Below are 54,530 nucleotides of genomic sequence, written 5' to 3' on the forward strand. Positions count from 1 at the left end.
GTCGGGCTCGTCGAGCAGCAGCACCTGGTCCGGCCCGCGCAGGAGGTACTCGAGCACCAGCCGCTTCTGCTCGCCGCCGGACAGGGTGGTCAGCAGCCGGTGCTTCGCGCGGTCGAACGGCATCGCCATCGCGGCGGTGGTGCAGACGTCCCAGGTGACCTCGACGTCGTAACCACCGGCGTCGGCATAGTCGGAGAGCGCGACGGCATAGGCCATCTGCGCCTTCTCGTCGTCAGTCTCCATCAGGACCAGCTCGCAGGCGTCGACCCTGGCGGCCGCCGCGCGCACCGCCTCCGGCGCCACGCTGAGCAGCAGGTCGGCGACGGTCTCGTCACCGCCGCCGTGCCCGACGAACTGGCGCATCACGCCCAGCCCGCCGCTGCGCGTCACCGCGCCGGCGTGCGGGGCGAGGTCGCCGGTGATGATCCGCAGCAGCGTCGTCTTGCCCGCCCCGTTGGCGCCGACGAGCGCGACCTTGGCGCCGTCGCCGACCCGGAAGCTGACGTCGTCGAGCAGCACCCGACCGTCTGGCAGTTCATAGCGCACTCCGGCGACATCCACGTGACCCACAACGAGTCATCATCCCCGCTGAGACCGATCGAGGCGAATGCCTTTCCGCGCCTGCAACGATGGGCACCGCCACGCTCGAGCACGACCCCTCCACCACCGAACGGAGTTCACCATGCCCCTGATCTACCCCGTCGCGGAAGACACCCCGGACGACGCAGACACCACCTTCGAGGACTTCGCCGACGACTGGTCGCAGACCTGGGTGATCGAGATCGACACCGACCACGAGCACGAGGACGAGGGCGACTACGTCCGGCTCGGCCCGGTCGGCGCGCAGCAGGCCTGGGACCTCGCGCACGAGATCGAGGACAAGCGCCCGAGCTGGGTCGTCAGCATCCTGCCGATCTTCGCGGTCGACGCGGGGGCCGACGACCTCATCGAGCAGATCGAGAGCGACGAGGACTGAGGCGGGGCTCTAGCCCCGGCGCGTCTCCAGCACCCGGAATCCCTTGACGCTGGCAAGGCGCGCCGTGGGCCAGCCCTGCTCGCCCAACCACCGCTGGAGCGAGTCGGCACCGAGGTTCTTGCCCACGACCATGACCGCGCGTCCGTCGGGTCGCAACCGAGGCAGCCAGGTGAGCAGCAGCTCGTGCAGCGCCGGCTTGCCGATCCGGATCGGCGGGTTGGACCAGATCTCGTCGAAGGTCATGTCGCTGGGGATCTGCTCCGGCGTCGCCGCGACGAAGCGCGAGCCGAGGCCCAGCGCGCGGGCGTTCTCGTTGGCGAGCAGCAGCGCCCGTTCGTTGACGTCGACACCGGTGACGGTCGCGAGGGGTACGGCGCGGGCGATCGCGAGCCCGATCGGGCCGTAGCCACAGCCCAGGTCGAGGAACTGCCCCTGCACCGGAGGCTCGAGCTCCCGGAAGAGCACCGCGGTCGCGTGGTCCAGATGGCCGCGGCTGAACACCCCCGCACCGCTGTCCAGCTCGAAGGCGTTGCCCCAGGCCTCCACCGTGAACGACTCGCGCTCGAACGGCGCGGCGGGGTCGGCGGAGAAGTAGTGGTCCTCGGTCACGGGGCCATCCTCTCGTGCGACGAAATGCAGCGAGGCCGCACCCTGCAGAACGGGTGCGGCCTCGCCGTGCTGATGGATCAGCGCTGGTCCCAGCGCGTGAAGCCGGCCGCGCGGGCCCGGTCCTCGGAGTCGAACCAGACCTCGGCCCTGGTGCGACCGTAGTAGGGCGACTCAGCGGTGTGGAAGAGCATCGAGTCGGCGTTGCCCTTGATCGTGAACGACTCGTGCGGCGACGCACCGTCCGCGAGCGGGTCGGCGGAGCCCTCACCGAAGGCGCCCGCGGCAGGCAGCGACGCGAACCCGGCGACCTTGGACGTGTTGTCCTTCTCGTCCCACCGCGTGAACCCGGCCGACCGCGCACGGTCCTCCGAGTCGAACCACACCTCGGCCCGGGTGCGGCCGTAGTAGGGCGAGGCCGGCGGGTGGAAGAGCATCGAGTCCTCGTTGCCCTTGATCGTGTACGCCGGGTCGGGCGACGAGCCGTCCGCGGCCGGCACGAGCGAACCCGCACCGAAGCTGCTCGTCGTGCCACCGGTCCCGGCGAAGCCGCGTGCCTGGGTGGCACCGTCCTCGTCGGCCAGCGCTGCGGAGCCACCGGTCCCGGCGAAGCCGCGTGCCTGGGTGGCACCGTCCTCGTCGGCCAGCGCTGCGGAGCCGCCGGCGACCGTGCCACCGGCGACGGCGCCACCCGCGACCGTGCCACCGGACAGCGAGTCACTGGAGCGCGAGCCGTTGGAGGACGTGTCCGTCCACGAGGTGTCGCGGGCCTGGGTGGCCTCGACCTCGTCGTAGACCGGCGCCGACTCGACCACCGGGTCGGCCACGTGGGCACCGACCGGCGTGGCGGCCGGCGTCGACGGCTCCTCGACCCGGGACGAGCCGAACGACGTCGACTGGGCCTTCGGGGTCGAGGTGGCCTTCGGGGTCGAGGGGGCCTTCGTCTTCGACCCGGCGAGGGAGGCCGCGCCCACACCGGCAGCCGCGGCGCCCGTTCCCGCCGCGGCGTACGTCGTCTTCGACGACACCGTCGAGACCTCGACCTTGCGCAGGATCAGGAAGAGCGTGATCCCCAGGCCCAGCAGGAAGCTGAGCAACAACCAAAGCCAATTTTCACCGAGCAGCCATCCCATCAGAGGACACCTTTCGTGGAGAGGCCGGACTCGGCCTCGAGCTCATCGACGTGCGGCAGCGCGACCTTGGCGAGAAGCCAGGCGATCAGGGAGCCGAGCACGAAGGCGAGCAGGATCAGGAACCAGAGCTGTGCGAACAACCAAGCCATGTCGTCAGCCTCACTTCACCGTGATGGTGGCGAAGCGATTCTGGTCGCGCCCCGCCTGGGTTTCGTTGTCGCCGAGCTCTCGCGAGAAGTGCCCACCGACCTTGCGGATGTCGGCGGTGACTCCACCGTCGACGAGGATCTGCGACACGTTCAGGGCACGCGCGATCGAGAGTCGCTTGCTCCCGAACTTGTCGGTGTAGCCGGTGACCGTGATCTTCAGGTCGGTGCACGGCGCGATCAGCTCGGCCACGGCCGCCAGCTCGGCCTTGGAGGCCTCGTTGGGGATGCGGTGGAGCTCGTCGAACTGCACGAAGTCCGCGCCGAGCGCCTTGTCGATGCTGGCCTGGAGGCCGTTGCACTTGACGCCACCGGCAGCCGCGCTGGACGACTCCGTCGCGGACGGGCTCGCCTCCTGCGTGTCGGTGGGCTCGGTGGTGGGCTCCGCGGACTCCGAGTCGCCGGCGCCCTGGTCGCCCTCGTCACCGTTGCCGTCGGCGGCACCGGCACCATCACCGGCACCGTCGAGGCCGTCGCCGAGGCTGGCGACGCGGACGCCGTCCACGTCGGCGACGAGGTCGCGGGCCTTGTCGGCGTCGGCGGCGCTCAGCGCGGAGCCGTCGGCGGCGCTGAGCGTCAGGTCACGACCGCTCGCGTCGACGTCGACGCCGTCGAAGCCGGCTCCCTTGAGGGCGGTCAGGGCGCGACCACGGAGGTCGTCGCCGATGTCGCCGCCGCGTACGGCGGTCAGCAGCGCCGCCAGCAGCAGCGGCACCAGCAGCAGGGCGAGCCACCAGGGCCCACCCAGGTTTCTGTGGCCCCACCGGGTATCGGTGCGGCGGTCGTGGGTCGTGCCCGTGGGCACGCGATCCTGTCGTTCGTTCATGGGCAGACTTCCCGAGTAGTCGACGGATGAGACGTTGAATCGCCACACAAACTAGGGCAGCTTCACCCCTTTGGGTACTACCGCCTACTCGGCGGTACGGCGCGCCCTCGTCCGAACGGCCTGTGCAGCCAGCTCCTCGGCGTCGGGATAACCAACCTCTTCGAGGGTCAGGCCGCGCGGGTGCACGACGGTCATGCTGGGGTCGCGGCTGCGCCCGGCGAGCATCTCGGCAGCCCACCCCGGTGGCTGTCGGCCCTCCCCCACGATGAGCAGGCAGCCCACCAGCGACCGCACCATGGTGTGGCAGAAGGCGTCCGCCACGACCCGGCCCTCGATCAGGTCGGCTGGGGTCCGGGTCCACTCGAACTCGAGCAGCGTGCGCACGGTCGTCGCGCCTTCCCGCCGCTTGCAGAAGGTCGCGAAGTCCTGCAACCCGATCAGGTGCTGGGCACCCGCATTCATCAGGTCGACGTCCAACGGCCGCTCCCAGGCGAGCACGTGTCGACGGGTGAGGGGATCGATCAGCTCGGGGCGATCCGCGATGCGATAGGCGTAGCGACGCCAGAGCGCCGAGAAGCGCGCGTCGAACCCCGGTTCGGCCTCGACCGCGCGGCGTACGCGCACGTCGCCGTCCAGGATGCCGTTGAGCCGGCGCACCAACGCGTCCAGGGCAGGCCCCTTCGAGCGCCCGGCAGAGCGTGCGACATCTGCCGGATCCACATCGAAGTGCACCACTTGCCCGCGGGCGTGCACGCCCGTGTCGGTCCGCCCGGCGCACACGACGCGCACCAACGGGATCCGCAGCGCCATGGCGATCGCGTCCTCGAGCGCCCCCTGGACCGTCCGGAAGTCGGGCTGGGTCGCCCATCCCCTGAAATCGGTGCCGTCGTAGGACAGGTCGAGCCGGATGCGCACCCGCAGATCTTAGGCGCTGATCATTCAACCTATCGGTTGACAACGCGCCCTGAACGTCCTACCGTCTATTCAATCAATCAGTTGAGGAAGGTGCCTCGCATGACCGACCAGCTCTCCAAGGTCTTCGCCGCCCTGGCCGACCCGACCCGGCGCGACATGGTCGCGCGACTGACGCGGGCCGACGCGACGGTGAACGACCTGGCGGCGCCGTACGACGTCAGCCTGCAGGCCGTCTCCAAGCACCTCAAGGTGCTCGAGGAAGCAGGGCTGGTCAGCCGGACCCGGGAGGCCCAGCGCCGACCGGTGCACCTGGAAGCAGAGGTGTTCGACCTGATGACGAAGTGGATCGAGCGATACCGCCGGCAGGCCGAGGAGCGGTTCAGCCGCCTCGACTCGGTGCTGGCCGCCATGGACACGGACAACGCAACCCAGCAGCAGGAAGGAACAGCATCATGACCACCACGCAGAACCCCGACACCCGCTACACCGAGGCCGCGATCGAGGCAGACCCCCGCGTCCCCGCGGTGCACATCTGGCGCGACTTCGCCGCCACCCCTGAGCAGCTCATGCGGGCGCACACCGACCCCGAGCTGTTCAAGCAGTGGGTCGGCCCCGACTCGCTCACGACCAGGATCGACCAGTGGGACTGCCGCACCCTCGGCTCCTACCGCTATGTCGCCGAGCGCGACGGCGAGGAGTACGCCTTCCGCGGCACCTTCCCCCACGTCGGCGACGACAAGCTCGTGCAGACCTTCACCTGGGAGGGCATGCCCGACGCGATCGCGCTCGAGACGATGACCTTCGAGGACCTCGGCGACGGGCGCACCCGCCTGCACGGCTTCTCGCTGTGCGACTCCTTCGAGGGCCGCGACGGCATGCTCTCGAGCGGCATGGAGGTCGGAGTCCACGAGGGCTACGCCAAGCTGGACAGGCTCCTGGCCGATGGCGTTGCCTGAGTCGCCGGCCGAGCGCCACCGCGCGGTCGCGGGCGCCTTCGGCGACCGGGTCGCAGCGACCCGGGACTGGGAGGCCCCCGCACCGGTGGCGGGGTGGACGGCCCGCGACGTGGTCGACCACCTCGTCGGCTGGTTCCCGGGCTTCCTGGCCGCGGGTGGCTTCGGCCTGCCGCCCGGACCGGCCGTCGCGGACGACCCGGTCGCCGCGTGGCAGCACCAGGCAGGCGCCGTACAAGAACTGCTCGAGGCTCGCGGCGAGGAGCCCTTCACGCACCCCCGAGCCGGGACCCACCGGCTCGCCGATGCGGTCGACCGGTTCTACACCGCCGACGTCTTCATGCACACCTGGGACCTGGCACGCGCCACCGGCCAGCAGCCCGGGCTGGACGAGGACTTCGCCACCGCCCTGCTCGAGGGCATGCGGCCGATCGAGGAGCTGCTGCGCAGCTCTGGTCAGTACGGCGATGCCGTGCCCGTCGCACCGGACGCGCCCGTGGCCGACCGGCTGATGGGTTTCATCGGTCGCGATCCCGCGTGGGCCCCGCCCGGCTGAGTCACTCCAGCTCGTGGCGCCACGGCGGGTCGCCACCCGGCCGACTGACCGTGATCGCGGCGGCGCGGGCGGCGTGCTCCAGCACTGCGGTCCAGTCGGCTGCACGCAGCACCGACAACCCTTCGCGTGCGGCCGGCCCGACGACACCGAGCTGCCAGAGGGCGTCGACCACCGCCGCGGTCACCGTGTCGCCGGCACCGATGGTGTCGGCCACGGTGGCCGTCGGTGCCGGCACCTCCCCCTCCCCCGCGGGCGCGAACCAGCGCAGTCCCCCCTCGCCCCTGGTGACGACGACGGCGCCGGTGCCACCGGCGAGGAACTCCGCGGCCAGCTCGGCGTGCTCCCGACCGGGCCAGAGCAGCTCGAGGTCCTCGTCGCTGGCCTTGACCACGTCGGCGTTCGCCGCCATCGCCCGGGCCCGGGCGGCGACCCCAGGCCCGCTCCCGGTGATGGCGGGTCGGGCGTTGAGGTCGAACACGGTCAGCGCGGTCGGCCGGTGCTGCTGCGCCAGGACAGCGACGTCCCGTGCTCCCGGGTCGATGGCCGCTCCGATCGAGCCGTAGAGCACGGCGACCGGGTCGACGTCGGCGGGCAGCTGCACGGCCCCGAGACGCCACTCGATGTCGAACTCGTAGGACGCGGCCCCCGACGCGGCCAGCGTCGCCTCGGCCGTCGCCGTCCGGTCGAGCACCAGCGGGTCACTGCCCAGTCGCACCCCGTTGTCGCCCAAGTGGTCGGCCAGGAGCCGGCCGCGGTCGTCGTCGCCGTACGCCGTCACGAAACGCACCGGACGCCCCAGTCGTGCCAGCGCGACGGCCGCGTTGGCGGCACTGCCACCCGGGTGCTCGCGCACGGTGCCGTCGAGACCGTGCACGACATCGACCAGCGCCTCACCCACGACCAGGGCCACCTGTTCCATGACGCTGGTCTACCACTCCGCGGCCGGCGACGGGCCGCCGTACGCTCGAGCCATGCAGCTGGACCCGATCCACCACGACGCCGACGTGCCGCCGTTCGAGCAGGCGCGCAGCCAGATCGCGGGGCAGATCGCCGCCGGGGTGCTACCGAGCGGCACCCGGCTCCCGACGGTGCGCGCCCTCGCCGCCGAGGTGGGCCTGGCGGTGAACACCGTCGCCCGGGTCTACAAGGAGCTCGAGGCCGACGGGCTCGTCGTCACCGAGGGCCGGCGCGGCACGTTCGTCACCTCGACGAACGCCGGCGCTGCCGTCTCCGATGCCGCCGCGTCGTACGCCGCCGCCTGCCGTCGCCAGGGGCTGACCCTGCCGGAGTCGGTGCGCCTGGTCGAGGCGGCGTGGCAGGGCTGACATGCGAGGAAATGACGACGGGCCCGCCATCCCCGGAGGGATGACAGGCCCGGCGTCGCGGCTGGTGCTAGCTCACTCGCCTGCGCGGGTGAAGCCAGCGGCCTCAGCGGACTCGGCGGTGTCGAACCACAGCTCGGCCACGGTCGCGGCGAACCACTGACCGTCCGGCTCGTGGAACTTCATCGAGTCCTTGTTGCCCTTGATCGGGAAGCCCTCGGGCGCCTGGTCGGCGTCCTCGAGCGGGGCGTGCGCACCGGCGGGCAGCTCGTCCGAGCCGTCCACGTCGGCGAAGCCCTTGACCTCGGTGTCGGCGACCTCGGTCTCCTCGGCCACCGGAGCGGCCGTGGCAGCGGTCTTCTTCGACGAGGCAGCCTTCGGGCTGTAGGCCTCGGTCACCAGCTCGATGACCGCCATGGGGGCGTTGTCGCCCTTGCGCGGACCGATCTTGGTGATCCGGGTGTAGCCACCGGGACGCTCGGCGAAGGTCGGCGCGATCTCGGTGAAGAGAACGTGCACGACACCCTTGTCGCGGATGGTCTTGAGGACCTCACGACGGTTGTGCAGGTCGCCACGCTTGGCCTTGGTGATCAGCTTCTCCGCGAACGGGCGCAGCATGCGCGCCTTGGCCTCGGTGGTGGTGATCCGACCGTGCTCGAAGAGCGCGGTCACCAGGTTGGCAAGGATCAAGCGCTGGTGGGCGGGGCTACCGCCGAGGCGCTTGCCCTTCTTGGGCTTGGGCATGATTCTTCTCGATTCTCTCGGGCCGTACTAGGTACTCGAGTAGATGGTGCTGTTTGGGGTAATCGTGCTGATGGCGTGTGCCTCGCAAGGCCGAGGAGGGAAGGCGACCTTGGAGCGGAGCGGGTCGCCGACCGACGAGAACGCCGCGAGGCGCACGCCAGCAGTGCGATTTAGTACTGCTCGTCCTCGACGAAGGCGTCGTCGTCGTCATCGCCGTACGCCGCGAGCGCAGCGTGCGGGTCGAAGCCGGGCGCGCTGTCCTTGAGGGACAGACCCATCTCGACCAGCTTGGCCTTGACCTCGTCGATCGACTTCGCACCGAAGTTGCGGATGTCGAGCAGGTCCTGCTCCGAGCGGCTGATGAGCTCACCCACGGTGTGGATGCCCTCGCGCTTGAGGCAGTTGTAGGAACGGACGGTCAGCTGCAGGTCCTCGACCGGGAGGGCGAGGTCGGCGGCGAGCTGCTCGTCGACGGGCGACGGGCCGATGTCGATGCCCTCGGCCTCGACGTTGAGCTCACGAGCCAGACCGAACAGCTCGACCAGCGTCTTGCCGGCCGAGGCGATGGCGTCACGCGGACGCATCGACTGCTTGGTCTCGACGTCGATGACGAGCTTGTCGAAGTCGGTGCGCTGCTCGACACGGGTGGCCTCGACCTTGTAGGTCACCTTCAGCACGGGGCTGTAGATCGAGTCGACCGGCATGCGGCCGATCTCGTTGTCGGCACCCTTGTTCTGGACGGCCGAGACGTAGCCACGGCCACGCTCGACGACGAGCTCCATCTCCAGCTTGCCCTTGTCGGACAGCGTGGCGATCAGGAGCTCGGGGTTGTGCACCTCGACACCGGCGGGCGGCGCGATGTCGGCGGCGGTGACAGCACCGGCGCCCGACTTGCGGAGGTACATCGTGACGGGCTCGTCGTGCTCGGAGGAGACGACCAGGCCCTTCAGGTTGAGGATGATCTCGGTGACGTCCTCGGTGACACCCTCAATGGTCGAGAACTCGTGGAGGACGGTGTCCACCTTGATGCTCGTGACCGAGGCCCCCGGGATGGAGGACAGGAGGGTACGTCGCAGCGAGTTGCCGAGGGTGTAGCCGAAGCCGGGCTCGAGGGGCTCGATGACGAAGCGCGAGCGGTACTCGTCCACGGTCTCTTCGGACAGGGTCGGGCGCTGAGCGATAAGCACTGATTCTTTCCTTCCCGGATCCAACCACCATTTGATGGACCCGATCTCACGTGAAAAGGAGGCGTCGGGGGCCGCCCGCGGACGAGCGGCCACCGACCAGGGATTACTTCTTGGAGTAGTACTCGACGATCAGCTGTTCGGTGACCTGCGTGTCGATCTGCGCACGGACCGGCACCTGGTGCACGAGGATGCGCATCCGGCCGGGGAGCGCCTGCAGCCACGCCGGGACGTGACGCTCGGCGTGGGTCTCGCGAGCCACGATGAACGGCGTCATCTCCAGCGACTTCTCGCGCACGTCGATGATGTCGTGAGCGGAGACCTGGAAGCTGGGGATGTCGACCTTGTGGCCGTTGACCAGGAAGTGACCGTGCACGACGAGCTGGCGAGCAGCGCGACGGGTGCGGGCGAAGCCGGCACGGTAGACGACGTTGTCGAGACGGCACTCGAGGAGCTGGAGCAGGTTCTCGCCGGTCTTGCCCTGGCGACGGTTCGCTTCCTTGTAGTAGCGAAGGAACTGCTTCTCCATGACGCCGTAGGTGAAACGGGCCTTCTGCTTCTCACGCAGCTGGAGGAGGTACTCGCTCTCCTTGATGCGTCCGCGGCCGTGCTGGCCGGGGGGGTAGGGGCGCTTCTCGAATGCCGAGTCGCCGCCGACGAGGTCGACACCGAGACGGCGCGACTTACGGCTCATGGGTCCGGTGTAACGGGCCATGTCAGTCTCTCTTTCTCAGTCTCGGGTCAGACGCGCCGGCGCTTGGGCGGGCGGCAACCGTTGTGGGGGGTGGGGGTGACGTCCTGGATGGTGCCGACCTCGAGGCCGATGGCACCCAGCGAGCGGATCGCGGTCTCGCGACCCGAACCCGGACCCTTGACGAAGACGTCGATCTTCTTCATCCCGTGGTCCATGGCCCGACGACCAGCGGCCTCAGCAGCCATCTGCGCGGCGAACGGCGTGGACTTGCGCGAGCCCTTGAAGCCGACGGTGCCGGCAGAGGCCCACGAGATCACGGCGCCGGTGGGGTCGGTGATGGTGACGATGGTGTTGTTGAACGTGCTCTTGATGTGGGCTTCGCCCTGAGCAATGTTCTTCTTCTCCTTGCGACGCACCTTGGTGGCGCGGCTCTTGGGAGGCATAGATTTCTCCTATGAGTTTCTGGTCTGGAAGCTTCGTGAATCGGCGGTGATCAACGCGTGAGCGTTGCGATCACTTGGCCTTCTTCTTGCCGGCGACAGTGCGCTTGGGACCCTTGCGGGTGCGCGCGTTGGTCTTGGTGCGCTGGCCGCGGACCGGCAGGCCCATGCGGTGGCGGCGACCCTGGTAGCTGCCGATCTCGATCTTGCGGCGGATGTCCGCCTGGACCTCGCGTCGGAGGTCACCCTCGATCTTGAAGTTGGCTTCGATCTCATCGCGAAGCTTGACCAGCTCCTCGTCACCGAGGGTGTGCACGCGGGCGTTCGGGTCAACCCCGGTCGCGGCGAGCAGCTGCTGGGAGCGGGTACGGCCGATGCCGTAGATGTAGGTGAGTGCGATCTCGATGCGCTTGTCGCGCGGGAGGTCCACACCAACGAGGCGTGCCATGTGGCGTTTCCTTGTCTGTTCTCGCAGTGGTTTCTGGTCGTGTCGCGTCCCATCCCGCCTCGGGTGGGCTCCGGCCAATGCTCCGGAGGTGGTTTCGGCCAAGGAGTCGGAGCTCCCTGACCTAGCGATCACGTTGTGGGTGATTCAGTTGTTGCTACGTCTGTGCTGAGCCTGGGCTCAGCCCTGCCTCTGCTTGTGACGCGGGTTCTCGCAGATGACCATGACGCGGCCGTGGCGACGGATGACCTTGCACTTGTCGCACATCGCCTTGACGCTCGGGTTGACCTTCATGTCAGCCCTTTCTAGCTCGTGAGTGGCTGCTACTTGTATCGGTAGACGATCCGACCTCGGGTCAGGTCGTAGGGAGACAACTCCACCACCACGCGGTCCTCGGGGAGGATCCGGATGTAGTGCTGGCGCATCTTGCCGCTGATGTGGGCGAGGACCTTGTGTCCGTTGGTCAGCTCGACCCGGAACATGGCATTCGGCAGGGCTTCCACGACGGTGCCCTCGATCTCGATCACGCCTTCTTTCTTCGGCATGTCCTCCACAATCTGTTGTTCGGTCTTCTACCGTTTGGTGCTCCGCTCCACGGCGTGGAACGGGTGGCCCGGGAACCTCCGTCGCGTGACGGTGGACCTCGTGCGGTGGTTCCTGGTGACTCTTCCCGGGCACGCAACGACCCGCTCCTGCGAGCGAATGTTCCGTGTTCGGGCAGCCGCGAGGCACCACGAAGCGCAACCCACGTTGGGCCGACACGCCAGTTTAGTCAGTCGCGGGACCAAAAGACCAATCAGGACGAGCGGCGCCGGCCACCGCGCACCCGCCTGGTCGGCCGGGGTGGGGCGGGCAGGCCCTGGGCCTGCTCGTCGGGCGTCGAACGAGGCGACGCGGGGGTCATCTTGCCACGTCGCAGCGATGCGACGTTGATCGCCGCCAACCACCGACGACGCCGACCCACCGAGCGTGACATGGCCCTGCGCTCGGAATCGACCGATTCCCAGTACGTCGTGGCCGCCGCGGCCTCGGGCACGACCGGGCCGAAGACGAAGCTGTCGGCTCGACGGGCGAGGGCAGGCGCGGACTCCGAGCCGATCGCCCCCGACTGCTCACGCCGAGTCACGGTGGGGCCGAGCGGCACCGGCTGGCCCAGGTCGCGAGCATGGTCGACCAGCTCGCGCCAGGCTCCGACGAAGCGGGCGGACACACTGGCAGCGCTGCGGCGCCGGCGGCGCCTGAGGAGCTTGAGCCCGACGATGGCGGCCAGGACAGCGCCCAGGAACAGCAGCGGCCCACCGACGTACTTGCCGGCGAACACCACCCAAGCGGGCAGGCGTGCAACGAGCGAAGCCTCCTCGTCCTGGTCGTCCTTGGTGCCCTTGCGCTCCCTCAGGTCGGCATCGCTCTGCTCGCCGGCGTCGGAGGGCGGCGGGATCGGCGCGGGCGGAGGGACGACCGTGCCGCTCATCGGGGTGTTGTTCTCGGGCAGCTCCTCGGCCGGCGGCTCCTTGGACATGAACTCCTCGGTGGGCAGCGTCCGCCACGAGCCGTCGGCCGCGCGCAGCTCGACCCAGGCCTCCACCTGCTCGCCGGTGACGACGCCGTCCTCGGGAACCAAGGCTCCCAGCACGACCCGCGCCGGCACGCCGACCTCGTTGGCGAGCAGGGCCATCACAGCGGCGTACTGCTCATCGTTGCCGACCATCTGCTCGTCGTTGACGAACTCGTCGGAGAGGCGCTGGACGTGGTGACCGGGGTGGTAGACCTGCTCGGCCTTGCGTACGCCGTCGGAGTACTTCCCCTCGGTCCGCAGGTGCTCGGCGATCGCGAGCACCCGCTCGATCGGCGTCGAGGCCTTCTCCGCCCAGTCGGCGGCCGGCTCCTTGAGGAAGCCGGTGCCGGGAGGCGAGGCTGCGAGTGCGGTGGAGGCGAGCGTCTCCCGGGTGAGGTCGTCGGCCGGCTGCACCGCGGTGAACGAGTAGCTGTCCCCCCGGCGGATGCCGGAGGGCACGACCGCGGTGGACGTGGCCAGGTTGTAGCGGAAGGACTCGGCCTTGGCGTCCGGGTCGCCCTGGCGGAACTCGACGCCCTGCAGCGCACCGACCGTCGGCAGCCACACGCCGTCATAGCCCTCGCCGATGGTCACCGTGGCCTCGACCTCGCGGCCCTCGACCGGGTTGTCGATGGTCGAGGAGACCCGCTGGAAGGAGTCGTCGCCGGCGCCGGGCAGCGCGTCGTTGGAGGCTCCCCAGACCAGGCCGTCGTAGGTGTCCATGGCAGCGATGCGGATGCGCAGGCCGGCTACACCCTCGACGGTGAAGAGGGTCTTGTCGTAGACGTTGGCCGGGTCCTCGTTCTTCCCGAGGTCGATGTACTTGCGGAACCCCGCCAGCGGCGACGGGTAGCGCCCGATGTCGAAGGGCGGCTCGACCCAGGTGCGCACCACGGTGCGACCCTCGTCGTCGCCGCCGGTGACCAGCGCGCTGGCCGGCAGCGCCAGCGCCGAGGCCAGCAGCACGAGGGCGCCCCCGAGCGCGACGCGGCCCCAGCCGGAGGTGCCGCCGTGGACCGTGGCGGAGGCGCGGCGGGCCCGGATCGCCAGCCAGCCGAGCGCTGCGGCGGCGAACACCGAGCCCTGCACCAGCACCGACTGCGGGTGGCGCACGCCGAGCAGGATGACCGCGGCCAGGACCCCCGTCATCGCGAGCACGGGCAGCAGTGCGCTCAGCCAGGCACGAGGCAGCCGCACGCCGCTCAGCACGGTGCCGAGCACGCCCGCCGTCAGGCCCAGCAACCACGGCAGGACGAGCAGCGGGCCGTCGCCGTCGACCGGGGGCAGCGTGGTGAGCATGTCCTTCCAGCCGAAGATCGCCTGGTCGACGAGCGTCCCGAGCGTCGAGCCACCGGGCAGGAAGGCGGTGTCGCCCACCGACCGCAGGCACAACGGGCCGCCCAGCAGGAAGAACAACACCGCCACGATCATGACCGGTGCGATGAGCGGCCAGCCGAGGGTGCGGGTGGTGTGGGTGACCACGATCCCCAGCGCCACGCCGATGAGCCCCACGACCAGGAATCCCCAGCCGGTGAAGGACGTCGCGAAGCCGCTCAGGGCGAGTCCGCCCAGCAGCAGGACGAAGAGCAGGTCCAACGACGTCGCCGGGTCGGGCAGCAGCTGGTTGCGGCGGGAGCGGGTGACGGTGTCGACGCCCGAGTGGGGTGCGCTCACTTGACGCTCCAGAGGAGGAGTCCGCCGAGGTCGTTCGTCTCGGCGAGGTGCAGCACGGGCAGGCCGCCGGTCTCGGTCACCCGGCTGGTGCCCGACGGGTCGATGAGGATCGCGTAGCGGCGTACTTCAGGGGGGAACGCGGCAGCGCCGCGCAGCAGGTCGGTGAACTCCGTGCCGGGGCCGCCGATCAGGAACACCAGGCTGCAGTCGGGCGCGACCTGGGTGGCGCGGCGCGCCGACTTCACGATGCCGGAGCGGCCGTGCTCCGCGCGGCAGACGGCGTCGAGGGCCAGGTGCCCGTCGTTGCCGGTCGAGGCGGTGTCGCCGCAGACGAAGGAGACGTCGAACTCGTCCAGCACGGCGCGTACGGCGATCGAGGCCGCCACCGACATGGCCGACTCGAAGTCGTCGGGATCGGCCCACGAGGACGCGACGTCGTCGACCACGATCGCGGCGTGGCTGCGGCGGGTGTCGAGGTACTGGCGCACGAGCAGGTTGGAGTCGCCCCCGGAGGCCATCACCTTGGCGGACGAGCGCCAGTGGATGTGGCGCAGGTCGTCACCGGGGACGTACTCGCGCAGCGCATGGAAGGCCAGGTCGCTCTGGGACAGGGCGTCGGTCGAGACCCCCTCGAGGTCACGCAGCAGACCGGCGCCCAGCGAGTCGAGCGGCACCATCGGGGGACGCACCAGGACCTCCCGCACCGGGGTCCAGACCATGTCGCGCGAGAAGATGCCGATCGGGTCGCCACGACGGGTCGTGGCCGGTCCCACGGCGATCACGCCGCGGTGCTCGGTGCGGATGGTGAACGACTCCTCGTGCCGACCGCCGGCCGGCAGCGACGCGATGCCGTAGCGGTGCATCGACGACCCGACCGGAACCTCGAGGGTCGTGGGGATGAGGCGGCCGTTGGCGATGTTCGTGACGACCACGCCGGCGGCGACCGACTCCCCCGCCGCCACCCGCTCGGGCTCGAGCCGCAGGTCGACCGCGACGTTGGTGCGACCGATCAGGAACGGCGCGGCGAGGGCGAGCAGCAGCAGGCAGGCTGCCGCGATGACGGCCAGCTCGCGCCAGTTGGCGACGACCGCGACGTACGCCGCGCCCATGCCGAGGCCGAGGATCAGCCACCCCACCGGGCGGACGATCCTCAGCAGCTCCTTGACCCGCTCCATCAACGGCTCAGGCCACCCGGTCGGTCGGCGGCGCGACCGAGTCGAGCAGCCGGCCGATGACCGTCTGCACGCTGACGCCGCTGAACTGAGCCTCGGCGTCGAGGAGGAGGCGGTGCGACAGCACGGGCTCGGCGAGCTCCTTGATGTCGTCGGGGACGACGTGGTCGCGACCGTCGGCGGCCGCCCAGGTCTTGGCGACGCGGATGAAGGCCAGGCAACCGCGCGCCGACAGGCCGAGCTTGACGTGCGGCTGGCGGCGCGACTCCTCCGCGAGCTCGGCGACATAGCCCACCACGGCGGGGTCGACGTAGACCTGGTCGGCCAGACCGCTCATCTGCGAGATCGTGGCCGCCGTGATGACCGGCGTGACGAGCGCTGCCCGGTCGCGCACGGCCGCGTTGACGAGCAGCTCGATCGTGGCAGCGCGGTCGGGATAACCCATCGAGGTCTTCATCAGGAAGCGGTCGAGCTGTGCCTCGGGCAGGCGGTAGGTCCCCGCCTGCTCGATCGGGTTCTGGGTGGCGATCACCAGGAAGGGCCGGCCGACGGAGTGCGCCACGCCGTCGACGGTGACCCGGCTCTCCTCCATCACCTCGAGCAGCGCCGACTGGGTCTTCGGCGAGGCACGGTTGATCTCGTCGGCGAGGACGATCGTGTGGAAGATCGGGCCGGGGTGGAAGTCGAAGGTGCCCTTGTGCTGGTCGTAGACCGTGACGCCGATGACGTCGGAGGGCAGCAGGTCGGGGGTGAACTGGATGCGGGCGTTGGAGCCCTGGACCGTGTTGGCCAGGGCGCGCGCCAGCATGGTCTTGCCGGTCCCGGGGAAGTCCTCGAGGAGGATGTGCCCCTCCGACAACAGGCAGGTCAACGCCAGGCGGACGACGTGCCGCTTGCCCAGCACCGCAATCTCCATGTTGTCGGTCAGCTGGTCGAAGGTCTGCTTGAACCAGTCGGCCTGCTCGTGGCTGATCGTCATGGTGCTCCTGTCGCAGTGTGGGTGTGCATTTACCATTCGATTTCGTTGGACGCGTACTGCCCGCAGTTGACCCGGAGCGCCCGCTTCGTCTCGCCCCACCAGGTGATCGGCGTCGATGAGGTGGTGGTCTTCGCCTCCGCGGTGAAGTTCTTGCGTGTCTGCCAGTAGCCGTTGCCGAGGAGGTTGAAGGACCAGACGTCGACCGAGCAGCTCAGGGCCTTGCCCTGGTTGGTGTAGGCGACGTTCACGAAGGCGCAGCTGGGTTCCTCGCACGAGCCGCCGCTGCTGTCGACGCTGTGGCAGTTCGTCGCGGCGTCCGCGGCCGTGGAGCACTGGGCGCCCTTGCTGATCGTGAAGCTGGGCGGCGGCGGATCACCGGAGTCGACCTGTCCGTAGACCACCGCCTGACCGCGGTTGGCCGGGCTGTCGTCGAAGAGCCGCACCTCGATGCTGGTGCGCTTGTTGTAGTCGTCGACCGTGACGACGTGGGTGAACGAGAACGGCCCGGGACCGCTCTGCGGGCGCACCTGCTCGACACCGCCGTCGACCTTGATCCCGACGGCCGCCGCGTCACCGTTGGAGGTGCCGCTGATCGTCCAGGTGACGGTGAGCCCGTTGACACTGGGGCTGACGTCGTTGAGGTGGGCCCGGGTCAGCGGACCGTAGGTCTGGACCGACTTCGGCTCGGAGGTGCTGCAGCCGACCCTGGCCGCGTGCTCGTTGCACATCCGCATCTGGACGGAGTACGGCGCGTTGTTGCCCGGCGTGGACACGAGCTCGTTGATGATGGCGCCCGGGGTGACCGCTCGCTCCCAGACGACTCCCCCACCGACGATGATGGCGGCCTGGGCGAGGTTGCCCCGCGACTCGGGGGCAGTGCCCGTGACCTGCACCTGGTTGTCCACCCCGGTGGGGGTGGCCGTGAAGGGGCCCCAGTTGGCGGGCTTGCCGATCGCGTCGAAGACGACCGGTGCGCTGGTCGGGGAGCTGTTCTCGATGTTGTGGGCCTGTACGACGTAGTTGTACTTCGTGCCGTCGTACTTCACGCCGCTGTGGGTGCACGTCGTGGCCTGGATGCGCGTGCAGCCGGGCACGGGCGTGAGCGCCCCTCCGTCGGCGGAGTAGGAGAGGGTGTAGAAGGTCGGCGCGGGACCCTCCGGTGCCGTCGGCGTCCACGACGCGCTGATGTCCGTGGCCTGCAGGCCGGACTGGCGGTCGACGACACGCAGGCCCGCCGGGGCGAGCGGCGTCCCGAGGGACTGCATCAAGGCAGACTCCCTCGGCAGCGACCAGCCGGCACCGTTCTGCGACTCGACGGAGAAGGTGTACTTCTTGTTGTTGTCGAGGTCGGTCACGGACAGGGTGTTGCCGGCGACGGGGACCGCATGTCCCTGCCAGCGCACGAGGTACTGCTTGATCGGCGTCGTGCTCTGCGGCTTGGACCACCCCAGCGTGATGGTGTGGTCACCGCGCGAGACCATCTTGATGTTGGCGACACGCCCCGGCTTGGTGTCGGCGTAGGCCGTCTCCGACAGCTCGCTCCACGGCCCCAGGCCCACCTTGTTCACCGCGCGCACGCGGAAGTTGTAGTCCTTCTGCTCCTTGAGTCCCGGGAAGTCGCACTCGTTGGTGCGACAGGTGCGCTGGTCGCCGGACCTCGTCTCGATGATCCGGTAGCCGGTGATCGGGGAGCCACCGTCGTCCTTGGGTGCGAACCAGCCGAGGCGGATGGAGCCCTTCTCCACGTTCTCGTAGGAGTACGGCTTGCTCGGCTGACCTGGCACCCCGGCGACCTCGACCTCGATCCTGCCCTCCGCCCGGCGAGCGGGGCCTGCGGACGAGTCGTCGATGTCGCTCATGACGACGCGGAAGACGACCTTCCCGCGGGCCTCGGCGCCCGCACGCAGGGTGACTCCCGACCGGCCGTCGGGGCTCGCGCTCACGCCCGAGCCGCTGATCAGGTCGACGTCCACGAGCGTGGGTGTCGGGTCCGCGACGCCGGACTCGAGGTAGCGAGCCAGCTCGAGGTCGAGCGAGGTGCCGGCCTCGATCTCCTGGGCACGGACGGGCAACATGCTGGGCGGTGGGGCGCTCGTCAACCGGAAGCGGATCTCCGCCGGCAGGCTCTCCCCGGCGGTGACCGTGAGCGTGGCCTCTCCGCCACGGCCGGCGTTCTCGTCCGCTGAGATCTCCAGCACCGGGCTCCCGTCACCCGACACCGTCAGCCCCTCGAGGCTGTTGCTCCACTCGGCGCGGTAGTCCAGGTCAGGGGCGTCTGCGGGGTCGAGGGTCCACACGTTGCAGAAGGACTCGACGTCCAGGTCGTAGCTCTCCCCCGCCGAGATGGGGATGGTGGCCTGCGGACACTCCAGGACCGGCCTGTCGTCCCCGACCTGGACGGGCACCGACAGCAGGGCGGTGTAGCCGTCGGTGGGGTCCTGGGGATCCTCGTTGCCGGCTGCGTTCGTCGCCGTGGTCACCTCGACGAGCAGCGCACCGGGACCGCGGTAGCCGTCGCGGGCGGTGACCTCGAACGAGTCGTCGTCCACGCGCGTGGACTCGAGCTCACTCGGTGAGGCCGAGACGGAGCCGCGACCGGTCAACCGGAGCTGTCCTCCCGACGGGTTGACGACGTAGTCCTTGAGCCTGCCCTTCGCCGAGCCACCCTCCTTGAGCTCGATCAGCGCATCGGGCTTGACGTAGGGAATCCCGGTCCCGGTCGGCGGGACGTACAACGAGGCGGTCGCTGCCGCTCCATCGGCGTCCTCGACCCGGAAGGGGACGACGATCGGGTTCAGACCGCGGTTGACCTTGATGGTGGTGCCGGCACGGTTGACACTCGGTCGGCCCTCGGTGCCGATCACCTCGGTGACGTGCAGGTCGCCCAGCGTGCCGTCGGGATCGTAGGCGTCCTCGAGGACGTTGACCGAGACGCTTCCGCTGTCGTCGGCGCGGCCGAAGGAGTCATGGACGACCGGCGGGTTCTTGTAGGCGTCCGCGGTGTCGACGCGCAAGGTGGCGATCGAGGAGAAGACGCCGTTGCTGATCTCGTAGAAGACCGTCCGCGCCGCTCCCCGGGCGGTTTTCGACGCCGGGACGGAGACGAGGTCGGTCTCCGGGTCGTGGGTGACACCCTCGGGCGGGTCGATCAGCCGGATCGCGACGTCGTCGCCGGGCGAGATGTAGTCGTTGGCCAACGGGTCGAGGACCGCCGTGCGGCCGGGTTCGACAGTGACCTGGTCGGCCACGGCCAGCGGGGGCTGGGGCTCCCCCTGGGGCACCACGGCCACGCGCACGGTCCCGGTGGCCACGGCACCGCGGCTGTCGACAACGGAGTACTCGAACTCGTCGGTGCCGGCAGTGCGCGGGTAGGCCTGGTAGGTGAGGTAGTTGCCGCCGAACGACGTCACGCGGCCCCGCGTCGGCGCCGAGGTGATGCCCGCGATGGTGACCGGGTCGCCCTCCGGGTCGATCCCGCTGCCGGGCAGCCGCACCTTGATGACGTCACCGGAGACCGCTCGGGCCTCCAGCGTGGGCGGCTCGGGCGGGGTGTTGGGGTCGTCGGCCGGGGTGACGATCACGATCAGGCGACCGAGGGCCTTGTCCCCGGTCGTCGACTGCGCGACGTAGCGCACCTCGAAGGAGTCGCGCTCCTTGAGGTCGGGGGCGATGTAGCGGACGTTGCGACCGGACACGAGCGCGGTTCCGACATCGCCCTTCACGTCGACCGGCACGTCGATCTCGAGCTCGCCCGGCACCTCCTGCGCGGTGTCCGCGACCAGGGAGAGCCGGTCGCCGGAGGGCGAGATGTCGTTGTCCAGCACCGGTGCGGTGACCGACGTGCCGGCCCGCACGTGCACCCGGTCGGTCGTGGTCACCGGGGTGTTGTCGGCCGGCGCCGGTCGCTGGCTCACCGAGACCTCCCCCTCGATGCCCGAGATGGAGCCGTTGCTGATGGTGTAGTTCACCAGCTGCGGGTTGGGCGCGAGGTCACCCTGGCGCGAGGAGATCCGCAGCCAGCGGCCGTCGATGATCGCCACGTCGAGCTGGTTGGGGTTCTCGGCCGTCGCGTTCTGCACGACGAGCAGGCCGCCCGCCGGATCGAGGTCGTTGGCCAGGACATCGACGATGCCGGCGTCCTGGTCGTAGACGGTGACGTTGTCCGGCATCGTGATCGGGGCCCCGGGCGACTTGGGCCGGGGGCGTACGTCGATGCGCACCGTCGCCGCGTCGAGCTGGGCCTTGCCGAACGCGGCGTCGTACTCGATGAAGTAGGTGTCGGGATCGTCGGCGATGAACGTGATGACGCCGTTCTCGACATCGGTCTTGATGGTGGCGCCGGTCTGGTCGGTGATCTTGCCGCCGAGCGCGAGCTCGGCGTTGGGGGTGCCTGGATCCGACCCGGGCAGGTCGTTGAGCAGTGGCCGGATCTTGATCGGCTGGTCCTCCTCACCACGGACGACGTCCGGCTGGGCGACGGCCGGGAACGTCTGGCGGTCGAGGCGTTCTTGGACCTCGAAGGTCAGCAGCTCCTTGACGGGCTCGGAACGTCCGTCACTGACGAGGTACTCGACCCGGTAGGTCTCGCCGCCCTCGCGCGAGCCGGTGAACCTGACCCGGCCGTCGGACGTCGTCCGGGCCACCGCGCCCGAGTCGCCGGCTCCCAGCACCACGGCCGAGTCCAGGACGAGGGAGTCACCGTCGCTGTCGTCTCGCCAGTCGGCGAGCACCGGGATGGTCACCGAGCTGTTCGCGGCGGTGCGCCAGGTGCGGGGCTCGAAGCCCTTGCGCAGGGCGGGCTGCTCGTTGTCTGCGCTCCCTCGCACGTCCACGCTCACGGTCGCGTGGGCGCTGAAGTTGTTGCGCCCGTCGTCGATGAAGTAGTCGAACGAGGTGGCGCGCGCCTTCTGCGGCAGCTGCAACAAGATGGTCTGGCCGTCCGGGCTGATCTCGGCCGTGGCACCTCCGGTCGGCTGCTCGACGTCGATGATGCTCAGCAGCCGGCCCTCGGGGGCGGAGTCGTTGTCGAGGGGGTGCAGCACCGTGGTGCGGCCCGCGCGGGCGCCGTACTGGTCCGGCTTGGCCTCGGGCGGGGTGCGATCGCCCGTGGTCTGCTGCTGGTTCTTCTGGTCCTCGTCCTTCGATTCCTTGCTCGTGGTGAAGGCGGTCCAGTTGTCGATCTCCTTCGGTTCCGGCGAGTCCAGGTCCCAGACGTTGCCGCTCCGGTCGTCGTTGAGGACGATCTGGCCACGGTTGACCCGGAAGGAGAGATGGCTGGACCTGGCGACCAGGGTCGAGGACGTGGCCTCGTCGTCGCCGCACTGGACCGTCACCGCCCCGTTGCCGCCGGACCAGGCGGCGTAGGAGCAGGCACCCAGCCGGACCGGCGCGATGGGGGTGCCGCCCCCCTCGTCCACGACGGTGCTGGTGCCGGACTCGAGGTCGATGCTGAGCAGGGCGTCGGGCGAGGCCACGAGCACCGCGTCCGCGTCCGGACCGGGCTGCTGGAGCACGCTGTCGGCAGGCACCGTGGCCGAGGCGCCGTCGATCACGGCGAGCTCCCCGGACGTCGCATCGAGCGTGACGACGTGCTCGCCGACAGCGGTGAGCGACGTGGGCTCGCCGGCAGGAGCGGGCAGCTCGGTCTCGCGCGGCTTCTCGAAGGTGTCACCCGTGGGCACGACGTAGGTGAGCGTCCCCTCGTCCGCGGAGCTCGCGACGACCGTGCCCGACTGGGTGATCGTCAGGGCAGCCGCGTCACCGACGGACGTCAGGGGCTTGGCCTGGACGTCCAGCGACGTGATCAACGGCTTGCCACGCTGGGGGTCGAGCTGCACCGCCCAGAGGTCACCGTTCTCACCATCGACCGAGGCGAACGTCCCCGCCACCATCCGCTGTTCGCCGACCGGTGGCAGCGAGATCTTCCCGGTCGGGTCCAGCTTGGAGGTCAAGGGGTCGATGACCTGCGCGGTGTTGGCCGTGCGGTCGATCGCTGCGACCGCGGCTCCGTCCTGGACGACGTCGAGGCGGCGGTCGCTGCCGTTCTCACCGAAGACGACCGTGTCGAGCTGGTTGATCGGCTTGTTGATCCGGCCGAAGATGCCGCGGTCGCCGTGGACCACCCAGATGCCACCGTCGTTGAGCTGGGCGACGTGGGCCTGGTATCCGTCGGCGGCCACGGCGTAGCCGATGACCGCGCCGGCCGCGAGCACCAGGGCAGTGTTGGACGCCACGGCCACCTTGTGCCGACGAATGAAACCAGCGCGTGCCACCTGCGTCCCCCTACACGACAAGTGCGACCCACCCGAAAGTCGCACCGTGAGCGTATGTAGGTGTGCGCTCGAGGACAAGTTGAGACAGAGTGGCATCTCATCGGGGACGATGGTGAGGGTCACGCTCCCGGGCATGGGGCAGGGTAGGACAGCAGTGGCCACTCAATGGGGTGAGGAGGCAGTCGTGGTCGTGGAGACCAGGTACGCCGCAGGGGACGGCGTTCTCCTCGGTGCGGGCGATCACTGGGTGCTCATGACCGACCCCGGGGACGACGACGTCCTGGACGAGATCTGGGACGTGGTCTCCGGAGCGCGCGCCAGTGACTCCTCCGTCACCGAGCAGGTGCTGGCGATCGTCGACAAGGCGTTCGCGGGCGAACCTCCGGGTCTGGCCATCGTCGACCTGGCCCAGGGCGGCTCCACCTCCGTCTCGCGCGGACGCGGGCACGTCCGCGTCTCCGGTGCCGACCGCATCCTCTCGCTCGACGGCGGCGCGGATCCGGCGGCCGTCCCGCGACTGCGTCGCCTCGCGGGTGGGGTTGTGGCCGCGTCGCGCGCGACGCTCAGCCCGCTCGCCCACCGTGTCTCGCCGCCCCGGGTGCACGCGTCCCCGGCGCCGATCGCAGGGGGGCCGCTCATCGACGGCATCCCCGACGAGATCCTCGCCGCGACCGGACCCGACGGACCACCCCCTCGCCCGCGCCGCCGGCCCACCGACGAAGCCGGGCACGACACCGGTCCCCTGGGCGACACGACCGAGCCCGGACCCGGGTTCGTGGAGCGCATCTCCGAGGGCGCGCACACCACGATCCAGCCGGCGACCGCCGACGTCGCCTCCGGGCTCCTCGACCCCCACGTCGACGACGCGGACGACGACCACGACGGGTCGACGGTGCACCGGCCCGAGCTCGCATCCCACCTGCGCCACGGCACCAGCGACACGGTGCTCGCGGTGAGCTGCCAGACCGGTCACCTCACACCGGCGGACAGCAAGGTGTGCCGGGTGTGCCGCCAGCCGGTCGCACCGCAGGAGCCACGACGGGTGCCGCGACCGGTCCTGGGCGGGCTGCGCCTCCCCACGGGCGAGGTCGTGCCGCTCGATCGAGGCGTCGTGCTGGGCCGCAAGCCCGCCCCGCTGGAGGGCAGCACCGACTGGCCCCACCTCGTCCACCTGCCCTCGGACCACACGTTCGTGTCGCGCATGCACCTGCACATCGAGCTGGACGGCTGGAACGTGCTGGCGCGCGACCTCGACTCTCGTGGTGGCACGATGCTCACCATGCCCGGACGCGAACCGGAACGAATGCGCGCCCGTGAGGCCTATGTCCTCGAGCCCGGTTGCAGCCTCGACCTCGCCGAGGTCTACGAGGTCCGCTTCGAGGTCGGTCCGGTGGTGCCGCGGTGAGTGCCCGATGAGTGCACCTGTCATCGCTGGCTTCACGTTCGTCGAGCACCTGGGCAGCGGCGGGTTCGCCGACGTCTTCCTCTACGAGCAGCACTGGCCGCGGCAGCGGGTCGCCGTCAAGGTCGTGCGCCCCGACGTACCCCTCAACGACCGTGAGAAGCAGCTCTTCACCGCCGAGGCCAACGCGATGGCCACGCTGGCCGACCACCCCTACATCGTCTCGGTGATCACCGCCGGGGTCACCGTCGAGGGCGGCCGGCCCTACCTCGTGATGCGCTACTGCCCGCCGCCTGACCTCGGCGTGCGGGTGCGCTCCAACCCGATGGCGGTCGTGGACGCCGTCAGCACCGGCATCAAGCTGGCCAGCGCCATCGAGACCGCCCACCGCTCCGGGATCCTGCACCGCGACATCAAGCCCAGCAACGTGCTGGTCACGACCTATCACGAGCCCGCGCTCACCGACTTCGGGATCGCCGGCCACATCGCCGACGTCGAGGGCGAGAGCGACGTCCGCATCTCCTACCCGTGGTCGCCGCCGGAGCTGCTCGACGGCCGGTCCAACGGCTCGGTGGCCTCCGACGTCTACTCCCTCGGCGCGACGATCTGGCACCTGCTGGTGGGCCGGTCGCCGTTCTCCATCCCGTCGGGCGACAACTCGACGCGCGCCCTCAGCGCTCGCATCCTGCACGCCGCCGCGCCCGCCACCCAGCGCTCGGACGTGCCGCCCGCGCTCGACCGGCTGCTGCAGCAGTGCCTGGCCAAGAACCCCGCACACCGCCCGCAGAGCGCGCTCGACCTCGCCCGCAGCCTCCAGCAGATCGAGGCGGCCGCGAACTGGCCCCGCACCGTGGTCGCGGTCGAGGGTGACCGTCCCGACACGTCGGTGCGGACGCCGGATCCGGAGCCCGAGGAGGACCGCACCGTCATGAAGGCGGTCACGGTCATCTCGGCGTCCGGTCCGCGCCGGATCGCGACGGCGCAGACCGAGCCCGACACCGACGAGCGTCCTGTCTCCGGGTTGGTCTGGGCCGTCATCGGCGTGCTGGCCACGGTCGCCCTGATCGGTGGGCTGATCCTCACCGGAGGTGGGCGCGGCGACTCCCCCACGCCGACCCAACCGTCGACCTCCGACACCCCGTCGCCGCTCATCCCCGACACCCTCACCTCGCCGCCCAACCTCAGCGGGCAGCGCTCGGGAAGCTCCGTCGTCTTCCGCTGGGACAGCCAGGACTCCGTGGAGGCCGGCGACGAGTGGATCTGGCAGGAGATCGGCACCGACGCGTTCGAGCGCACCAGCAAGCGTTCGGTCCGGGTCAGCAGCACCGAGCAGGTGTGCCTGGAGGTGCGCCAGGTGCGAGGCTCCGACGAGTCCCCCACGGCCAACGAGTGCGTGCCCTGAGCGGATCGCGAGCCCCGCAGCCACGTGCGGCAAGTGGTCGGCTCATCCTCGCGGCACTCGCCCTGGCCTGTACGCCGCTGGCGACTCCTGTCCACGCGGCCGACGACTCCCGGGTCGATCGGCTGCTGGCCGCCGTCGAGGTCGTCGACACGGCGCCGTACCACCCGGGCTATGACCGCGACTGCGACCCGGGCGCCTGCGTCTTCGGCGAGCCGTGGACCGACGATCACGACGGGCCGTTCGCGCACAACGGCTGCACCACCCGCGAGGACGTCCTGCTCCGGCAGATGCGCGACATCGAGATGCGCTGGGGATCGCGGTGCCGCATCTACGACGCCCGCCTGCGAGACCCCTACACCGGGCGGCGGCTGACGTGGCGCACCGACGGCTACTACATCGCGATCGACCACGTCTACCCACTCGCCGAGGCCTGGCACGGCGGCGCGTGGGCGTGGAGCCAGCGCCGCCGGGTGGCGTTCGCCAACGACGTACGCCGCGAGCTGCTGGCCGTGTCCGCCAGCGCCAACGACGACAAGGTGGCCTCGAGCCCCTCGGAGTGGCTGCCGCCCCGGAGGGCCTACCACTGCACCTACGTGCGGAAGTACCTCCGCGTGGCGGTGGCCTGGGGGCTGCCGATCACCAGCGCCGACGAGGCCACCATCCGTCGCCTCGACTGCTAGCTAGTCGTTGTCCCAGTCGCGGCGGGGGCCGGTGGCGGCGTCCTGCTCGGCGGCACTCATCCGGGCGGAGACGACCAGCGAGGCCACTGCAGTGATGGCCAGCGTGCCGATGATGACCACCAGCGAGAGCCAGATCGGGATGTCCGGGGCCCACTTGACGTGCTCGCCGCCGTTGATGAACGCCAGCTCGTTCTCGTGCAGGGCGTGCAGGATCAGCTTGACGCCGATGAAGGCGAGCAGGAACGCGAGGCCGTAGGAGAGGTAGATCAGGCGCTGCAGCAGGCCGCCGATGAGGAAGTAGAGCTGGCGCAGGCCCATCAGCGCGAAGATGTTCGCGGTGAAGACGAGGTAGGGGTCCTGCGTCAGGCCGTAGATCGCCGGGATCGAGTCGAGCGCGAACAGCAGGTCCGTGGTGCCCAGGGTGAGGATGACCAGGAACATCGGCGTGATGACGCGCTTGCCGTTCTCGACGCTGAACAACTTGGTGCCGTTCCACTCCTTGGTGGCCGGCAGGTGGTTCTCGGCGAACTTCACCAGCCGGTTCTCCTCGTACTCGTCCTCGTCCTCGCCGCCCTCCTTGGCCAGCTTGACGGCGGTGTAGACGAGGAACAGACCGAAGAGGTAGAAGACCCAGCTGAACTCGTTGATCGCAGCCGCGCCGATCACGATGAAGATCGCGCGCATCACCAGCGCGAGCACGATGCCGATCATCAGCGCCGTCTGCTGGTACTTCCGCGGCACCGCGAAGCTGTTCATGATGATGATGAAGATGAACAGGTTGTCGACCGACAGGCTGTACTCGGTCAGCCAGCCGGCGAAGAACTCAGCACCCGGGTTGGGAGAGAGCTCGTGCGGCTGCGCGAAGACCAGCAGCGCGACGCCGAAGGCGATCGCCAGGCCGACGAAGAACGCGAGGTGGCGGGACACCTCGCCCATCGTCGGCTCGTGCGGGCGACGAGCGATCACGAGCAGGTCGACCATCAGGACGCCGACGGTGACGACCAGGGTGATCGCCCAGACAGTGGGTGAGGCGACCGAGTCGCCGAGCAGTGAGTTCACGTGGTGCTTCTCCTCCGGAGTGGACCAGGATTGTGCGAGCGGTGGGCTGCGCGCATTCGTACGCTCCGGAGGTCTCTTCCGCTCGGTGCTGGGCACACGAACCGATGGCACCGGGTGCGGGCTCGCGCCTGCGCCGTACTGACGACACCACCACGGGGGAATACTCCCCTCCTGGGCCGTCAGTCTGTCATGCGTGTGTACGGCGACGCGAACTCAGCGACCGCCGAACGGGACCCCGAGCTCGGCCAGGCGGGCAGCGCCGCCGTCGATGGCCGTCAGCACCCACGCGCCCTCGGGCGTGAGGGTGAAGGTGTGCTCGAAGTGGGCGGCCATGGACCCGTCGACGGTGGCGACGGTCCAGTCGTCCTCGAGCAGGTCGGTTTCCTTGCTGCCGAGCGTGACCATGGGCTCGACGGCCAGCGCCAGGCCCTCCACCAGCGTCGCGCCCTTGCCCGGGCGACCGAAGTTGGGGACGTTGGGCGCCATGTGCATCTCGGTGCCGATGCCGTGGCCGGTGTAGTCCTCCAGGATGCCGTAGCGGCCCTGGGCGCGGACGTGCTGCTCGACGGCGTGCGAGATGTCGGTGACCCGCCCGCCCAGGCGAGCGGCCGCCAGACCGGCCCACAGGGCGCCCTCGGTGACCCGCATCAGCTCGGTCACCTCGGGGGCGACCTCACCGATCGCGACGGTGATCGCGGCGTCGCCGTGCCAGCCGTCGACGATCGCGCCACAGTCGATGGAGATGATGTCGCCCTCGCCCAGCACGCGCGCCCCGGGGATGCCGTGCACCACCTCGTCGTTGACCGACGCACAGATCGTCGCCGGGAACGGCGGGTGGCTGTAGCCCTTGAACGACGGGATGCCGCCGTGGTCGCGGATGTTGGCCTCCGCCAGGGCGTCGAGCTCGCCGGTGGACATCCCGGGACGGGCCGCGGAGCGCAGGAGCTCGAGCGTCTCGCCGACCAGGAGTCCCGCGACCCGCATCTTGTCGATCTGGTCGCGGGTCTTGATCTCAAGGCCCCGGTTGGCGAACACCACGGACCCGGTCAGCTCTGGGGCACGACGTCGAGCGCGTCGAAGATGCGCTGGGTGACGTCGTCGATCTCGCCGAGGCCGTCGACCTCGATGAGCAGGCCGCGGTCGCGGTAGACCTCGATGAGTGGAGCCGTCTCCTCGGCGTAGATCTCCTGGCGGCGCCGGATGACCTCAGCGGTGTCGTCGGCGCGGCCCTCGGTCTCGGCGCGCTGCAGGAGGCGGTCCACGACCTCGTCCTGGTTGACCGTCAGCACGACCACGGCGTCGAGCGCGTGGCCGGTGTGCTTGATCATGCCGTCGAGCTCTTCGACCTGGGCCAGGGTGCGCGGGTAGCCGTCGAGCAGGAAGCCGGGCTCGGCGTCGGGCTCGTCGATGCGGTTGCGCACCATCTGGTTGGTGACCTCGTCGGGGACGTATTCACCCGCGTCCATGTAGCGCTTCGCCTCGACACCGAGCTCCGTGCCGCTGGTGACGTTGGCACGGAAGATGTCGCCCGTGGAGATCGCCGGGATCGCGAAGTGCTCGGCGATGAACTTCGCCTGCGTACCCTTGCCGGCACCGGGCGGGCCCATGATGATGAGTCTCATTTAACGCAGGAACCCTTCGTAGTTGCGCTGCTGGAGCTGGCTCTCGATCTGCTTCACGGTGTCCAGCGCAACGCCGACCATGATCAGGATCGAGGTCCCACCGAAGGGGAAGTTCTGGTCGGCGTTGATCAGCGCGAAGGCGATCAGCGGGACCAGCGAGATGAGACCGAGGTAGAGAGCTCCAGGGAACGTGATGCGGGACAGGACGTAGGACAGGTAGTCCTCGGTCGGCTTGCCCGCCCGGATCCCGGGGATGAAGCCGCCGTACTTCTTCATGTTGTCCGCGACCTCTTCAGGGTTGAAGGTGATCGAGACGTAGAAGTACGTGAAGAAGATGATCAAGAGGAAGTAGACCGCCATGTAGATGGGGTGGTCACCGCCCACAAGATACTTGTTGACCCACTGCAGCACGGGTGACGTGCTGGCCTGGTTGAACTGCACCGCCATCGCCGGCAGGTAGAGCAGCGACGAGGCGAAGATGACGGGGATGATGCCGGCCTGGTTGACCTTGAGCGGGATGTACGTCGACGAGCCGCCGAACATCTTGCGTCCGACCATGCGCCGGGCGTACTGCACGGGGATGCGGCGCTGGGCCTGCTCGATGAAGATGACGGCCGCGACGAGCAGCAGGCCGATGATCATGACGATGCCGAAGACCACCCAGCCCTGCGAGGACTGGACCGCCCACAGCGAGGCCGGGAAAGTCGCGACGACCTGGCAGAAGATGAGGATCGACATGCCGTTGCCGATGCCGCGGTCGGTGATGAGCTCGCCGAGCCACATGATGACGGCGGTGCCGGCGGTCATGGTGATGACCATGGTCAGGAAGGTCGAGGTGCTGTTGCTGTGCAACAGCTCGCGCTCACAGCCCTGGAGCAGGTTGCCGGAGCGGGCGAGCGCCACGATGCCGGTGGCTTGCAGCAGCGCGAGACCGAGCGTGAGGTAGCGCGTGTACTGCGTGATCTTGGTCTGCCCCGCCTGGCCTTCCTTCTTCAGCGCTTCCAGTCGCGGGATGACCACGACGAGCAGCTGCAGGATGATCGAGGCCGTGATGTAGGGCATGATCCCGAGCGCGAAGACCGTCAGCTGGAGCAGCGCACCACCGGAGAACAGGTTGACGAGCTGGTAGAGGCCGCTGGACTCGACGTCGTTGAGACAGGCGTCGACGTTCGCCACGTTGACACCTGGCGTCGGCACCTGGGAGCCGAGGCGGAAGATCATGACAATCAGCAGGACGAACAGCAGCTTGCGCCGCAGGTCCGGCGTGCGGAAAGCGTTGGCGAACGCGCTGAGCACAGGATCCTCTTTCTGATGCGTTGCCGACGCAGGAGGTGTCCTGCCTCGGCCGGTGAAACCCTCGATGAACTACTTCTGGGACTGCCTCCGCGAGGGCCCGGGAGAGCCTAACAGTGAGGTCACTGCCTGGTTGCCCCGGTGAACGCGCAAGCCCGGCCGCACAGTTCCCACTGTTCGGCCGGGCCGCGTACTACTGAGCTGGGCTGATGGTCCTCAAACCACCGTGGCGCTGCCGCCAGCGGCCTCGATCTTCGCCTTGGCGGAGCCCGAGAACGCGTCGACGCTGACCTGGACGGCGACGGAGATGTCGCCCTGGCCGAGCACCTTGACGGGCGAGCCCTTGCGGACGGCACCCTTGGCGATCAGGTCCTCGACCGAGACGGCCCCACCCTGCGGGTAGAGCTCGGCGAGCTTGTCGAGGTTGACGACCTGGAACTCCACCTTGAACGGGTTCTTGAACCCCTTCAGCTTCGGCAGACGCATGTGGATCGGCATCTGGCCACCCTCGAAGGCGACCGGGACGTTGTAGCGAGCCTTGGTGCCCTTGGTACCGCGGCCCGCGGTCTTGCCCTTGGAAGCCTCACCACGACCCACGCGGGTCTTGGCAGTCTTCGCGCCCGGTGCGGGGCGCAGGTGATGCAGCTTGAGAGCACCCATGTCAGTCGACCTCCTCGACCGTCACCAGGTGACGGACGGTCTGGACCATGCCCCGGATCTCCGGGCGGTCCTCCTTGACGACCACATCGTTGATCCGCTTCAGGCCCAGCGAGCGCAGAGTGTCGCGCTGGTTCTGCTTGAGACCGATGAGGCCCTTGTTCTGCGTGACCTTGAGCTGTGCCATCAGGACGACACCCCCGCAGCGGCAGCAGCCGCTGCCTCTTCGCGACCCGTCTCGCGGGCACGCAGGATGGCGGCCGGGGTGACCTGCTCGACGGTCAGACCGCGACGAGCGGCAACCTGCTCGGGCTCTTCCAGCATCTTCAGCGCCGCCACGGTTGCGTGGACGATGTTGATCTGGTTGGAGGAACCGAGCGACTTGCTCAGGACGTCGTGGATGCCGGCGCACTCGAGAACCGCGCGCACCGGACCACCGGCGATGACACCGGTACCGGGGGACGCGGGACGGAGCAGGACGACGCCTGCAGCCTTCTCGCCCTGGACCGGGTGCGGGATGGTGCCCTGGATGCGGGGAACCTTGAAGAAGGACTTCTTGGCTTCCTCGACACCCTTGGCGATCGCCGCGGGAACTTCCTTGGCCTTGCCGTAGCCGACGCCGACGAGACCGTCGCCGTCGCCCACGATCACGAGGGCGGTGAAGCTGAAGCGACGACCACCCTTGACGACCTTGGCAACTCGGTTGATGGCTACGACTCGCTCGATGTAGACAGACTTTTCAGCGCCGCCACCGCGACGGTCGTCACGCTGACGACGGTCGCCCGAGCCGCCGCTGCGCTGTCCGCGCTGGGCTCCGCTCATGAGATGTGCTCCATATCTAAGATCTCTCTCTTACCGCGTTGGCGATCAGAACGACAGTCCGCCCTCACGGGCGGCGTCTGCAAGGGCCGCGATGCGGCCGTGGTACTTGTTGCCGGCGCGGTCGAAGACGACTGCGTCGATGCCTGCGGCCTTGGCGCGCTCGGCTACGAGCTCACCAACCTTCACGGCCTTGGCGGTCTTGTCACCTGCGGCGGCGCGGACGTCGGCCTCCATGGTGGAGGCGTAGGCCAGCGTCGCACCCTGCAGGTCATCGACGACCTGGACAGAAAGGTGCTTGGCCGACTTGGTGACGACGAGACGCGGACGCTCGGCAGTGCCGGAGACGCGCTTGCGGCCTCGGACCTGACGGCGCAGACGCGACTTGACGCGACCAGCGGTGTGCTTGTTGTTGCTCAGTGAGATAGCCATGTCACTTACCGGCCTTTCCGACCTTGCGGCGGATGTGCTCGCCGGAGTAACGCACGCCCTTGCCCTTGTAGGGCTCAGGCTTGCGCAGCTTGCGGATCTTGGCCGCGACCTCGCCGACAAGCTGCTTGTCGATACCGACGACGCCGAGCTTGGTCGGGCCCTCGGTCGTGAACGTGATGCCCTCAGGTGCGTCGAACACGATCGGGTGTGAGTAGCCGAGCTGGAACTCGAGCTGCGTGGGGCCCTTGGGCAGAACGCGGTAACCCACGCCCACGATCTCGAGCTTCTTCTCGTAGCCCTCGGTGACACCGACGACCATGTTGCTGATCAGGGTGCGGGTCAGACCGTGCAGCGAGCGGCTTTCGCGCTCGTCGTTCGGGCGGTTGACCGAGAGGACGCCGTCCTCACCCTTCTCCACCACGATGGGCGAAGCCACGGTGTGGCTCAGGGTGCCCTTGGGGCCCTTGACGGTGACCGTCGCCTGGTCGATGGCAACATCGACACCGGACGGGACCGGGATGGGGAGCCTGCCAATACGCGACATGCTTGTTTCTCCTTCTGGTCTAGTAGTCCGGATTACCAGACGTAGGCGAGGACTTCGCCGCCCACGCCCTTCTGGTTGGCCTGGCGGTCGGTCAGGAGGCCCTGGCTCGTCGAGATGATCGCGACACCGAGCCCGCCGAGGACCTTGGGGAGACCCGTGGCCTTGGCGTAGACCCGGAGACCGGGCTTGCTGATGCGGCGGACCCCGGCAATGGAGCGCTCGCGGTTGCGGCCGTACTTGAGCGTGACGATCAGCGTCTTGCCGACCTCACCCTCGGTCGGCTCCTTCACGTCGAACGACGTGATGTAGCCCTCCTGCTTGAGGATCTCGGCGAGGCCTTCCTTCATCTTGCTGAAGGGCATCGACACCTCGTCGTGGTACGCCTGGTTGGCGTTGCGCAGACGCGTCAGCATGTCTGCGATCGGGTCAGTCATGGTCATAGCTGGATGTTCTCTCTCTTCTGTGGTTTCCGCACGGGGCGGACCTTCAGCGGTTGTGAGGTGAAGTCTGGTGGCTTACCAGGAGGACTTGGTCACGCCGGGCAGCTCGCCACGGTGTGCCATCTCGCGCAGGCAGATCCGGCACAGGCCGAACTTGCGGTAGACCGCCTTGGGGCGGCCGCAGCGCTGGCAACGGGTGTAGCCACGAACCGCGAACTTGGGCTTGCGGGCGGCCTTGACCTTCAGCGAAGTCTTCGCCATGTCAGTTCTCCTTGAACGGGAAGCCGAGCTGCTTGAGCAGGGCGCGACCCTCGTCGTCGTTGGTGGCGGTGGTGACGACCGTGATGTCCATACCGCGCGAGCGGTCGATCTTGTCCTGGTCGATCTCGTGGAACATGACCTGCTCGGTCAGACCGAAGGTGTAGTTGCCACGGCCGTCGAACTGCAGGCTGCTGAGTCCACGGAAGTCGCGGATGCGCGGCAGCGCCAGCGACAGGAGGCGGTCGAGGAACTCCCACATGCGGTCGCCACGCAGCGTGACGTGGGCACCGATGGGCATGCCCTCACGCAGCTTGAACTGGGCGATCGACTTGCGAGCCTTGGTCACCGACGGCTTCTGGCCGGTGATCGCGGTCAGGTCCTTGATCGCGCCTTCGATCAGCTTGGAGTCGCGAGCAGCCTCGCCCACGCCCATGTTGACGACGATCTTGGTCAGGCCGGGGACCTGCATGACGTTCTTGATGTCGAACTCGGCCTGCAGCGCCGGCAGGATCTCCGCGCGGTAGCGAGCCTTCAGGCGCGGGATCTCGGTGGTGGTCTCAGCCATCTCAGATCTCCTTACCGGTCTTGCGCGACACGCGAACGCTGCGCTGGGCGGGGTACGTCGAACCGTCGGTGCGACGCTTGGTCACCTCGTCGCGACGGAAGCCGACGCGAGTGACGCCGTCACCCTCGACGAGCATCACGTTGCTGACGTGGATGGGAGCCTCGGCGGTGATGATGCCGCCGGTGTTGCCACCCTGGACCGCCTTGGTGTGCCGCTTGATGCGGTTGACACCCTCGACGATCACGCGCTCCTCCTCGCGGAGGACCGAGATGACCTTGCCTTCGGCGCCCTTGTCCTTGCCTGCGATCACCTTGACGGTGTCGCCCTTCTTGATGTTCATGCCCTTACCCATCTCTCACAACACCTCGGGGGCGAGCGAGATGATCTTCATGAAGCGCTTCTCGCGCAGCTCGCGACCCACGGGGCCGAAGATGCGGGTGCCTCGCGGCTCGCCGTCGGCCTTGAGGATGACGGCAGCGTTCTCGTCGAAGCGGATGTAGGAACCGTCGGCACGGCGACGCTCCTTGACGGTGCGCACGATGACGGCCTTGACGACGTCGCCCTTCTTGACGTTGCCACCGGGGATCGCGTCCTTGACGGTGGCGACGATGACGTCACCGATGCCGGCGTAGCGACGGCCCGAGCCACCGAGAACACGGATGCAGAGGATCTCCTTTGCACCGGTGTTGTCGGCGACCTTGAGTCGCGACTCCTGCTGGATCATTGATATCTCCTGGTTGTCGAGCTGGTTCTCGAGATCTCAGTGGGATCTCGAGCCTGGCCGAACGGATGTGTGGTGAGGTGAAGCTCAGAGGCGAAAGGGCCTCAGGTCACTTGGCCTTCTCGAGGACCTCGACGAGGCGCCAGCGCTTGGTGGCCGACAGCGGACGGGTCTCCATGATGAGGACCCGGTCGCCGATGCCGCACTCGTTGGTCTCGTCGTGCGCCTTCAGACGCGAGGTCCTGCGCATGACCTTGCCGTAGAGCGCGTGCTTCACGCGGTCCTCGACCGTGACGACGATGGTCTTGTCCATCTTGTCGCTCACGACCAGGCCCTCGCGGATCTTGCGCTGGTTGCGCTTGTCGTCCTGGCTGGTCTCAGTGGTGTCGCTCATGCGCTGGCCTCTTCAGTGTTGGTGCTTCCCGGGGTGCTGCGGATACCGAGCTCGCGCTCACGCACCACGGTGTAGATCCGGGCGATGTCCTTCTTGACCGTACGGAGACGACCGTGGCTCTCCAGCTGGCCGGTGGCCGCCTGGAAGCGGAGGTTGAACAGCTCCTCCTTGGCCTCGCGGAGCTTCGACTCGAGGTCGACAGCGTTGAGCTCGTCGAGCTCGAAGGCATTCAGCTTGTTGCTCATCAGAATTCACCTGCCTCGCGGGAAATGAACCGGCACTTCATGGGGAGCTTGTGCATCGCGCGGCGCATGGCCTCGCGAGCGGTCTCCTCGTCGACACCGGAAAGTTCGAACATGACGCGGCCGGGCTTGACGTTGGCCACCCACCACTCGGGCGAACCCTTACCGGAACCCATGCGGGTCTCGGCAGGCTTCTTGGTCAGCGGGCGGTCCGGGTAGATGTTGATCCAGACCTTTCCGCCTCGCTTGATGTGGCGGGTCATGGCGATACGGGCCGACTCGATCTGTCGGTTGGTCACGTAGTGACCATCGATCGCCTGGATGCCGAAGTCACCGAAGGCGAGCTTCGTGCCGCCCTTGGCCGCACCGGTCCGCTTGGGGTGGTGCTGCTTGCGGTGCTTGACGCGACGGGGCATCAACATGGTGCTCAGCCCTCCTGTCCGGTGGAAGCGACTGCGGCCTCGCCCGACGTCACGGCCGGAGCCTCGGTCGCCGCGGGAGCAGCAGCCTCGGCGGGCGCGTCGGAGCGAGCCGGTCGGTCGGTGCGGGTGCCACGGCTCGGGCGCTCGCCACCACGGGTGGGACGGCCGCCTGCGCCGCCTGCGCCACCGCGACCCGGAGCACCGGCGCGAGCAGCAGCCTGCGCCTGGCGCTCGGCACGCGTGCCGGCAACCTCACCCTTGTAGATCCAGACCTTCACGCCGATGCGGCCGAAGGTGGTCTTGGCCTCGTAGAAGCCGTAGTCGATGTCGGCACGCAGCGTGTGCAGCGGAACGCGACCCTCGCGGTAGAACTCGGTGCGCGACATCTCGGCGCCGTTGAGACGACCCGAGCACTGGATCCGGATGCCCTTGGCACCCGAGCGCATCGAGGTCTGCATGGCCTTCTTCATCGCACGACGGAACTGCACGCGACCGGAGAGCTGCTCGGCAACTCCCTGGGCGACGAGCTGGGCGTCGATCTCGGGGTTCTTGACCTCGAGGATGTTCAGCTGGACCTGCTTGCCGGTCAGCTTCTCGAGCTCGCCGCGGATGCGGTCGGCCTCGGCGCCACGGCGACCGATGACGATGCCCGGACGCGCGGTGTGGATGTCCACCCGCACGCGGTCACGGGTGCGCTCGATCTCCACCTTCGAGATGCCGGCGCGCTCCATGCCCTTGGACAGCAGGCGACGGATCGCGACGTCCTCACCGACGTAGGACTTGTAGAGCTTGTCGGCGTACCAACGGCTCTTGTGGTCGGTCGAGATGCCCAGGCGGAACCCATTCGGGTTGATCTTCTGGCCCATCAGGCACCCCTTCCGTTCTTCTTCGCGGCAGCGACGTCGGCCGGCTGCACGACGAGCGTGATGTGGCTGGTGCGCTTGTTGATGCGAGTCGCACGACCCTGGGCACGCGGACGCCAACGCTTCATCGTCGGGCCCTCGTCGACCATCGCGACGGAGACGACGAGGTCGGCCTTGGACAGGCCCTCGGTGGTCTCCGCGTTGGCGATGGCGCTCTCCAGCACCTTGTAGACGGTCTCCGAGGCGGCCTGCGGCGCGAACTGCAGCAGCGACAGGGCCTCGTCGACGGGAAGGCCGCGGACCATGTCGACGACACGGCGAGCCTTCATGGGGGTGATGCGCACGTAACGGGCGCACGCGTAGGAACCCGGCTGGTCACCCAGCAGAGTCACGCGGCGGGCGCTGGTGCGCTGGCGCTCGGTGACGCTCATCGACGCTTTCCCTTCCGGTCTTCCTTGACGTGCCCCTTGTAGGTGCGCGTCGGGGCGAACTCGCCCAGCTTGTGGCCGACCATCGAGTCGGTGACAAACACGGGGACGTGCTTGCGACCGTCGTGTACGGCGATGGTGTGACCGATCATGTCGGGCACGATCATCGACCGACGCGACCAGGTCTTGATGACGTTGTGGGTGCCCTTGTCGTTCTCGGCGTCCACCTTCTTCTGAAGGTGGTCGTCGATGAAGGGGCCCTTCTTCAGGCTGCGAGGCATAGCTGTTACTTCCTACCCTTGCCGGACTTGCGACGACGGATGATCTGGGAGTCGGAGGCCTTGCTCTTGCGAGTGCGGCCTTCCTTCTGGCCCCAGGGCGACACCGGGTGACGACCACCGGACGTCTTGCCCTCACCACCACCGTGCGGGTGGTCGACCGGGTTCATGACGACACCGCGGACGGTCGGGCGAACGCCCTTCCAGCGCATGCGGCCGGCCTTGCCCCAGTTGATGTTGGACTGCTCGGCGTTGCCGACCTCGCCGACCGTCGCGCGGCAGCGCACGTCGACGAAGCGCATCTCGCCCGAAGGCATGCGCAGCGTGGCGCGGCTACCCTCGCGGGCCACCAGCTGGGCGGAGTTGCCGGCCGAGCGGGCGATCTTGGCGCCGCCGCCCGGACGAAGCTCCACACAGTGGATGGTGGTACCGACCGGGATGTTGCGCAGCGGCAGGTTGTTGCCGGGCTTGATGTCGGCGTTGGGGCCGGACTCGACGGGCGTGCCCTGCTCGAGGCCCTTGGGCGCCACGATGTAGCGCTTCTCGCCGTCGACGTAGTGCAAGAGCGCGATGCGCGCCGTGCGGTTGGGGTCGTACTCGATGTGAGCGACCTTGGCGGGCACGCCGTCCTTGTCGTAGCGACGGAAGTCGATGATGCGGTAGGCGCGCTTGTGACCGCCACCCTTGTGCCGGGTGGTGATGCGGCCCTGGTTGTTGCGGCCGCCGTTCTTGGGCAGCGGACGCGTCAGCGACTTCTCGGGCGTGGTCCGAGTGATCTCGACGAAGTCGGCCACCGAGGAGCCACGACGGCCCGGGGTGGTCGGCTTGTACTTGCGGATAGCCATATCAGTTCCTATTCAGCAGTCCGGTCAGGAGACCGGACCTCCGAAGATGTCGATGCGGTGACCCTCAGCGAGGCTGACGATGGCGCGCTTGGTGTTGGCACGCTTGCCGAGGCCGGTGCGCGTACGACGCGTCTTGCCCTGGCGATTGATCGTGTTGACCGACGTCACCTTGACGTTGAACACCTTCTCGACCGCGATCTTGATCTCGGTCTTGTTGGCGTCGGGGCGCACGATGAACGTGTACTTGTTGGCGTCGAGGAGGCTGTAGCTCTTCTCGGAGACGACCGGCGCGATCAGGATGTCGCGGTGGTCCTTGTGCAGGGTGCTCACTTGTCGTCCTCCTCGTGGCTCTGCTCGATCGATGCCTTGGTACCGGCCTCGACGAAGCCAGCAGCCTCAGCGTCAGCAGCGGTCTTGAACCAGACCTCCGCGACCGTGGCGTCATACCAACGGCCACCGGGGGCGTGGAACTTCATCGAGTCCTTGTTGCCCTTGATCTCGTAGCCCTCGGGGGCTTCGCCCTCGGGGCCGGGCTTGGCGCCACCCTTGACGTCGGCGTCCTCGACAGCGGCGAAGGACGCGACCGCGGGAGCCGCGGTCTCGGTCGCCTCGGTCTTGGCAGCCTTGGCGGGCTTGGCAGCCTTGGCCGGCTTCGTCTCGGCAGGCGCGTCGACGACGACGAACTTGCGCGAGCTGGCCTTGGCGGCCGCGCCGCTCACGAAGGCCTCGTAGGAGCCCGTGGTGAACACGACGTCGTCGCTGGCGAGCACGTCGTAGGTGTTGAGCTGGTCAACCGCCACGATGTGCACCTGGGGGGCGTTGCGGAGCGAGAGCCAGGTGACGGCGTCGCTGCGCTCGAGGACCACCAGGAAGCGGACGCGGTCACTCAGAGCGGTGAGCGCGGCCAGGGCGACCTTGGTGGAGGGCTTGTCCGCGGAGATGAGTCCGTCGACGACGTGGATGCGGTCGTTGCGGGCCCGGTCGGAGAGGGCACCGCGCAGGGCGGCGGCCTTCATCTTCTTGGGGGTCCGCTCGCTGTAGTCGCGCGGCTTGGGGCCGTGCACGATGCCACCGCCGGCGAACTGCGGAGCGCGGGTCGAGCCCTGACGGGCGCGGCCGGTGCCCTTCTGCTTGTAGGGCTTGCGTCCACCACCGCGGACCTCGCCGCGACGCTTGGTGGAGTGCGTGCCCTGGCGTGCAGCAGCCTGCTGGGCGACGACGACCTGGTGGATCAACGGAACGTTGACCTCGACATCGAAGATCTCGGCCGGGAAGTCGACCTTGACAGTCTTGGTAGCCATGCTCAGGCCTCCTTGCCGGAAACGGGGCTGGACTTGGCGGCCGAGCGGAGGACCACGAGACCACCCTTGGGGCCGGGAACGGCGCCCTTGACCATGATCAGGCCCTTCTCGGCGTCGACAGCGTGCACCGTGATGTTCTGCGTGGTGACCGTGTCGCTACCCATGCGACCAGCCATGCGCGTGCCCTTGAAGACACGACCCGGCGTGGCGCAGGCACCGATGGAACCGGGCTTGCGGTGGTTGCGGTGGGCACCGTGCGAGGCACCGACACCGTGGAAGCCGTGACGCTTCATGACACCCGCGAAGCCCTTGCCCTTGCTGGTGCCGGTCACGTCGATCTCGTCGCCGGCAGCGAACAGCTCGGGGCTGAGCTCCTGGCCGATGGAGTAGGAGGCGGCGTCAGCGGTGCGGATCTCGACCAGGTGGCGACGGGGGGTGACCCCGGCCTTGGCGAAGTGTCCGGCGTCGGGCTGGTTGACCTTGCGTGCCTCGATCTCGCCGAAGCCGACCTGGATGGCGTTGTAGCCATCGATCTCGGGCTGGCGGATCTGGGTCACGACGTTGGTCGAAGCCGCGATCACGGTGACGGGGACGACCTGGTTGTTCTCGTCCCAGAACTGGGTCATGCCGAGCTTGGTGCCCAGCAGGCCCTTCACATTGCGTTCCAAAGTACTCATATCAGACCTCAGAGCTTGATCTCGATGTCGACACCGGCAGGCAGGTCGAGGCGCATGAGCGAGTCGACGGTCTTCGGCGTGGGGTCGATGATGTCGATGAGGCGCTTGTGGGTGCGCATCTCGAAGTGCTCGCGGGAGTCCTTGTACTTGTGGGGCGAGCGGATGACGCAGAACACGTTCTTCTCGGTCGGCAGCGGCACGGGGCCGGCGACCTTGGCACCCGTGCGGGTGACAGTGTCCACGATCTTGCGCGCCGAGGTGTCGATCACCTCGTGGTCATAGGCCTTGAGCCTGATGCGGATCTTCTGTCCCGCCATAGGTCCTTCGTCCTTATCGATCTCGTACGCCCCGCTGGGGTCGTACCGCGTTCTGGTCTGGTTCACGACACGTCCTCGGGTGAGTCCGTACCGCCCGTGCATCCGCCCCCACCACCGACCCCCGCGGTCGGGCGTGTCGCGGGTATTTCTGCGACACGAGACCTGGATCTCGATGTGTTGTGTGGGGGACACCCGACGGGTTCGTCGGGCTGATCGGGTCTCCTACTCGTCCATCTGGTGAGGTGCGGGGCACGCAACAAACTCAATCGATCTTCGGAGACGCGATTCAGAAGTCAAGTGCTGCCACACTCCGCCAGCCACGTGTAAGCGACTCGCCGGAGCAACCGGACTATCTTGGCAGACATCGGGGCACGCACCAAATCGGTTCGGCAGGCACTGCCCGTGAGCACTCCGGCCGGCGGGAAATCGGCCTCCCTAGCCCAGCGACGGGCCGACCGACGCCGGGGACGACCTGACAGGATTGCGTCGCCGTCGACCACCAGGGGGAACTCATGTCGGAGCATCAGCCGCCACCGCCGGGGTGGTCACCGCCTCCCGTGGGGCCCGCGACGCAGCCCTACTCCTCCACCCCCGCGTCCTGGTCGCCCGCTCCCCCGCTCCGGGCGGCGCACAAGCCGGGCGCGATCCCGCTGCGCCCGCTGTCGCTCGGCGACATGTATGACGCGGCGTTCAAGATCATCCGGTTCAACCCGCGGGCCACCGTGGGGTCGGCGATCCTCGTGGCCGCTGTCGCGATGACCATCCCGCTGCTCGCGACGGCTGCGCTGGGCGCGGCCCTGGACCTGTCGATGGCCGACGGGGCCTTCACGACCTCCGATGACCCGGCCTCGATGAGCGGCGAGGACATCGCCGGCTTCATGGGCGTCCTGGGCTCGCTGGCCGTCGGCGGCGTGCTGCAGGGCATCGGGCTGATCCTGGTCGGCGGCATGATCGCGCACGTCGTCGCCGCGGCCGCGACCGGTCACAAGCTCTCGCTCGGGCAGGCCTGGGCCGCCACCCGCGGCAAGCGGTGGCGGTTGATCGGCCTGACCCTCCTGCTCGGCCTCGCGACGACCCTGATCATCACCCTCTACGTCCTGAGCTGGGTCGTGGTGGCCATGACGGCCAGCGGCTGGCAGGTCCCGGTGGTCTACGGCGTGCTCAGCGTGCCCGTGTTCCTCGCGTTCCTGTTCTGGTTCTGGGTGCGCGTCTACTACTTGCCCGTCCCCGCGCTGATGCTCGAGCCGATCGGGGTCCTCGATGCCCTCGGCCGCGGCTTCCGGCTCACCCGCGGCGCCTTCTGGCGGACCTTCGGCATCGCGCTGCTCACGTTCGTCGTCGCCCAGCTCGCCGGCACCATGCTGACCGCGCCGATCAGCCTGCTCAGCCAGGGAGTGCTGCTCGGCGGCCTGCCCGGCGAGGCCGGCGTGTTCTTGTTCGTCCTCGGCCAGGCCGTCGCGTCGGTGGTCACCGCGGCCTTCGTCGCGCCCTTCACCACCTCGGTGGCGACGCTGCAGTACGTCGACCTCCGGATGCGCGCCGAGGCGTTCGACGTGGTGCTGATGCAGCGCTCGGGGATCACCCGATCGTGACGTGGCGGCCGCCTCCCGAGCCACCCCTCGTCCCGACACCGGAGCAGGGGCGTGACCTGCTGCGCCGCGAGCTCGTCGACCCCGACTACCACCAGGACGACGTGATGCAGCGGCTGCTCGACTGGCTGGGCCGTCGACTGACGGACGTCCTGGACGCCGCCTCCGCGGTCCCGCCGCTCTCGGCCTTCGCGGCGATGGCGGTCGGGCTGCTGCTCGTGCTCGCCCTGATCTGGCTGGCGACACGCGCCCGCACCGCGCCCCGGGGTCGGCCTGTCGCCGCCGACCTGCTGCCCGACGCCTCCGTGAGCGCGGCACAGTGGCGGGCCCGGGCCGAGCAGGCGCTCGCCGAGGACCGTCCCTCGGACGCACTGGTCGACGGCTTCCGCGCGATGGTCGCCCGCCAGGTCGAGCGCGGCCGCCTGGACGCCTCCCCCGGGACCACGGCCCACGAGGTGACGCAGGTGCTGCGGTCGGCGTACCCCTCCCAAGCTGCGGAGATGGTCGAGGGCGCACGGCTCTTCGACCTCGTGCTGTACGGCGACCGCGACGCCACGCAGGAGCAGGCCACGTTCGTCCTGGCGCTCGACGACGAGCTGGCGGGCAGCCGATGAGGGACTGGTTCGAGCGCAACCGGTCGCTGCTGGTGATCGGCCTGGGGACCCTCGCTGCGCTGGTCGTCGCCGTGGCCCTCAGCACCGGCCCGCGCACGGCTGCCGACCACGACCCCGAGAACCCCGGGTCGCGCGGCGCCCGAGCGCTGGCGCAGGTGCTCGCCGACGAGGGCGTCGAGGTGGAGATCGTGCGCTCGGCCGCTGCCCTCGAGGAGCAGCCGCTCGGCCCGGGCACCACCGTCGTCGTCTCCTCGCCGGACAACCTCGGCCGCAGCACGGCCGACCGACTGCTCGACGTCGCAGGCGCCAGCACCACGGTCGTGGTCGGGGCGGCACCGGGAGCCGTGGAGGCACTCGGCGTCGATGCCACCACCACCTCAGGACCGCTCGACGGGCCCCAGCCCGGCGCGTGCACGGACACCGGTCTCGGCGACCTGTCGGAGCTGAGCATCGCGGTGGACTCGACGGCCAGCTATGCCACGACCGCTGGCTGCTTCCCCGGCGACTCGGGGTGGGCGCTCGCGTCGGCTGGGGACGGCCTGGTGCTGCTGGGGGCGGCAGGCATCGTGGAGAACGACCAGGTCCTGCGCGCCGACAACGCAGCCGTCGCGCTGCGACTCCTCGGCCAGCACCCGCGTGTCGTCTGGTACGTCCCGAGCCTCGACGACCTCGTGGGCGACGACGGCGTCTCGATCCGCTCGTTGCTGCCGGCCTGGCTGGTCCCCGCCGTGTGGCTGCTCGGCCTGGTGGTGCTCTCGGTCATCTGGTGGCGCGGGCGCAGGCTCGGTGCCCTGGCGGTCGAGCCGCTCCCCGTCACCGTGCGCTCGCTCGAGACCACCGACGCCCGCGGCCGGCTCTACCGCTCGGCGTCGGCGCGCGGGCACGCTGCCGACGTGCTGCGCCGGACCGCGCGTGACGACCTGTCCACCCACCTGCGACTGCCCACCACCGCGACCGGGGAGCTGGTGCGCGACGTCGCCCTGCGCCTCGACCGGCCAGTGGGCGAGATCGACGCCCTGATCGGCGACCGGGCGAACCCGCCCGCGACCGACGACGAACTCATCCGCCTGGCCACCGCGTTGGCCGAGCTCGACAGAGAGGTACGCCGCACATGACCAGTCCCCACGAGGCCGCCCGCGAACGACTTGCCGCAGTCCGCACCGAGGTCGCCAAGGCGGTCGTGGGCCAGGACGCCGCGGTGTCCGGCCTGCTCGTCGCCCTGCTCTGCGGCGGCCACGTGCTGATGGAGGGTGTGCCAGGGGTGGCCAAGACGCTGCTCGTGCGCACCCTCGCCGGTTCGCTCGACGTGGAGACGCGCCGGGTGCAGTTCACCCCCGACCTGATGCCCGGCGACATCACCGGCTCGATGGTGATCGACGGCCGGGCCGGTGAGCTCTCCTTCCGGGAGGGGCCGCTGTTCACGCACCTGCTCCTCGCCGACGAGATCAACCGGACGCCACCCAAGACGCAGTCGGCGTTGCTGGAGGCGATGGAGGAGGGCCAGGTCTCGGTCGACGGGGTCTCGCGACCCCTGCCGCGACCGTTCCTGGTCGCGGCGACCCAGAACCCGGTCGAGTACGAGGGCACCTACCCGCTGCCCGAGGCACAGCTCGACCGCTTCCTGCTCAAGATCGTGCTGCCCATCCCCGAGCGGGACGCCGAGCTGGAGATCCTCACCCGGCACGCTGCCGGCTTCGACCCGCGCGACGTGGCGGCAGCCGGGGTCCGCGCCGTCGCCGGGCCGGCGGACATCGAGGCGGGGCAGGCCGCCGTACGCACCGTGCAGGTGTCGCCGGAGGTGACCGGCTACATCGTCGACATCGCCCGGGCCACCCGGGAGTCACCGTCCTTGTCGCTCGGGGTCTCCCCGCGGGGCGCGACCGCACTCATGCGCACCTCGCGTGCCTGGGCGTGGCTGACCGGGCGCGACTTCGCGACTCCCGACGACGTCAAGGCGCTCGCGCACGCCACGCTGGTCCACCGCCTCGGGCTGCGCCCCGAGGCCGAGCTCGAGGGGGTCGACGTGGCCGCCGTCCTGACCTCGGCCCTCAACTCGGTCCCGGTCCCCCGCTGAGCCGATGGTCATCACCGGACGCGTCCCCCTGCTGCTCGCCCTCGGGCTGGTGCCCGTCGTGCTGCGCCCTGCCATGGGCACGGTCTGGGGCTGGCTGCTGCTGGTCGCCCTGGTGACGCTCGTCGACCGGTGGCTGGCCGTCCCGCCCGCGACGCTCTCCCTGCGCCGCGACGAGATCGGGACCGTCCGCCTCGGCGACGACGCCGCGTCCAGGATCACGCTCGCCAACCCCGGCCGCCGGACCGTCCAGGCGCTGGTCCGCGACGGCTGGCAGCCCACCGCGGGCGCCACCGGCAACCGGCACCGGGTCCGGCTGGGTGCCGGCGACTCCACCGTGGTCACCACCGGGCTGCGTCCGCGCCGCCGTGGCGACCTGCGGGCCGTCGGGGTGACGGTGCGGATCCCCGGGCCGCTCGGACTGGCGGCACGACAGGCCACCCTCGAGGTGCCCGGCACGGTCCGCTCCCTGCCTCCGTTCGAGTCGCGCAAGCACCTGCCGTCGCGCCTGGCACGCCTGCGCGAGCTCGACGGCCGCTCGGCGGTGCGCATCCGGGGCGCCGGCACCGAGTTCGACTCGCTGCGCGAATACGTCCGCGGCGACGACGTACGCTCCATCGACTGGCGAGCAACCGCCCGCAACCGCAACGTCGTGGTGCGCACCTGGCAGCCCGAGCGCGACCGCCGCGTCGTCATCGTGCTGGACACCTCGCGCGTCTCGGCCGCGCGGGTCGGCGACGTGCCCCGTCTCGACTCGGCCATGGACGCGGCGCTCCTGCTGGCCGCCCTCGCGGCGCGCGCCGGTGACCGGATCGACTTCCTGGCCGGCGACCGGCAGGTGCGGGCCCGGGTGCGGGCCGCCGGGGCCCGCGACATCGCCGCCACCCTGCAGGACACCATGGCCGACCTCGAGCCGGTCATCGCCGAGGCCGACTGGGCCGCCCTCGCCGGCGCGGTCAACCACCTCGGGCGCCAGCGCGCGCTCGTCGTCCTCCTGACGCCACTCGAACCCTCATCGGTGATCGAGAGCCTGCTGCCGGTGCTGCCCGCACTCCTCAAGCACCACCGCGTCGTCGTCGGGTCCGTGCAGGACCCGGCGCTCACTGCGCTGCGGGACCGGCACGACTCCCTCAGCGACGTGTACGGCGCTGCCGCGGCCGCCCAGGTCCTGCACCAGCGCCACCGGGCCGGCGAGATCCTGCGCGCGCTCGGCGTCGACGTGGTGGACGCCGGGGCCGAGGCACTGCCCCCGGCGCTGGCCGACCACTACCTCGCACTGAAGGCCCGCGGACTGCTCTGACTCACGCCTGCGTCGCGACCCGGTCCTCGAGCAGGCTGGCGTCGATGTCGCCGGTGTGGCCACGGGTGACGGCGCCACGGCCCACGACGAAGACGTAGGCGAAGAACGCGAGCTCGGCCACGATGCCGATCCCGACCCGCGCCTCGGTGGGCAGGCCCGAGGGCGTCACGAACGCCTCGATGATCCCGCTGATGAACAGCACCACGACGAGCCCGAGGGCGATGGTCCCCGCGGTGCGTCCCTCGCGGGCCATCGACTGGGTGCGCGTGCGGTCGCCGGGGGCGATCCACGACCAGAACAGGCGCAGCCCGGCTCCCCCGGCCACGAAGACGGCCGTCAGCTCGAGCAGGCCGTGCGGGCTGATCAGTCCCCAGAAGTGGCCGGCGTGGTCATGGCGGGTCATGATCGAACCGATGATCGCCAGGTTGGCGACGTTCTGGAACAGCAGGTAGATCACCGGCGCACCCAGGACGCCGAGGGCGATGCACAGCGCCGCGACCCACGCGTTGTTGACCCACACCTGGGCGGCGAAGTGCGAGGCGGCGTACTCGCTGTAGTAGTTCTCGAAGTCGTGCCGGACCAGCTGGTCGATCTCCGCGGGCGAGAGCAGGCTCTGCTCGACCGCGGGGTGCTGGAGCAGCCACCACATCATCACGGCGGTCACCACGACGTTGCCCGCCAGCGTCGCCAGCCACCACCACCGCAGCCGGTAGAGCGCTGCCGGGAACCGGTCGGTGAAGAAGCCCGCGACGCTGCGCCACGTGGTGGAGCGGGTGCCGACGGTGCGCAGCCGGGCCTTGGCCAGGATCGAGGAGAGATAGGCGATCAGCGCAGCGTCGGGGGCAGAGGTGCGCACGACCGAGAGGTGGGTGGCCACACGCTGGTAGAGGTCGACGAGCTCGTCGTTCTGGGCGCCGTCGAGGCGGCGCTGCGAGGTGAGCTCCTCGAGCCGCAGCCAGTGGGCACGGTGCGCCAGCACGTACGCGTCGAGGTCCACGCGGCCAGCCTATGCTGGCGGCGATGTCCGCCTCCGGTCCTGCCTTCGCCAGCATCACCGCCGATGACCACGTCACCGGCGAGGCCGTCGCGCTCGACCTGCCGCCGGCCAGTCTCGGCTCACGCATCGGGAGCGGGCTGATCGACGTCGTCGTCACGGTGCTGCTGCTGATCGCGACGATCGTCGTGCTCGGGATCGCCGTCCTGCAGACCGATGCCGCGCTCGCCCACGTCGCGATGATCGCCACCATGGTCACGGTCTTCCTCGTCGTCCCGACCACCGTCGAGACGCTCACCCGCGGCCGCTCGCTCGGCAAGCTCGTGTGCGGCCTGCGCACGGTGCGCGACGACGCCGGCCCGATCTCCTTCCAGCACGCCTTCGTGCGCGCGCTCGTCGGCTTCGTCGAGATCTACGCCTTCACCGGCGCCCCCGCGTTCTCCTCCGCCCTGCTCTCGGCGAAGGGCAAGCGGCTCGGCGACCACGCCGCCGGCACCTACGTCGTCCGCGAACGCGTGCGCCTCGACCTGGCGCCGCCGGCCCTGATGCCGCCCCACTTGGCGGCGTGGGCCCGGTCGGCGGACCTGGCGTCCCTCCCGACGGGGCTCGCGCTCGCGGTGCGCCAGTTCCTCGGCCGCGCCGCCACCCTCGATCCCGCCACGAGGCACGACCTGGGTTCGAGGCTTGCGGCCGAGCTGTCGCCGTACGTCGCTCCGCAGCCGCCTCCCGGCACCGACCCGCACGACTTCCTGGCCGCGGTCATCGCCGCACGCCGCGAGCGCGACACCGCCCGGCTGACCCGCGAGGCCGCGGTGCGCGCGCGGCTCGTGGGCGAGTGAGGACTCAGCCGATCCGCGTGTAGGCCAGGTCGGCGATGTCGCGGTGCTTGTCGAGGCCCTTGCGCTCGAAGCGGGTGATCGGGCGCTCGGCCCAGCGCTCGACCCGGCCACCCTCGAGCAGCGGCTCGGCGTCGAGCACCTCGACCATCTGCTCGGCGTAGTCGGCCCAGTCGGTGGCCAGGCGCCACACCCCGCCCGGGCGCAGCCGGCTCGCCAGCGTCGCGGCGTTGGTCGGCGTGACGAGACGGCGCTTGTGGTGCCGGGTCTTGTGCCACGGGTCGGGGAAGAACGTCCAGAGCTCGCTGAGGCTGTCGGGCGCGATGAGGTGCTCGAGCGACCAGACCGCATCGACGCCCAGGAAGCGGACGTTGTCCGCGCCGGCCTCCGCCACGCGCCAGAGCGAGTCGGCGATGCCCGGCACCCAGACCTCGAACGCGAGGATGTTGGCCTCGGGCCTCGACGCCGCCAGGGCGGCGGTGGCCTCGCCGATGCCGGAGCCGATCTCCACGATCAGCGGCGCCTCCCGACCCCACCAGCCCATGAGATCGAAGTCGGGCCTGTCCACCGCCTCGTCGGGGATCACCCAGTCGGCCTGGTGGGCGGCCCAGCCCTCGGCCTGCTGCGGGGTGAAGCGGCTGCCACGGCGTGAGTAGGTCAGCACCTCCTGCATCCGGCGACCGTCCTCGGTCAGCTTGTGGTGGGGGCGCGGGGGGCGGGCAACGTTCACGGGCACAGTGTCTCAGCCCTCGTGTGAGACTTCGCTGCGTGTACGCCGCAGCGATCACCTGGGCCCGGTCCCACCTCGACCACGACGTCACCGAGGTGGTGCCGCTCCTGGGCGGCCGGACCTCGGCGATGCTCGCGCTGCACGACCGGACGGGCCGGGCCTCGGTCCTCAGGCTGATCACCCAGGAGCCGTGGCGCTCGCACGGTCACGACCTGGTGACGCGCGAGTCCGTCACCCAACGCACCCTGGCAGCCACCGACATCCCGGCGCCGCTCAGCCTCGCGACCGACCCGACCGGCGAGGCGACCGGGCACCCGGCGCACCTGATGTCCCTCGTGCCGGGCACGTCCGACGAGGCCCGCTTCGACGAGGCTTCCCTCGCGGCCGTTGCCGCGCTGCTGGCGTCGATCCACGGAGTCGTCACAGCTCCGGCGCCTCGCGACTTCCAGTCCTGGGCGTGGCCGGCGAAGTGGGTCGTCCCGCCCTGGGCGTCTCGTCCCGCTCTGTGGCGCGCCGCGTTCGACCTGCTCGCCACGGAGCCACCCGCCTTCGAGCCGACCTTCCTTCACCGCGACTTCGGGCCGCACAACCTGCTGTGGGCCGACGACACCATCACCGGGATCGTCGACTGGGTCGAGACGTCGACCGGCCCGGCCTGGCTGGACGTGGCGCACTGCTCCAGCAACCTCGCGCTGCGGCACGGGTCACCGGCCGGGGAACGGTTCGCGGCGGCGTACACGCAGGTGACCGGGGTCGAGCGCGAGCCCTACTGGGACGTCATGGACATCGTCGGCTTCCTGCCGCCACCCGGTGGCACGATCATGTTCGACGACCCGGCGCAGCTCGCGCGGCTCGAGGAGCACCTGGCCTGGGCGCTGGGCTGAAATGCCACGAGGCCCCACTCCCGAAGGAATGGGGCCTCGCAGCTGAATCAGTCGCTCGTCAGGGACGAGCAGCGATCACTTGGTGATCTTGGTGACGCGGCCGGCGCCGACCGTGCGGCCACCCTCGCGGATGGCGAAGCGCAGACCCTCGTCCATCGCGATGGGCTGGATGAGCTCGACCGACATCTCGGTGTTGTCACCCGGCATGACCATCTCGGTGCCCTCGGGCAGGGTCACAACACCGGTCACGTCAGTCGTACGGAAGTAGAACTGGGGACGGTAGTTGTTGAAGAACGGCGTGTGACGGCCGCCCTCGTCCTTGCTGAGGATGTAGACGTTCGCCTCGAAGTTGGTGTGAGGCGTGGTGGTGCCCGGCTTGATGACGACCATGCCGCGCTCGATGTCCTCGCGCTTGGTGCCACGGAGCAGGAGACCGACGTTCTCGCCAGCCTGGCCCTCGTCGAGGAGCTTGCGGAACATCTCGACACCGGTGACGGTGCTCTTCTGGGCGGTGTCGCGGATGCCGATGATCTCGACCTCCTCGTTCACCTTGACGATGCCGCGCTCGATGCGACCGGTGATGACGGTGCCACGACCGGTGATCGTGAAGACGTCCTCGACGGGCATGAGGAACGGCTTGTCCGTCTCACGAGCCGGGGTCGGGATGGACTCGTCCACCGCGGCCATGAGCTCGAGGACCGACTGGCCCCACTTCTCGTCACCCATGAGGGCGGGGTGAGCAGCAACGCGCACGACGGGGATGTTGTCGCCGTCGAACTCGTACTCGGAGAGGAGCTCGCGCACCTCCATCTCGACGAGCTCGATGAGCTCCTCGTCGTCGACCATGTCGCACTTGTTGAGCGCCACGACCAGGGCCGGCACGCCGACCTGGCGGGCGAGCAGCACGTGCTCACGCGTCTGCGGCATGGGACCGTCGGTGGCGGCAACCACGAGGATCGCGCCGTCCATCTGGGCCGCACCGGTGATCATGTTCTTGATGTAGTCGGCGTGACCAGGGCAGTCGACGTGCGCGTAGTGGCGCGACTCGGTCTGGTACTCGACGTGCGCGATCGAGATGGTGATACCGCGCTGACGCTCTTCGGGCGCCTTGTCGATCTGGTCGAACGCCGACGCCTCGTTGAGGGTCGGGTACGCGTCGTGCAGCACCTTGGTGATTGCTGCGGTCAACGTCGTCTTGCCATGGTCGATGTGACCGATGGTGCCGATGTTGACGTGCGGCTTGGTCCGCTCGAACTTCGCCTTAGCCACTGGGGCTCCTCCTGGTTGGGTTTGTACTGAATTCGTGGGTGGTGGAACTGGTGCTGCTGGGGCTGCCTTGTCGACGGCCCGGGGCGACTACTCGCCGCGGACCTTCTTGACGATCTCTTCGGCGATGTTCGTGGGAACCTCGGCGTACGAGTCGAACTCCATGGAGTACGACGCCTGGCCGGAGGTCTTCGACCTCAGGTCGCCAACGTACCCGAACATCTCTGAGAGCGGCACAAGGGCGTTGACGACCATGTCGCCGTGACGCTCCTCCTGGGCCTGGATCTGGCCGCGGCGCGAGTTGATGTCACCGATGACCGTGCCGAGGAAGCTCTCGGGGGTGGTCACCTCGACGGCGAACATCGGCTCGAGCAGGACCGGCTTGGCCCGGCGGGCGGCCTCCTTGAAGGCCTGGTTGCCGGCGATCTTGAACGCGAGCTCCGAGGAGTCGACGTCGTGGTAGGCACCGTCGGTGAGCGTGAACTTCACGTCCACCATCGGGTAGCCGGCGAGCACGCCGAACTCCATGGCGTCCTGGCCACCGTGGTCGACCGAGGGGATGTACTCCTTCGGGATGCGACCACCGCTGACGGCGTTGACGAACTCGTAGCCCGCACCGGTGCCGGTCTCGGGGTCGATGTTCGGCTCGAGGTCGATGACGACCTTGGCGAACTGACCCGAACCACCGGTCTGCTTCTTGTGGGTGTAGGAGTGCTTCTCGACCTTGTTGCGGATGGTCTCGCGGTAGGCGACCTGCGGCTTGCCGACGGTGGCCTCGACGCGGAACTCGCGCTTCATGCGGTCGACAAGGATCTCCAGGTGGAGCTCGCCCATGCCGGCGATGATGGTCTGACCGGTCTCTTCGTCGGCCTTGACCGTGAAGGTGGGGTCCTCGTCGGACAGCCGCTGGATCGCGGTGCCGAGCTTCTCCTGGTCGGACTTGGTCTTCGGCTCGATGGCGACCTCGATCACCGGGGCCGGGAACGTCATCGACTCGAGGACGACCTGGTTCTGGGGGTCACACAGGGTGTGGCCGGTCTTGGTGTCCTTGAGGCCCATGACGGCCACGATCTGGCCGGCGCCGACCGACGCGATCTCCTCACGCTTGTTGGCGTGCATCTGGTAGACCTTGCCGATCCGCTCCTTGCGGCCGTTGACCGAGTTGATCACGGTCGAGCCGGCCTCGAGCTTGCCGGAGTAGACGCGGACGTAGATCAGCTTGCCGAGGTGCGGGTCGGTCGCGATCTTGTAGGCGAGGCCGGAGAACGGCTCGTCGTCGGACGGCTGGCGAACGATGACCTCGCTCTCGTCCTTGACCGAGTGACCCTGGATGCCGTCGATGTCGAGCGGCGAGGGCAGGAACTTCACGACGGCGTCGAGCAGGGGCTGGACGCCCTTGTTCTTGAACGCGGTGCCGCACAGGACCGGGTTGAGCTTGTCGGCGAGGGTGGCGCGACGGATCGCGGCCTCCAGCTCCTCGACGGAGAACTCGCCCTCGTCCAGGAACTTCTCCATGATCTCGTCGTCGGCCTCGGCCAGCGTCTCGAGGAGCTTCTCGCGGTACTCGGCAGCCTGCTCGGCGAGCTCGGCCGGGATCTCCTCGACCTCGTAGTCCTCACCCATCGTGGTCTCGCCACGCCAGGTCAGGGCACGCATGCCGATGAGGTCGACGACACCGAGGAACTCGGACTCCGCACCGATCGGCAGCTGCAGCACGAGCGGGGTGGAGTTGAGGCGCTCGACCATCATGTCGACGCAGCGGAAGAAGTCGGCACCGGTGCGGTCGAGCTTGTTGACGAAGCACATGCGGGGGACGGAGTACTTGTTGGCCTGGCGCCACACCGTCATCGTCTGCGGCTCGACACCGGCGACACCGTCGAAGACCGCCACGGCGCCGTCGAGGACGCGCAGCGAGCGCTCGACCTCGGCGGTGAAGTCCACGTGGCCGGGGGTGTCGATGATGTTGATCTGGTGGTTCTTCCACCAGCACGTCGTCGCAGCAGAGGTGATCGTGATGCCACGCTCCTGCTCCTGCTCCATCCAGTCCATCGTGGCTGCGCCGTCGTGGACCTCACCGATCTTGTAGCTGATGCCGGTGTAGAAGAGGATGCGCTCGGTGGTGGTGGTCTTGCCGGCGTCGATGTGCGCCATGATGCCGATGTTGCGGACCTTGTTCAGGTCGGTGGTGATTTCGACAGCCACGTCTGTGTCTCAGTCCCTCGAAAGTAGATGGGTGCGGTGGGTCACGGCGTACGGCGAGGCGTTGGCCTCGCCGTACGCCGTGGCAATCACCAGCGGTAGTGGGCGAAGGCCTTGTTGGACTCGGCCATCTTGTGCGTGTCCTCGCGCTTCTTCACAGCGGCACCGAGGCCGTTGGAGGCGTCGAGGATCTCGTTCATCAGGCGCTCGGCCATCGTCTTCTCACGACGGTCGGCGGCGTAGCCCACGAGCCAGCGCAGGGCGAGCGTGGTCTGACGGTTGGTCTTGACCTCGACCGGCACCTGGTAGGTGGCGCCACCGACGCGGCGGGACTTGACCTCGATGGCGGGCTTGACGTTGTCGAGCGCGCGCTTGAGCGTGACGACCGGGTCGGAACCGGTCTTCTCGCGGCAACCCTCGAGGGCGGTGTAGACGATGCGCTGGGCAACAGCCTTCTTGCCGTCCTGGAGGACCTTGCTGACGAGCTGGGTGACAACCTGCGAACCGTAGACCGGGTCGACGACGAGAGGCCGCTTCGGGGCGGGACCCTTGCGAGGCATTACTTCTCCTTCTTCGCGCCGTAGCGGCTGCGGGCCTGCTTGCGGTTCTTGACACCCTGGGTGTCGAGCGTGCCGCGGATGATCTTGTAGCGGACACCGGGAAGGTCCTTCACACGGCCGCCGCGCACGAGCACGATCGAGTGCTCCTGCAGGTTGTGACCGACGCCCGGGATGTAGGCCGTGACCTCGACGCCGGAGCTCAGACGCACGCGGGCGACCTTGCGGAGGGCGGAGTTCGGCTTCTTCGGGGTGGTCGTGTAGACGCGGGTGCAGACGCCACGGCGCTGCGGGGATCCCTTGAGGGCAGGTGTCTTGCTCTTGGACACCTTGTCCTGGCGGCCCTTGCGGACCAACTGCTGAATGGTGGGCACCGAGTGGTTCCCTTTCTTTTCTTTGATCTCTCGCAACAGCACTCTGCCGAGGCGGGTCGTGTCGGGAACAGCCGCCGTGAGGCGGAAGGTGCCCGGCTGGTGTCTGGGCCTATTCAGGGCAGGCCTGAAGGCAGGCCAAACACGAGGAGTCAATCTACCGGGGTGCCAGAGCCCGGTCAAAACGTCGCGGGAGGCCGTCGGACCGCACTCACGCGAGCTGTCCGGGGGCCGCCGGCTGCGGCACCGGCCGCGCGTGCAGCCCGGCGATGGTGGCGCCCTTCGACCGGGCGAACAGCAGACTTGCCACGCCGATCCCGGCGATCGTCAGCAGGCCGCCGAGGATGAGGGTCCAGCGGGCGCCGAACGCCTCCCCGATCCAGCCGATCACGGGCGCTCCGACGGGGGTGCCACCCATGAAGATCATCATGTAGAGCGCCATCACGCGCCCGCGCACGCCCGCGTCGGTGTGCACCTGCATGTAGGCGTTGGCACTGGTGATCAGGGTGAGCGCCGAGAGGCCGATCAGCGGGGTCAGCAGCGCGAAGGTGAGGTAGGAGGGCATCAGGCCCGAGAGCGTGACCAGGGCGCCGAAGACGATCCCGGCCCAGATCACCAGGCGCTGGCGCACGAGCTCACGCCGGGCAGCCAGCAGCGCGCCGCTGAGCGAGCCCACCGCCAGGAAGGTGCCGAGCAGGCCGTACTGCATGGGGCCCTTGTCGAAGACCTCGGTCGCCATCAGGGCGCTGGTCATCTGGAAGTTGAGCCCGAAGGTGCCCGCGCTGAACACGATGGCCAGGATC

65 protein-coding genes (2 of these 65 running past the window's edge) are annotated in these 54,530 nt (G+C 69.2%); 15 read left to right on the top strand and 50 right to left on the bottom strand.

From position 1 onward, the window contains the following. Positions 1-570 carry the 5' portion of an ABC-F family ATP-binding cassette domain-containing protein gene (locus tag C9J87_RS12870; RefSeq protein WP_107705723.1) on the bottom strand. 1,119 nt of this gene lie to the left of the window's left edge, so the window shows 570 of its 1,689 coding nt (coding positions 1-570); the start codon lies at positions 568-570; its stop codon lies beyond the left edge, outside the window. A gap of 112 nt (positions 571-682) precedes the next feature. Here C9J87_RS12870 and C9J87_RS12875 point away from each other — a divergent pair, with 112 nt between their 5' ends. After that, entirely contained in the window at positions 683-976 is a 294-nt protein-coding gene (locus C9J87_RS12875; protein ID WP_010831755.1) for a hypothetical protein, read from the top strand. 9 nt (positions 977-985) lie between these two features. Here C9J87_RS12875 and C9J87_RS12880 read toward each other — a convergent pair whose 3' ends face one another. The 5 genes from C9J87_RS12880 to truA all read right to left on the bottom strand — a co-directional run bounded on the left by C9J87_RS12880 (position 986) and on the right by truA (position 4,662). Continuing rightward, positions 986-1,585 carry a class I SAM-dependent methyltransferase gene (locus C9J87_RS12880; protein WP_107705724.1) on the bottom strand — a complete coding sequence of 200 codons (600 nt, stop codon included), beginning with the start codon at positions 1,583-1,585 and terminating at the stop codon, positions 986-988. 77 nt (positions 1,586-1,662) lie between these two features. Beyond that, a complete protein-coding gene (locus C9J87_RS20525; RefSeq protein WP_157953193.1) occupies positions 1,663-2,715 on the bottom strand; it encodes a sunset domain-containing protein in 1,053 nt (350 codons plus the stop codon). Continuing rightward, positions 2,715-2,864: a hypothetical protein gene (locus tag C9J87_RS20000; RefSeq protein WP_198016940.1), complete on the bottom strand. Its 150-nt coding sequence runs from the start codon at positions 2,862-2,864 to the stop codon at positions 2,715-2,717. Before C9J87_RS20000 ends, C9J87_RS20525 begins: the two co-directional genes overlap by 1 nt. Positions 2,865-2,874: 10 nt before the next feature. Then, entirely contained in the window at positions 2,875-3,747 is an 873-nt protein-coding gene (locus C9J87_RS12890) for an OmpA family protein (RefSeq protein ID WP_010831752.1), read from the bottom strand. Positions 3,748-3,831: 84 nt separating this feature from the next. Continuing rightward, entirely contained in the window at positions 3,832-4,662 is an 831-nt protein-coding gene (gene truA, locus C9J87_RS12895) for a tRNA pseudouridine(38-40) synthase TruA (protein WP_010831751.1), read from the bottom strand. A gap of 99 nt (positions 4,663-4,761) precedes the next feature. Here truA and C9J87_RS12900 point away from each other — a divergent pair, with 99 nt between their 5' ends. The 3 genes from C9J87_RS12900 to C9J87_RS12910 are packed head-to-tail and all read left to right on the top strand — an operon-like array spanning position 4,762 to position 6,171. Continuing rightward, on the top strand, positions 4,762-5,118 hold the full coding sequence (locus C9J87_RS12900) for an ArsR/SmtB family transcription factor (protein ID WP_010831750.1): 357 nt from the start codon (positions 4,762-4,764) through the stop codon (positions 5,116-5,118). Next, complete coding sequence (locus tag C9J87_RS12905) at positions 5,115-5,618, top strand: SRPBCC domain-containing protein (RefSeq protein ID WP_010831749.1); 504 nt, start codon at positions 5,115-5,117, stop codon at positions 5,616-5,618. The genes C9J87_RS12900 and C9J87_RS12905 overlap by 4 nt, the downstream gene beginning before the upstream one ends. Continuing rightward, positions 5,605-6,171 (top strand): TIGR03086 family metal-binding protein, encoded by a 567-nt coding sequence (locus C9J87_RS12910; protein WP_010831748.1) that lies wholly within the window; start codon positions 5,605-5,607, stop codon positions 6,169-6,171. Before C9J87_RS12905 ends, C9J87_RS12910 begins: the two co-directional genes overlap by 14 nt. Position 6,172: 1 nt before the next feature. Here C9J87_RS12910 and C9J87_RS12915 read toward each other — a convergent pair whose 3' ends face one another. Continuing rightward, positions 6,173-7,090: a PfkB family carbohydrate kinase gene (locus C9J87_RS12915; protein WP_107705726.1), complete on the bottom strand. Its 918-nt coding sequence runs from the start codon at positions 7,088-7,090 to the stop codon at positions 6,173-6,175. Positions 7,091-7,142: 52 nt separating this feature from the next. Here C9J87_RS12915 and C9J87_RS12920 point away from each other — a divergent pair, with 52 nt between their 5' ends. Next, positions 7,143-7,496, top strand: a complete 354-nt coding sequence (locus C9J87_RS12920) for a GntR family transcriptional regulator (RefSeq protein WP_107705773.1) — start codon at positions 7,143-7,145, stop codon at positions 7,494-7,496. A 72-nt stretch (positions 7,497-7,568) separates the two neighbouring features. Here the strand turns inward: C9J87_RS12920 and rplQ are convergent, their stop codons facing one another. From rplQ to C9J87_RS12975, 11 genes are all read right to left on the bottom strand, one after another. Next, complete coding sequence (gene rplQ, locus C9J87_RS12925; RefSeq protein WP_010831745.1) at positions 7,569-8,237, bottom strand: 50S ribosomal protein L17, sunset domain variant; 669 nt, start codon at positions 8,235-8,237, stop codon at positions 7,569-7,571. Between the two features lie 170 nt (positions 8,238-8,407). Next, positions 8,408-9,424 carry a DNA-directed RNA polymerase subunit alpha gene (locus tag C9J87_RS12930; protein WP_036490077.1) on the bottom strand — a complete coding sequence of 339 codons (1,017 nt, stop codon included), beginning with the start codon at positions 9,422-9,424 and terminating at the stop codon, positions 8,408-8,410. 103 nt (positions 9,425-9,527) lie between these two features. After that, positions 9,528-10,136, bottom strand: coding sequence for a 30S ribosomal protein S4 (gene rpsD / locus C9J87_RS12935; RefSeq protein ID WP_036490073.1), 609 nt, complete (start codon positions 10,134-10,136; stop codon positions 9,528-9,530). Positions 10,137-10,162: 26 nt separating this feature from the next. Next, entirely contained in the window at positions 10,163-10,558 is a 396-nt protein-coding gene (rpsK, locus tag C9J87_RS12940; RefSeq protein ID WP_010831742.1) for a 30S ribosomal protein S11, read from the bottom strand. Positions 10,559-10,628: 70 nt separating this feature from the next. After that, positions 10,629-11,003, bottom strand: a complete 375-nt coding sequence (gene rpsM / locus C9J87_RS12945) for a 30S ribosomal protein S13 (RefSeq protein WP_036490072.1) — start codon at positions 11,001-11,003, stop codon at positions 10,629-10,631. A 177-nt stretch (positions 11,004-11,180) separates the two neighbouring features. Next, entirely contained in the window at positions 11,181-11,294 is a 114-nt protein-coding gene (gene rpmJ, locus C9J87_RS12950; RefSeq protein WP_010831740.1) for a 50S ribosomal protein L36, read from the bottom strand. A gap of 29 nt (positions 11,295-11,323) precedes the next feature. Next, a complete protein-coding gene (gene infA, locus C9J87_RS12955) occupies positions 11,324-11,545 on the bottom strand; it encodes a translation initiation factor IF-1 (RefSeq protein WP_036490070.1) in 222 nt (73 codons plus the stop codon). A 251-nt stretch (positions 11,546-11,796) separates the two neighbouring features. Continuing rightward, positions 11,797-14,229 carry a transglutaminase-like domain-containing protein gene (locus C9J87_RS12960; protein ID WP_107705727.1) on the bottom strand — a complete coding sequence of 811 codons (2,433 nt, stop codon included), beginning with the start codon at positions 14,227-14,229 and terminating at the stop codon, positions 11,797-11,799. Beyond that, complete coding sequence (locus C9J87_RS12965; RefSeq protein ID WP_107705728.1) at positions 14,226-15,404, bottom strand: DUF58 domain-containing protein; 1,179 nt, start codon at positions 15,402-15,404, stop codon at positions 14,226-14,228. The genes C9J87_RS12960 and C9J87_RS12965 overlap by 4 nt, the downstream gene beginning before the upstream one ends. Positions 15,405-15,411: 7 nt before the next feature. After that, positions 15,412-16,380: an AAA family ATPase gene (locus C9J87_RS12970; protein WP_010831736.1), complete on the bottom strand. Its 969-nt coding sequence runs from the start codon at positions 16,378-16,380 to the stop codon at positions 15,412-15,414. Positions 16,381-16,409: 29 nt separating this feature from the next. Continuing rightward, on the bottom strand, positions 16,410-22,613 hold the full coding sequence (locus tag C9J87_RS12975; protein ID WP_157953194.1) for an Ig-like domain-containing protein: 6,204 nt from the start codon (positions 22,611-22,613) through the stop codon (positions 16,410-16,412). A 223-nt stretch (positions 22,614-22,836) separates the two neighbouring features. Between C9J87_RS12975 and C9J87_RS12980 the strand changes: the two genes are divergently transcribed. The 3 genes from C9J87_RS12980 to C9J87_RS12990 are packed head-to-tail and all read left to right on the top strand — an operon-like array spanning position 22,837 to position 26,136. Then, on the top strand, positions 22,837-24,057 hold the full coding sequence (locus tag C9J87_RS12980) for an FHA domain-containing protein (RefSeq protein WP_036490067.1): 1,221 nt from the start codon (positions 22,837-22,839) through the stop codon (positions 24,055-24,057). 7 nt (positions 24,058-24,064) lie between these two features. Beyond that, positions 24,065-25,456 carry a serine/threonine-protein kinase gene (locus C9J87_RS12985; protein ID WP_010831733.1) on the top strand — a complete coding sequence of 464 codons (1,392 nt, stop codon included), beginning with the start codon at positions 24,065-24,067 and terminating at the stop codon, positions 25,454-25,456. Continuing rightward, entirely contained in the window at positions 25,444-26,136 is a 693-nt protein-coding gene (locus tag C9J87_RS12990; RefSeq protein WP_010831732.1) for an HNH endonuclease family protein, read from the top strand. The genes C9J87_RS12985 and C9J87_RS12990 overlap by 13 nt, the downstream gene beginning before the upstream one ends. Here the strand turns inward: C9J87_RS12990 and C9J87_RS12995 are convergent, their stop codons facing one another. The 25 genes from C9J87_RS12995 to rpsJ form a co-directional block, all read right to left on the bottom strand. Further along, entirely contained in the window at positions 26,137-27,195 is a 1,059-nt protein-coding gene (locus tag C9J87_RS12995) for a TerC family protein (RefSeq protein ID WP_010831731.1), read from the bottom strand. 213 nt (positions 27,196-27,408) lie between these two features. Further along, positions 27,409-28,230, bottom strand: a complete 822-nt coding sequence (gene map, locus C9J87_RS13000) for a type I methionyl aminopeptidase (protein ID WP_408635557.1) — start codon at positions 28,228-28,230, stop codon at positions 27,409-27,411. An 11-nt stretch (positions 28,231-28,241) separates the two neighbouring features. Then, positions 28,242-28,817, bottom strand: coding sequence for an adenylate kinase (locus tag C9J87_RS13005; protein ID WP_010831729.1), 576 nt, complete (start codon positions 28,815-28,817; stop codon positions 28,242-28,244). Continuing rightward, a complete protein-coding gene (gene secY / locus C9J87_RS13010) occupies positions 28,818-30,113 on the bottom strand; it encodes a preprotein translocase subunit SecY (RefSeq protein WP_010831728.1) in 1,296 nt (431 codons plus the stop codon). It abuts the gene before it with no gap. A 213-nt stretch (positions 30,114-30,326) separates the two neighbouring features. Further along, positions 30,327-30,770, bottom strand: a complete 444-nt coding sequence (gene rplO / locus C9J87_RS13015; protein ID WP_010831727.1) for a 50S ribosomal protein L15 — start codon at positions 30,768-30,770, stop codon at positions 30,327-30,329. Between the two features lies 1 nt (position 30,771). Continuing rightward, positions 30,772-30,954, bottom strand: coding sequence for a 50S ribosomal protein L30 (gene rpmD, locus C9J87_RS13020; protein WP_010831726.1), 183 nt, complete (start codon positions 30,952-30,954; stop codon positions 30,772-30,774). Next, positions 30,954-31,589, bottom strand: a complete 636-nt coding sequence (gene rpsE / locus C9J87_RS13025) for a 30S ribosomal protein S5 (RefSeq protein WP_010831725.1) — start codon at positions 31,587-31,589, stop codon at positions 30,954-30,956. Before rpsE ends, rpmD begins: the two co-directional genes overlap by 1 nt. A 45-nt stretch (positions 31,590-31,634) precedes the next feature. Beyond that, the gene (rplR, locus tag C9J87_RS13030) at positions 31,635-32,018 is read right to left on the bottom strand and encodes a 50S ribosomal protein L18 (protein WP_010831724.1); all 384 of its coding nucleotides are present in this window, start codon (positions 32,016-32,018) and stop codon (positions 31,635-31,637) included. A gap of 1 nt (position 32,019) precedes the next feature. Continuing rightward, positions 32,020-32,562: a 50S ribosomal protein L6 gene (rplF, locus tag C9J87_RS13035; RefSeq protein WP_010831723.1), complete on the bottom strand. Its 543-nt coding sequence runs from the start codon at positions 32,560-32,562 to the stop codon at positions 32,020-32,022. A 32-nt stretch (positions 32,563-32,594) separates the two neighbouring features. Next, positions 32,595-33,002, bottom strand: coding sequence for a 30S ribosomal protein S8 (gene rpsH / locus C9J87_RS13040; RefSeq protein WP_010831722.1), 408 nt, complete (start codon positions 33,000-33,002; stop codon positions 32,595-32,597). A 75-nt stretch (positions 33,003-33,077) separates the two neighbouring features. Beyond that, positions 33,078-33,263 carry a type Z 30S ribosomal protein S14 gene (locus C9J87_RS13045; RefSeq protein WP_010831721.1) on the bottom strand — a complete coding sequence of 62 codons (186 nt, stop codon included), beginning with the start codon at positions 33,261-33,263 and terminating at the stop codon, positions 33,078-33,080. Between the two features lies 1 nt (position 33,264). Continuing rightward, a complete protein-coding gene (gene rplE / locus C9J87_RS13050; RefSeq protein ID WP_010831720.1) occupies positions 33,265-33,828 on the bottom strand; it encodes a 50S ribosomal protein L5 in 564 nt (187 codons plus the stop codon). A 1-nt stretch (position 33,829) separates the two neighbouring features. Then, on the bottom strand, positions 33,830-34,180 hold the full coding sequence (gene rplX, locus C9J87_RS13055) for a 50S ribosomal protein L24 (RefSeq protein WP_232211567.1): 351 nt from the start codon (positions 34,178-34,180) through the stop codon (positions 33,830-33,832). Positions 34,181-34,183: 3 nt separating this feature from the next. Next, positions 34,184-34,552 carry a 50S ribosomal protein L14 gene (rplN, locus tag C9J87_RS13060; protein WP_010831718.1) on the bottom strand — a complete coding sequence of 123 codons (369 nt, stop codon included), beginning with the start codon at positions 34,550-34,552 and terminating at the stop codon, positions 34,184-34,186. Between the two features lie 106 nt (positions 34,553-34,658). Next, on the bottom strand, positions 34,659-34,943 hold the full coding sequence (rpsQ, locus tag C9J87_RS13065; protein ID WP_010831717.1) for a 30S ribosomal protein S17: 285 nt from the start codon (positions 34,941-34,943) through the stop codon (positions 34,659-34,661). Further along, positions 34,940-35,188: a 50S ribosomal protein L29 gene (rpmC, locus tag C9J87_RS13070; RefSeq protein WP_010831716.1), complete on the bottom strand. Its 249-nt coding sequence runs from the start codon at positions 35,186-35,188 to the stop codon at positions 34,940-34,942. Before rpmC ends, rpsQ begins: the two co-directional genes overlap by 4 nt. Next, the gene (rplP, locus tag C9J87_RS13075; protein ID WP_036490063.1) at positions 35,188-35,607 is read right to left on the bottom strand and encodes a 50S ribosomal protein L16; all 420 of its coding nucleotides are present in this window, start codon (positions 35,605-35,607) and stop codon (positions 35,188-35,190) included. The genes rpmC and rplP overlap by 1 nt, the downstream gene beginning before the upstream one ends. A gap of 5 nt (positions 35,608-35,612) precedes the next feature. Then, positions 35,613-36,473 (bottom strand): 30S ribosomal protein S3, encoded by an 861-nt coding sequence (rpsC, locus tag C9J87_RS13080; protein ID WP_010831714.1) that lies wholly within the window; start codon positions 36,471-36,473, stop codon positions 35,613-35,615. Further along, entirely contained in the window at positions 36,473-36,901 is a 429-nt protein-coding gene (gene rplV, locus C9J87_RS13085) for a 50S ribosomal protein L22 (RefSeq protein WP_010831713.1), read from the bottom strand. Before rplV ends, rpsC begins: the two co-directional genes overlap by 1 nt. Next, positions 36,898-37,179: a 30S ribosomal protein S19 gene (gene rpsS, locus C9J87_RS13090; protein ID WP_010831712.1), complete on the bottom strand. Its 282-nt coding sequence runs from the start codon at positions 37,177-37,179 to the stop codon at positions 36,898-36,900. Before rpsS ends, rplV begins: the two co-directional genes overlap by 4 nt. Positions 37,180-37,184: 5 nt before the next feature. Further along, positions 37,185-38,021, bottom strand: a complete 837-nt coding sequence (gene rplB / locus C9J87_RS13095) for a 50S ribosomal protein L2 (protein WP_010831711.1) — start codon at positions 38,019-38,021, stop codon at positions 37,185-37,187. 24 nt (positions 38,022-38,045) lie between these two features. Next, positions 38,046-38,351 (bottom strand): 50S ribosomal protein L23, encoded by a 306-nt coding sequence (gene rplW, locus C9J87_RS13100; protein ID WP_010831710.1) that lies wholly within the window; start codon positions 38,349-38,351, stop codon positions 38,046-38,048. After that, a complete protein-coding gene (rplD, locus tag C9J87_RS13105) occupies positions 38,348-39,322 on the bottom strand; it encodes a 50S ribosomal protein L4, sunset domain variant (protein ID WP_010831709.1) in 975 nt (324 codons plus the stop codon). Before rplD ends, rplW begins: the two co-directional genes overlap by 4 nt. 2 nt (positions 39,323-39,324) lie before the next feature. Next, positions 39,325-39,999, bottom strand: a complete 675-nt coding sequence (rplC, locus tag C9J87_RS13110; protein WP_036490061.1) for a 50S ribosomal protein L3 — start codon at positions 39,997-39,999, stop codon at positions 39,325-39,327. 8 nt (positions 40,000-40,007) lie between these two features. After that, on the bottom strand, positions 40,008-40,316 hold the full coding sequence (rpsJ, locus tag C9J87_RS13115; RefSeq protein ID WP_007078637.1) for a 30S ribosomal protein S10: 309 nt from the start codon (positions 40,314-40,316) through the stop codon (positions 40,008-40,010). 512 nt (positions 40,317-40,828) lie between these two features. Between rpsJ and C9J87_RS13120 the strand changes: the two genes are divergently transcribed. From C9J87_RS13120 to C9J87_RS13140, 5 genes are read left to right on the top strand one after another with little or no spacing between them, the layout of a single operon-like run. Further along, positions 40,829-41,908 carry a hypothetical protein gene (locus C9J87_RS13120; protein WP_157953195.1) on the top strand — a complete coding sequence of 360 codons (1,080 nt, stop codon included), beginning with the start codon at positions 40,829-40,831 and terminating at the stop codon, positions 41,906-41,908. Continuing rightward, on the top strand, positions 41,905-42,519 hold the full coding sequence (locus C9J87_RS13125) for a DUF4129 domain-containing protein (RefSeq protein ID WP_010831706.1): 615 nt from the start codon (positions 41,905-41,907) through the stop codon (positions 42,517-42,519). Before C9J87_RS13120 ends, C9J87_RS13125 begins: the two co-directional genes overlap by 4 nt. Then, on the top strand, positions 42,516-43,634 hold the full coding sequence (locus C9J87_RS13130) for a DUF4350 domain-containing protein (RefSeq protein WP_010831705.1): 1,119 nt from the start codon (positions 42,516-42,518) through the stop codon (positions 43,632-43,634). Before C9J87_RS13125 ends, C9J87_RS13130 begins: the two co-directional genes overlap by 4 nt. Beyond that, positions 43,631-44,593, top strand: coding sequence for an AAA family ATPase (locus tag C9J87_RS13135; RefSeq protein WP_107705733.1), 963 nt, complete (start codon positions 43,631-43,633; stop codon positions 44,591-44,593). Before C9J87_RS13130 ends, C9J87_RS13135 begins: the two co-directional genes overlap by 4 nt. A 4-nt stretch (positions 44,594-44,597) precedes the next feature. Beyond that, on the top strand, positions 44,598-45,890 hold the full coding sequence (locus C9J87_RS13140; RefSeq protein ID WP_107705734.1) for a DUF58 domain-containing protein: 1,293 nt from the start codon (positions 44,598-44,600) through the stop codon (positions 45,888-45,890). A gap of 1 nt (position 45,891) precedes the next feature. On the opposite strand, the gene C9J87_RS13145 is transcribed toward C9J87_RS13140, so the two are convergent. Next, a complete protein-coding gene (locus tag C9J87_RS13145) occupies positions 45,892-46,887 on the bottom strand; it encodes a stage II sporulation protein M (protein WP_107705735.1) in 996 nt (331 codons plus the stop codon). A gap of 23 nt (positions 46,888-46,910) precedes the next feature. On the opposite strand from C9J87_RS13145, the gene C9J87_RS13150 reads away from it, so the two are divergent. Next, positions 46,911-47,723 (top strand): RDD family protein, encoded by an 813-nt coding sequence (locus C9J87_RS13150; protein WP_051204359.1) that lies wholly within the window; start codon positions 46,911-46,913, stop codon positions 47,721-47,723. Between the two features lie 4 nt (positions 47,724-47,727). Here C9J87_RS13150 and trmB read toward each other — a convergent pair whose 3' ends face one another. Next, positions 47,728-48,450, bottom strand: coding sequence for a tRNA (guanosine(46)-N7)-methyltransferase TrmB (gene trmB, locus C9J87_RS13155; RefSeq protein ID WP_036490057.1), 723 nt, complete (start codon positions 48,448-48,450; stop codon positions 47,728-47,730). Between the two features lie 38 nt (positions 48,451-48,488). Between trmB and C9J87_RS13160 the strand changes: the two genes are divergently transcribed. After that, on the top strand, positions 48,489-49,334 hold the full coding sequence (locus C9J87_RS13160) for a phosphotransferase family protein (protein WP_010831699.1): 846 nt from the start codon (positions 48,489-48,491) through the stop codon (positions 49,332-49,334). Positions 49,335-49,409: 75 nt separating this feature from the next. Here C9J87_RS13160 and tuf read toward each other — a convergent pair whose 3' ends face one another. The 5 genes from tuf to C9J87_RS13185 all read right to left on the bottom strand — a co-directional run. After that, complete coding sequence (gene tuf / locus C9J87_RS13165) at positions 49,410-50,603, bottom strand: elongation factor Tu (RefSeq protein WP_010831698.1); 1,194 nt, start codon at positions 50,601-50,603, stop codon at positions 49,410-49,412. An 87-nt stretch (positions 50,604-50,690) separates the two neighbouring features. Beyond that, complete coding sequence (fusA, locus tag C9J87_RS13170; protein WP_010831697.1) at positions 50,691-52,751, bottom strand: elongation factor G; 2,061 nt, start codon at positions 52,749-52,751, stop codon at positions 50,691-50,693. A 137-nt stretch (positions 52,752-52,888) separates the two neighbouring features. Next, the gene (gene rpsG, locus C9J87_RS13175) at positions 52,889-53,359 is read right to left on the bottom strand and encodes a 30S ribosomal protein S7 (RefSeq protein WP_010831696.1); all 471 of its coding nucleotides are present in this window, start codon (positions 53,357-53,359) and stop codon (positions 52,889-52,891) included. Continuing rightward, entirely contained in the window at positions 53,359-53,730 is a 372-nt protein-coding gene (gene rpsL / locus C9J87_RS13180; protein WP_010831695.1) for a 30S ribosomal protein S12, read from the bottom strand. The genes rpsG and rpsL overlap by 1 nt, the downstream gene beginning before the upstream one ends. 208 nt (positions 53,731-53,938) lie before the next feature. Then, positions 53,939-54,530, bottom strand: partial view of an MFS transporter gene (locus C9J87_RS13185; protein ID WP_107705736.1) — the end only. It continues 686 nt past the right edge of the window; only the last 592 of its 1,278 coding nucleotides appear in the window; its start codon lies beyond the right edge, outside the window; the stop codon is at positions 53,939-53,941.

The organism is Nocardioides allogilvus (genome assembly GCF_003047285.1).
GTDB classification, from domain to species: domain Bacteria; phylum Actinomycetota; class Actinomycetes; order Propionibacteriales; family Nocardioidaceae; genus Nocardioides; species Nocardioides allogilvus.

What these genes read in the sequence shown, in the direction of transcription:
- C9J87_RS12875 (WP_010831755.1), top strand. Translation starts at nt 683, where the DNA reads ATGCCCCTGATCTACCCCGTCGCGGAAGACACCCCGGACGACGCAGAC.
- C9J87_RS20525 (WP_157953193.1), bottom strand. Translation starts at nt 2,715, where the DNA reads ATGGGATGGCTGCTCGGTGAAAATTGGCTTTGGTTGTTGCTCAGCTTC.
- C9J87_RS20000 (WP_198016940.1), bottom strand. Translation starts at nt 2,864, where the DNA reads ATGGCTTGGTTGTTCGCACAGCTCTGGTTCCTGATCCTGCTCGCCTTC.
- C9J87_RS12890 (WP_010831752.1), bottom strand. Translation starts at nt 3,747, where the DNA reads ATGAACGAACGACAGGATCGCGTGCCCACGGGCACGACCCACGACCGC.
- C9J87_RS12900 (WP_010831750.1), top strand. Translation starts at nt 4,762, where the DNA reads ATGACCGACCAGCTCTCCAAGGTCTTCGCCGCCCTGGCCGACCCGACC.
- C9J87_RS12905 (WP_010831749.1), top strand. Translation starts at nt 5,115, where the DNA reads ATGACCACCACGCAGAACCCCGACACCCGCTACACCGAGGCCGCGATC.
- C9J87_RS12910 (WP_010831748.1), top strand. Translation starts at nt 5,605, where the DNA reads ATGGCGTTGCCTGAGTCGCCGGCCGAGCGCCACCGCGCGGTCGCGGGC.
- C9J87_RS12915 (WP_107705726.1), bottom strand. Translation starts at nt 7,090, where the DNA reads ATGGAACAGGTGGCCCTGGTCGTGGGTGAGGCGCTGGTCGATGTCGTG.
- C9J87_RS12920 (WP_107705773.1), top strand. Translation starts at nt 7,143, where the DNA reads ATGCAGCTGGACCCGATCCACCACGACGCCGACGTGCCGCCGTTCGAG.
- rplQ (WP_010831745.1), bottom strand. Translation starts at nt 8,237, where the DNA reads ATGCCCAAGCCCAAGAAGGGCAAGCGCCTCGGCGGTAGCCCCGCCCAC.
- rpsD (WP_036490073.1), bottom strand. Translation starts at nt 10,136, where the DNA reads ATGGCCCGTTACACCGGACCCATGAGCCGTAAGTCGCGCCGTCTCGGT.
- rpsK (WP_010831742.1), bottom strand. Translation starts at nt 10,558, where the DNA reads ATGCCTCCCAAGAGCCGCGCCACCAAGGTGCGTCGCAAGGAGAAGAAG.
- rpsM (WP_036490072.1), bottom strand. Translation starts at nt 11,003, where the DNA reads ATGGCACGCCTCGTTGGTGTGGACCTCCCGCGCGACAAGCGCATCGAG.
- rpmJ (WP_010831740.1), bottom strand. Translation starts at nt 11,294, where the DNA reads ATGAAGGTCAACCCGAGCGTCAAGGCGATGTGCGACAAGTGCAAGGTC.
- infA (WP_036490070.1), bottom strand. Translation starts at nt 11,545, where the DNA reads ATGCCGAAGAAAGAAGGCGTGATCGAGATCGAGGGCACCGTCGTGGAA.
- C9J87_RS12965 (WP_107705728.1), bottom strand. Translation starts at nt 15,404, where the DNA reads ATGGAGCGGGTCAAGGAGCTGCTGAGGATCGTCCGCCCGGTGGGGTGG.
- C9J87_RS12970 (WP_010831736.1), bottom strand. Translation starts at nt 16,380, where the DNA reads ATGACGATCAGCCACGAGCAGGCCGACTGGTTCAAGCAGACCTTCGAC.
- C9J87_RS12985 (WP_010831733.1), top strand. Translation starts at nt 24,065, where the DNA reads ATGAGTGCACCTGTCATCGCTGGCTTCACGTTCGTCGAGCACCTGGGC.
- C9J87_RS13005 (WP_010831729.1), bottom strand. Translation starts at nt 28,817, where the DNA reads ATGAGACTCATCATCATGGGCCCGCCCGGTGCCGGCAAGGGTACGCAG.
- rplO (WP_010831727.1), bottom strand. Translation starts at nt 30,770, where the DNA reads ATGGGTGCTCTCAAGCTGCATCACCTGCGCCCCGCACCGGGCGCGAAG.
- rpmD (WP_010831726.1), bottom strand. Translation starts at nt 30,954, where the DNA reads ATGGCACAGCTCAAGGTCACGCAGAACAAGGGCCTCATCGGTCTCAAG.
- rpsE (WP_010831725.1), bottom strand. Translation starts at nt 31,589, where the DNA reads ATGAGCGGAGCCCAGCGCGGACAGCGCAGCGGCGGCTCGGGCGACCGT.
- rplR (WP_010831724.1), bottom strand. Translation starts at nt 32,018, where the DNA reads ATGGCTATCTCACTGAGCAACAACAAGCACACCGCTGGTCGCGTCAAG.
- rplF (WP_010831723.1), bottom strand. Translation starts at nt 32,562, where the DNA reads ATGTCGCGTATTGGCAGGCTCCCCATCCCGGTCCCGTCCGGTGTCGAT.
- rpsH (WP_010831722.1), bottom strand. Translation starts at nt 33,002, where the DNA reads ATGACCATGACTGACCCGATCGCAGACATGCTGACGCGTCTGCGCAAC.
- C9J87_RS13045 (WP_010831721.1), bottom strand. Translation starts at nt 33,263, where the DNA reads ATGGCGAAGACTTCGCTGAAGGTCAAGGCCGCCCGCAAGCCCAAGTTC.
- rplE (WP_010831720.1), bottom strand. Translation starts at nt 33,828, where the DNA reads ATGGCTGAGACCACCACCGAGATCCCGCGCCTGAAGGCTCGCTACCGC.
- rplX (WP_232211567.1), bottom strand. Translation starts at nt 34,180, where the DNA reads ATGGGTAAGGGCATGAACATCAAGAAGGGCGACACCGTCAAGGTGATC.
- rplN (WP_010831718.1), bottom strand. Translation starts at nt 34,552, where the DNA reads ATGATCCAGCAGGAGTCGCGACTCAAGGTCGCCGACAACACCGGTGCA.
- rpsQ (WP_010831717.1), bottom strand. Translation starts at nt 34,943, where the DNA reads ATGAGCGACACCACTGAGACCAGCCAGGACGACAAGCGCAACCAGCGC.
- rpmC (WP_010831716.1), bottom strand. Translation starts at nt 35,188, where the DNA reads ATGAGCAACAAGCTGAATGCCTTCGAGCTCGACGAGCTCAACGCTGTC.
- rplP (WP_036490063.1), bottom strand. Translation starts at nt 35,607, where the DNA reads ATGTTGATGCCCCGTCGCGTCAAGCACCGCAAGCAGCACCACCCCAAG.
- rpsC (WP_010831714.1), bottom strand. Translation starts at nt 36,473, where the DNA reads ATGGGCCAGAAGATCAACCCGAATGGGTTCCGCCTGGGCATCTCGACC.
- rplV (WP_010831713.1), bottom strand. Translation starts at nt 36,901, where the DNA reads ATGAGCGTCACCGAGCGCCAGCGCACCAGCGCCCGCCGCGTGACTCTG.
- rpsS (WP_010831712.1), bottom strand. Translation starts at nt 37,179, where the DNA reads ATGCCTCGCAGCCTGAAGAAGGGCCCCTTCATCGACGACCACCTTCAG.
- rplB (WP_010831711.1), bottom strand. Translation starts at nt 38,021, where the DNA reads ATGGCTATCCGCAAGTACAAGCCGACCACCCCGGGCCGTCGTGGCTCC.
- rplD (WP_010831709.1), bottom strand. Translation starts at nt 39,322, where the DNA reads ATGGCTACCAAGACTGTCAAGGTCGACTTCCCGGCCGAGATCTTCGAT.
- rplC (WP_036490061.1), bottom strand. Translation starts at nt 39,999, where the DNA reads ATGAGTACTTTGGAACGCAATGTGAAGGGCCTGCTGGGCACCAAGCTC.
- rpsJ (WP_007078637.1), bottom strand. Translation starts at nt 40,316, where the DNA reads ATGGCGGGACAGAAGATCCGCATCAGGCTCAAGGCCTATGACCACGAG.
- C9J87_RS13120 (WP_157953195.1), top strand. Translation starts at nt 40,829, where the DNA reads ATGTCGGAGCATCAGCCGCCACCGCCGGGGTGGTCACCGCCTCCCGTG.
- C9J87_RS13130 (WP_010831705.1), top strand. Translation starts at nt 42,516, where the DNA reads ATGAGGGACTGGTTCGAGCGCAACCGGTCGCTGCTGGTGATCGGCCTG.
- C9J87_RS13135 (WP_107705733.1), top strand. Translation starts at nt 43,631, where the DNA reads ATGACCAGTCCCCACGAGGCCGCCCGCGAACGACTTGCCGCAGTCCGC.
- C9J87_RS13140 (WP_107705734.1), top strand. Translation starts at nt 44,598, where the DNA reads ATGGTCATCACCGGACGCGTCCCCCTGCTGCTCGCCCTCGGGCTGGTG.
- C9J87_RS13150 (WP_051204359.1), top strand. Translation starts at nt 46,911, where the DNA reads ATGTCCGCCTCCGGTCCTGCCTTCGCCAGCATCACCGCCGATGACCAC.
- fusA (WP_010831697.1), bottom strand. Translation starts at nt 52,751, where the DNA reads ATGGCGCACATCGACGCCGGCAAGACCACCACCACCGAGCGCATCCTC.
- rpsG (WP_010831696.1), bottom strand. Translation starts at nt 53,359, where the DNA reads ATGCCTCGCAAGGGTCCCGCCCCGAAGCGGCCTCTCGTCGTCGACCCG.